General features: G+C 65.6%; 54 protein-coding genes, 1 tRNA gene and 1 riboswitch (2 of these 56 cut by a window edge). Of the genes, 19 read left to right on the top strand and 36 right to left on the bottom strand.

What is annotated here, in order from left to right; translation table 11 throughout:
* From rimM to FHS48_RS20465, 8 genes are all read right to left on the bottom strand, one after another.
* On the bottom strand, positions 1 to 225 hold the start of the coding sequence (gene rimM / locus FHS48_RS11025; protein ID WP_184263611.1) for a ribosome maturation factor RimM. It extends 444 nt beyond the left edge of the window; 225 of the gene's 669 nt are visible here — the first part of the coding sequence; it begins with the start codon at positions 223 to 225; its stop codon lies off the left edge, out of view.
* Between the two features lie 14 nt (positions 226 to 239).
* On the bottom strand, positions 240 to 620 hold the full coding sequence (gene rpsP / locus FHS48_RS11020) for a 30S ribosomal protein S16 (protein ID WP_184263610.1): 381 nt from the start codon (positions 618 to 620) through the stop codon (positions 240 to 242).
* A 54-nt stretch (positions 621 to 674) separates the two neighbouring features.
* The gene (gene ffh, locus FHS48_RS11015) at positions 675 to 2204 is read right to left on the bottom strand and encodes a signal recognition particle protein (RefSeq protein ID WP_184263609.1); all 1530 of its coding nucleotides are present in this window, start codon (positions 2202 to 2204) and stop codon (positions 675 to 677) included.
* Between the two features lie 248 nt (positions 2205 to 2452).
* Positions 2453 to 3106 carry a uracil phosphoribosyltransferase gene (gene upp / locus FHS48_RS11010; RefSeq protein ID WP_184263608.1) on the bottom strand — a complete coding sequence of 218 codons (654 nt, stop codon included), beginning with the start codon at positions 3104 to 3106 and terminating at the stop codon, positions 2453 to 2455.
* A gap of 133 nt (positions 3107 to 3239) precedes the next feature.
* The gene (locus FHS48_RS11005) at positions 3240 to 4394 is read right to left on the bottom strand and encodes an Acg family FMN-binding oxidoreductase (RefSeq protein ID WP_184263607.1); all 1155 of its coding nucleotides are present in this window, start codon (positions 4392 to 4394) and stop codon (positions 3240 to 3242) included.
* A gap of 129 nt (positions 4395 to 4523) precedes the next feature.
* The gene (gene leuB / locus FHS48_RS11000) at positions 4524 to 5633 is read right to left on the bottom strand and encodes a 3-isopropylmalate dehydrogenase (protein WP_184263606.1); all 1110 of its coding nucleotides are present in this window, start codon (positions 5631 to 5633) and stop codon (positions 4524 to 4526) included.
* Positions 5634 to 5755: 122 nt separating this feature from the next.
* Positions 5756 to 7003: an O-succinylhomoserine sulfhydrylase gene (metZ, locus tag FHS48_RS10995; protein ID WP_184263605.1), complete on the bottom strand. Its 1248-nt coding sequence runs from the start codon at positions 7001 to 7003 to the stop codon at positions 5756 to 5758.
* A 57-nt stretch (positions 7004 to 7060) separates the two neighbouring features.
* Positions 7061 to 7138: riboswitch (SAM riboswitch) on the bottom strand.
* Between the two features lie 68 nt (positions 7139 to 7206).
* Positions 7207 to 8133, bottom strand: a complete 927-nt coding sequence (locus tag FHS48_RS20465) for a radical SAM protein (protein ID WP_184263604.1) — start codon at positions 8131 to 8133, stop codon at positions 7207 to 7209.
* 177 nt (positions 8134 to 8310) lie between these two features.
* Here FHS48_RS20465 and FHS48_RS10985 point away from each other — a divergent pair.
* Together FHS48_RS10985 and FHS48_RS10980 are read left to right on the top strand one after the other, a co-directional pair.
* Positions 8311 to 8384, top strand: a tRNA-Gly gene (locus tag FHS48_RS10985).
* A gap of 1085 nt (positions 8385 to 9469) precedes the next feature.
* Positions 9470 to 10300 carry a hypothetical protein gene (locus FHS48_RS10980; RefSeq protein ID WP_184263603.1) on the top strand — a complete coding sequence of 277 codons (831 nt, stop codon included), beginning with the start codon at positions 9470 to 9472 and terminating at the stop codon, positions 10298 to 10300.
* Between the two features lie 324 nt (positions 10301 to 10624).
* On the opposite strand, the gene FHS48_RS10975 is transcribed toward FHS48_RS10980, so the two are convergent.
* The 5 genes from FHS48_RS10975 to FHS48_RS10955 all read right to left on the bottom strand — a co-directional run bounded on the left by FHS48_RS10975 (position 10625) and on the right by FHS48_RS10955 (position 15529).
* Positions 10625 to 11371, bottom strand: a complete 747-nt coding sequence (locus tag FHS48_RS10975; protein WP_184263602.1) for an SDR family oxidoreductase — start codon at positions 11369 to 11371, stop codon at positions 10625 to 10627.
* Positions 11368 to 12693: an FAD-binding oxidoreductase gene (locus tag FHS48_RS10970; protein WP_184263601.1), complete on the bottom strand. Its 1326-nt coding sequence runs from the start codon at positions 12691 to 12693 to the stop codon at positions 11368 to 11370. Before FHS48_RS10970 ends, FHS48_RS10975 begins: the two co-directional genes overlap by 4 nt.
* Positions 12690 to 13100, bottom strand: a complete 411-nt coding sequence (locus FHS48_RS10965; RefSeq protein WP_184263600.1) for a GtrA family protein — start codon at positions 13098 to 13100, stop codon at positions 12690 to 12692. The genes FHS48_RS10970 and FHS48_RS10965 overlap by 4 nt, the downstream gene beginning before the upstream one ends.
* Positions 13097 to 14551 carry a UbiA family prenyltransferase gene (locus FHS48_RS10960; protein ID WP_221443465.1) on the bottom strand — a complete coding sequence of 485 codons (1455 nt, stop codon included), beginning with the start codon at positions 14549 to 14551 and terminating at the stop codon, positions 13097 to 13099. Before FHS48_RS10960 ends, FHS48_RS10965 begins: the two co-directional genes overlap by 4 nt.
* A 234-nt stretch (positions 14552 to 14785) precedes the next feature.
* Positions 14786 to 15529, bottom strand: coding sequence for an SDR family oxidoreductase (locus FHS48_RS10955; protein ID WP_221443464.1), 744 nt, complete (start codon positions 15527 to 15529; stop codon positions 14786 to 14788).
* A gap of 157 nt (positions 15530 to 15686) precedes the next feature.
* Between FHS48_RS10955 and FHS48_RS10950 the strand changes: the two genes are divergently transcribed.
* Complete coding sequence (locus FHS48_RS10950; protein WP_184263599.1) at positions 15687 to 16616, top strand: LysR family transcriptional regulator; 930 nt, start codon at positions 15687 to 15689, stop codon at positions 16614 to 16616.
* Here FHS48_RS10950 and FHS48_RS10945 read toward each other — a convergent pair.
* The 3 genes from FHS48_RS10945 to FHS48_RS10935 form a co-directional block, all read right to left on the bottom strand.
* Complete coding sequence (locus FHS48_RS10945; RefSeq protein WP_184263598.1) at positions 16555 to 16836, bottom strand: GIY-YIG nuclease family protein; 282 nt, start codon at positions 16834 to 16836, stop codon at positions 16555 to 16557. The two genes, FHS48_RS10950 and FHS48_RS10945, sit on opposite strands and share 62 nt — an antisense overlap.
* Entirely contained in the window at positions 16833 to 17402 is a 570-nt protein-coding gene (locus FHS48_RS10940; RefSeq protein WP_184263597.1) for a lipocalin family protein, read from the bottom strand. Before FHS48_RS10940 ends, FHS48_RS10945 begins: the two co-directional genes overlap by 4 nt.
* Before the next feature lie 117 nt (positions 17403 to 17519).
* Positions 17520 to 18119, bottom strand: coding sequence for an HNH endonuclease (locus tag FHS48_RS10935; RefSeq protein ID WP_260402434.1), 600 nt, complete (start codon positions 18117 to 18119; stop codon positions 17520 to 17522).
* 198 nt (positions 18120 to 18317) lie between these two features.
* Between FHS48_RS10935 and gluQRS the strand changes: the two genes are divergently transcribed.
* Entirely contained in the window at positions 18318 to 19157 is an 840-nt protein-coding gene (gluQRS, locus tag FHS48_RS10930) for a tRNA glutamyl-Q(34) synthetase GluQRS (RefSeq protein ID WP_184263596.1), read from the top strand.
* Here the strand turns inward: gluQRS and FHS48_RS10925 are convergent.
* From FHS48_RS10925 to FHS48_RS10915, 3 genes are read right to left on the bottom strand one after another with little or no spacing between them, the layout of a single operon-like run.
* Positions 19132 to 20061: a site-specific tyrosine recombinase XerD gene (locus FHS48_RS10925; RefSeq protein ID WP_184263595.1), complete on the bottom strand. Its 930-nt coding sequence runs from the start codon at positions 20059 to 20061 to the stop codon at positions 19132 to 19134. The two genes, gluQRS and FHS48_RS10925, sit on opposite strands and share 26 nt — an antisense overlap.
* A gap of 6 nt (positions 20062 to 20067) precedes the next feature.
* Complete coding sequence (locus tag FHS48_RS10920; protein ID WP_184263594.1) at positions 20068 to 21972, bottom strand: hypothetical protein; 1905 nt, start codon at positions 21970 to 21972, stop codon at positions 20068 to 20070.
* Positions 21953 to 22093 (bottom strand): hypothetical protein, encoded by a 141-nt coding sequence (locus tag FHS48_RS10915; protein WP_184263593.1) that lies wholly within the window; start codon positions 22091 to 22093, stop codon positions 21953 to 21955. The genes FHS48_RS10920 and FHS48_RS10915 overlap by 20 nt, the downstream gene beginning before the upstream one ends.
* Before the next feature lie 375 nt (positions 22094 to 22468).
* Between FHS48_RS10915 and FHS48_RS10910 the strand changes: the two genes are divergently transcribed.
* From FHS48_RS10910 to FHS48_RS10890, 5 genes are all read left to right on the top strand, one after another.
* Entirely contained in the window at positions 22469 to 23092 is a 624-nt protein-coding gene (locus tag FHS48_RS10910) for a shikimate kinase (RefSeq protein WP_260402433.1), read from the top strand.
* Positions 23089 to 24213 carry a 3-dehydroquinate synthase gene (gene aroB / locus FHS48_RS10905; protein ID WP_184263592.1) on the top strand — a complete coding sequence of 375 codons (1125 nt, stop codon included), beginning with the start codon at positions 23089 to 23091 and terminating at the stop codon, positions 24211 to 24213. The genes FHS48_RS10910 and aroB overlap by 4 nt, the downstream gene beginning before the upstream one ends.
* 38 nt (positions 24214 to 24251) lie before the next feature.
* A complete protein-coding gene (locus FHS48_RS10900; RefSeq protein WP_184263591.1) occupies positions 24252 to 25553 on the top strand; it encodes an HlyC/CorC family transporter in 1302 nt (433 codons plus the stop codon).
* A gap of 195 nt (positions 25554 to 25748) precedes the next feature.
* Positions 25749 to 26198, top strand: a complete 450-nt coding sequence (locus FHS48_RS10895; RefSeq protein ID WP_184263590.1) for a CBS domain-containing protein — start codon at positions 25749 to 25751, stop codon at positions 26196 to 26198.
* A 118-nt stretch (positions 26199 to 26316) separates the two neighbouring features.
* Positions 26317 to 26928, top strand: a complete 612-nt coding sequence (locus FHS48_RS10890) for a DUF2889 domain-containing protein (RefSeq protein ID WP_184263589.1) — start codon at positions 26317 to 26319, stop codon at positions 26926 to 26928.
* 99 nt (positions 26929 to 27027) lie between these two features.
* On the opposite strand, the gene FHS48_RS10885 is transcribed toward FHS48_RS10890, so the two are convergent.
* Entirely contained in the window at positions 27028 to 27432 is a 405-nt protein-coding gene (locus FHS48_RS10885; protein WP_184263588.1) for a hypothetical protein, read from the bottom strand.
* Positions 27433 to 28236: 804 nt separating this feature from the next.
* On the opposite strand from FHS48_RS10885, the gene FHS48_RS10880 reads away from it, so the two are divergent.
* The 8 genes from FHS48_RS10880 (at position 28237) to FHS48_RS10845 (ending at position 34572) form a co-directional block, all read left to right on the top strand.
* Positions 28237 to 29043, top strand: coding sequence for an SDR family oxidoreductase (locus FHS48_RS10880; RefSeq protein WP_184263587.1), 807 nt, complete (start codon positions 28237 to 28239; stop codon positions 29041 to 29043).
* 62 nt (positions 29044 to 29105) lie between these two features.
* Complete coding sequence (gene folB / locus FHS48_RS10875) at positions 29106 to 29552, top strand: dihydroneopterin aldolase (protein WP_184263586.1); 447 nt, start codon at positions 29106 to 29108, stop codon at positions 29550 to 29552.
* Between the two features lie 506 nt (positions 29553 to 30058).
* On the top strand, positions 30059 to 31948 hold the full coding sequence (gene uvrC, locus FHS48_RS10870; protein ID WP_416046511.1) for an excinuclease ABC subunit UvrC: 1890 nt from the start codon (positions 30059 to 30061) through the stop codon (positions 31946 to 31948).
* 87 nt (positions 31949 to 32035) lie between these two features.
* A complete protein-coding gene (gene pgsA / locus FHS48_RS10865; RefSeq protein WP_184263584.1) occupies positions 32036 to 32608 on the top strand; it encodes a CDP-diacylglycerol--glycerol-3-phosphate 3-phosphatidyltransferase in 573 nt (190 codons plus the stop codon).
* 11 nt (positions 32609 to 32619) lie between these two features.
* Positions 32620 to 33129, top strand: a complete 510-nt coding sequence (mobB, locus tag FHS48_RS10860; RefSeq protein WP_184263583.1) for a molybdopterin-guanine dinucleotide biosynthesis protein B — start codon at positions 32620 to 32622, stop codon at positions 33127 to 33129.
* 12 nt (positions 33130 to 33141) lie between these two features.
* Entirely contained in the window at positions 33142 to 33393 is a 252-nt protein-coding gene (gene moaD / locus FHS48_RS10855; protein WP_184263582.1) for a molybdopterin converting factor subunit 1, read from the top strand.
* 11 nt (positions 33394 to 33404) lie between these two features.
* Entirely contained in the window at positions 33405 to 33842 is a 438-nt protein-coding gene (locus tag FHS48_RS10850; RefSeq protein WP_184263581.1) for a molybdenum cofactor biosynthesis protein MoaE, read from the top strand.
* Positions 33814 to 34572, top strand: a complete 759-nt coding sequence (locus tag FHS48_RS10845; protein ID WP_184263580.1) for a class I SAM-dependent methyltransferase — start codon at positions 33814 to 33816, stop codon at positions 34570 to 34572. Before FHS48_RS10850 ends, FHS48_RS10845 begins: the two co-directional genes overlap by 29 nt.
* A gap of 117 nt (positions 34573 to 34689) precedes the next feature.
* On the opposite strand, the gene acs is transcribed toward FHS48_RS10845, so the two are convergent.
* The 4 genes from acs to argH all read right to left on the bottom strand — a co-directional run bounded on the left by acs (position 34690) and on the right by argH (position 39998).
* The gene (acs, locus tag FHS48_RS10840) at positions 34690 to 36627 is read right to left on the bottom strand and encodes an acetate--CoA ligase (protein ID WP_184263579.1); all 1938 of its coding nucleotides are present in this window, start codon (positions 36625 to 36627) and stop codon (positions 34690 to 34692) included.
* 494 nt (positions 36628 to 37121) lie between these two features.
* A complete protein-coding gene (gene lysA / locus FHS48_RS10835) occupies positions 37122 to 38390 on the bottom strand; it encodes a diaminopimelate decarboxylase (RefSeq protein WP_184263578.1) in 1269 nt (422 codons plus the stop codon).
* 45 nt (positions 38391 to 38435) lie between these two features.
* Complete coding sequence (locus tag FHS48_RS10830) at positions 38436 to 38582, bottom strand: lipoprotein (RefSeq protein ID WP_184263577.1); 147 nt, start codon at positions 38580 to 38582, stop codon at positions 38436 to 38438.
* A 3-nt stretch (positions 38583 to 38585) separates the two neighbouring features.
* Positions 38586 to 39998 (bottom strand): argininosuccinate lyase, encoded by a 1413-nt coding sequence (argH, locus tag FHS48_RS10825; protein ID WP_184263576.1) that lies wholly within the window; start codon positions 39996 to 39998, stop codon positions 38586 to 38588.
* Here argH and FHS48_RS10820 point away from each other — a divergent pair.
* Positions 39997 to 40656, top strand: coding sequence for a TlpA disulfide reductase family protein (locus FHS48_RS10820; RefSeq protein WP_184263575.1), 660 nt, complete (start codon positions 39997 to 39999; stop codon positions 40654 to 40656). The genes argH and FHS48_RS10820 overlap by 2 nt on opposite strands.
* Before the next feature lie 33 nt (positions 40657 to 40689).
* Here the strand turns inward: FHS48_RS10820 and FHS48_RS10815 are convergent, their stop codons facing one another.
* The 10 genes from FHS48_RS10815 to FHS48_RS20460 form a co-directional block, all read right to left on the bottom strand.
* Positions 40690 to 41523 (bottom strand): substrate-binding periplasmic protein, encoded by an 834-nt coding sequence (locus FHS48_RS10815; protein ID WP_184263574.1) that lies wholly within the window; start codon positions 41521 to 41523, stop codon positions 40690 to 40692.
* Between the two features lie 101 nt (positions 41524 to 41624).
* Positions 41625 to 42428 carry a substrate-binding periplasmic protein gene (locus tag FHS48_RS10810; protein ID WP_184263573.1) on the bottom strand — a complete coding sequence of 268 codons (804 nt, stop codon included), beginning with the start codon at positions 42426 to 42428 and terminating at the stop codon, positions 41625 to 41627.
* 150 nt (positions 42429 to 42578) lie between these two features.
* Complete coding sequence (locus FHS48_RS10805; protein WP_184263572.1) at positions 42579 to 42953, bottom strand: RNA-binding S4 domain-containing protein; 375 nt, start codon at positions 42951 to 42953, stop codon at positions 42579 to 42581.
* The gene (locus tag FHS48_RS10800; RefSeq protein ID WP_260402432.1) at positions 42950 to 45829 is read right to left on the bottom strand and encodes a helicase-related protein; all 2880 of its coding nucleotides are present in this window, start codon (positions 45827 to 45829) and stop codon (positions 42950 to 42952) included. Before FHS48_RS10800 ends, FHS48_RS10805 begins: the two co-directional genes overlap by 4 nt.
* 62 nt (positions 45830 to 45891) lie before the next feature.
* Positions 45892 to 46740, bottom strand: coding sequence for a hypothetical protein (locus FHS48_RS10795; RefSeq protein WP_184263571.1), 849 nt, complete (start codon positions 46738 to 46740; stop codon positions 45892 to 45894).
* Complete coding sequence (locus FHS48_RS10790) at positions 46737 to 48374, bottom strand: ABC transporter ATP-binding protein (protein WP_184263570.1); 1638 nt, start codon at positions 48372 to 48374, stop codon at positions 46737 to 46739. The genes FHS48_RS10795 and FHS48_RS10790 overlap by 4 nt, the downstream gene beginning before the upstream one ends.
* Before the next feature lie 10 nt (positions 48375 to 48384).
* On the bottom strand, positions 48385 to 49416 hold the full coding sequence (locus FHS48_RS10785; RefSeq protein ID WP_184263569.1) for an ABC transporter permease: 1032 nt from the start codon (positions 49414 to 49416) through the stop codon (positions 48385 to 48387).
* 1 nt (position 49417) lies between these two features.
* Complete coding sequence (locus FHS48_RS10780) at positions 49418 to 50515, bottom strand: microcin C ABC transporter permease YejB (RefSeq protein WP_184263568.1); 1098 nt, start codon at positions 50513 to 50515, stop codon at positions 49418 to 49420.
* A 31-nt stretch (positions 50516 to 50546) separates the two neighbouring features.
* Entirely contained in the window at positions 50547 to 52382 is a 1836-nt protein-coding gene (locus FHS48_RS10775; protein WP_184263567.1) for an extracellular solute-binding protein, read from the bottom strand.
* Between the two features lie 210 nt (positions 52383 to 52592).
* Positions 52593 to 54359: an AAA family ATPase gene (locus FHS48_RS20460; protein WP_184263566.1), complete on the bottom strand. Its 1767-nt coding sequence runs from the start codon at positions 54357 to 54359 to the stop codon at positions 52593 to 52595.
* 273 nt (positions 54360 to 54632) lie between these two features.
* Between FHS48_RS20460 and FHS48_RS10765 the strand changes: the two genes are divergently transcribed.
* Complete coding sequence (locus FHS48_RS10765; protein WP_184263565.1) at positions 54633 to 55022, top strand: hypothetical protein; 390 nt, start codon at positions 54633 to 54635, stop codon at positions 55020 to 55022.
* Positions 55023 to 55176: 154 nt separating this feature from the next.
* On the opposite strand, the gene FHS48_RS10760 is transcribed toward FHS48_RS10765, so the two are convergent.
* A complete protein-coding gene (locus tag FHS48_RS10760; RefSeq protein ID WP_184263564.1) occupies positions 55177 to 56364 on the bottom strand; it encodes a heme biosynthesis HemY N-terminal domain-containing protein in 1188 nt (395 codons plus the stop codon).
* A 4-nt stretch (positions 56365 to 56368) separates the two neighbouring features.
* Positions 56369 to 56503, bottom strand: partial view of a COG4223 family protein gene (locus FHS48_RS10755; protein WP_184263563.1) — the end only. The gene runs 1029 nt beyond the window's last position; the window shows 135 of its 1164 coding nt (coding positions 1030-1164); the start codon falls outside the window, past its right edge — the gene reads right to left on this strand; it ends in the stop codon at positions 56369 to 56371.

The raw sequence follows: 56503 nt of genomic DNA, 5'->3' as shown, positions 1-56503 counted from the left end.
GTCGATCAGACACAGGACGCTGCCCTTCTGCACCCCCAGCACCTCAAGGGCATACACCCGGGTGCCGGTGTCATCGGTCAGGGGACCATAGGCGTCCAGCGCGTCAGGGTCGGTGGTGAAGGGTTTCACCTTCACCACCCCCCGGACACCGTGGGCGCCCACAAGGACACCCACACAGACGAGATCAGCCGGAGCGGTCTCCGGAGAGGGCTTGCCGCTGCTCATCGTCCGCAACAGTCTTACTCGCCAGCGGCTTCGGCAGCAGCGGCTTCAGCAGCGGCCTTGGCGCGCTCTTCAGCTTCGCGGATGCGCTCCTGGGCCTTCGCCTTCGGCAGGCTCTTCTTGGTCTGGGCCGGAACGGCCGGGGCAGCGGTCACACCGGCGATGCCCAGCAGACGGGCGACACGGTCGGTGGCGACGGCACCGTTGGCGATCCAATGCTGGACGCGTTCGGTCTTCAGGACCAGACGCTCGGTGTGGTCAGCCGGCAGGACCGGGTTGTAGACACCCAGCTTTTCGATGAAACGGCCATCGCGCGGGGAGCGGGAGTCAGCCACGACAACGCGGTAGAACGGACGCTTCTTGGCACCACCACGGGCGAGACGGATACGCAGGGACATTGTACTTACCTCAGGTTTTCAGAGTGAATGGAGAAATAGGAGAAATGTCAGGTCTTACCGCTTTTTGCCGCCCCGGCGGCTGATGGCGGCGAGAACATCGGGGGACAGCCCCCCGGCGCCACCCAGACCGGGCAGTTTGCCGGAGAACCCGGGCGGCAGACCGCCCTTGGACAGCTGGGACAGGTCCGGCATCTGGCCGCCCAGTTCCGCCGGGTCCGGCATGCCGCCGCCCTTGCCGAACAGACCGCCGAGAGCCCCCATCAGGCCCTTCTTGCCGCCCATCTTTTTCATCTGCTTCATCATGTCGGCCATCTGCTGATGCTGTTTCAGCAGGCGGTTGACATCGGCGACATCAACCCCGGCCCCGGCGGCGATGCGCCGCTTGCGGCTGGCCTTCAGCAGATCGGGCTTGCGCCGTTCCTGCGGGGTCATCGACAGGATGATCGCTTCCTGACGGGCGATCACCTTGTTGTCGATGTTGGCCTCGTCGATCTGCTTCTTCATCTTGGAAATGCCGGGCATCATGCCGAGCAACCCCTTGATGTCGCCCATCTTCTTAATCTGGCGGAACTGCGACAGCATGTCTTCCAGATCGAAGGTGCCTTCCATCAGCTTGGCGGCCATCTTGGCGGCATCTTCCGCCTCGATGGTGGCGGCGGCTTTCTCGACCAGCGACACCACGTCGCCCATACCGAGAATCCGGCTGGCGATACGGTCCGGGTGGAAGCCTTCCAGCGCATCCAGCTTTTCGCCGACGCCCAGCAGCTTGATCGGCTTGCCGGTGACGGCGCGCATCGACAGGGCAGCACCGCCGCGGGCGTCGCCGTCGATCCGGGTCAGCACAATGCCGCTGATGCCGATCTTTTCGTTGAACTCGCGGGCCAGCGTCACCGCGTCCTGACCGATCATCGCATCGGTGACCAGCAGGGTCTCGGCCGGGGTGACGACATCGCGGACCGCCGCCACTTCATCCATCAGTTCCTGATCGATGTGCAGGCGGCCGGCGGTATCGAGGATGACGACGTCATAACCACCCTTGCGGGCGACATCCATGGCGCGGGTAGCAATCGCCACCGGCATCTGGCCATCGACGACCGGCAGGGAATCCACCCCGATCTGTTCGCCGAGAATCGCCAGCTGCTTCTGCGCCGCCGGGCGGTAGACGTCGAGGGAGGCCAGCAGGACCTTTTTCTTATCGCGGGTTTTCAGGCGCAGCGCGATCTTGCCGGAGGTGGTGGTCTTGCCCGAGCCCTGAAGACCGACCATCAGCACCGGCACCGGCGGGGTGCGGTTGATGTTCAGCTCCGACTCGGTGTCCCCGCCGCCCAGCATCTCGGTCAGGGCGTCGTTGACGATCTTCACCACCATCTGGCCGGGGGTGATCGAGCGGATCACATCCTGACCGACGGCGCGTTCCTTGACGCGGTTGATGAAGTCCTTGACCACCGGCAGGGCAACGTCCGCCTCCAGAAGGGCGACCCGCACCTCCCGCATGGCGTCGTTGACATCGGATTCGGTCAGAGCGCCGCGACCGCGCAGCTTATCCAGAACCGACCCTAAGCGCTGTGACAGACCGTCAAACATACTCGCGTCCAATCCGTTGTTCACACCAGCCTGCGGGCCTCTCCCGGCAGAAGTCGCAGCCTAATGGACAAACGCCATTGGCACCAGTGCGCGTACTGTCGCGGACTGGCGGACCCCCTCGGGAGCAATGATGCCCGAAGTAGCATGAATCCGGCCTTTGCCGGAGGGTGCCTTCTACGCCTCCCCCCGTGCCAAGTCAAGACAAAGCACGGCAGGAAGCGCGTTTCAGGCGGATTTCGGGCCGGAAATCAGCCCTTGGTCCCGAACAGACGGTCCCCGGCATCGCCAAGGCCCGGCAGGATATAGGCATTCTCGTTCAGGTGGCTGTCGAGGCTGGCGACATAGACCTTCACGTTCGGGTGCTTTGCGTTGAACACCCGCATCCCTTCCGGCGCGGCCACCAGCGCCAGAAAGGTGATGTTCTCATCCGGCACGCCGTGGCGGTTCAGCACATCCACCGCATGCACCGCCGAATTGCCGGTGGCCAGCATCGGATCAACCAGAATGAACTGGCGGCCTTCGGCATCCGGCAGCTTGACCAGATATTCCTTCGGCATGTGGGTGTCATGGTCGCGGGCCAGCCCGACGTGACCGACGCGGGCCCCCGGCACCAGCTCCAGCAGGCCATCAGCCATGCCGTTTCCGGCCCGCAGGATCGGCACCACCGCCAGCTTGCGCCCGGCAATCACCGGGGCATCCATTTCCTGCATCGGGGTGTTGATGCGCTCCAGTGCCAGCGGCAGGTCACGGGTGACCTCATAGCCCATCAGCAGGGCAATTTCCTTCAGCAGCAGCCGGAATGTCCGGGTCGAGGTGCCGACATCACGCATGTGGGTCAGCTTGTGCTGGATCAGCGGATGATCGCAGACGGACAGATTGGGAAACTCGGCAACGTGCTTCATACGGTCCTCGAAAAACAGAAAGGAGCGGTCCCTGCCGCTCCGCATTACAGGGTTTTATACCAGCCTTGTGTGAAAAAGAGGAGAGGGCCGAAAAGCCCCCCCATCATCTGCCCCCTATCCCGGCACCGGGTCATCAGCCGGTGGCTTTGACAATCAGGTCGGTCACCGCCCGGCGCGGGGTCAACCGGTCCGGCCGGGCCAGTTTGCCGAGACGGAACAGCATCTGCACCTGCTGGCCCGGCCCGGCCAGAAGCTCTTCCACATCCCGCCGCACCGGCTGGGCCTGCGGGTAACCGGCCAGCGTGCCGGACAGCGGCTGAATCCCCAGCCCCAGCGCCGCCGCCTGCAAATCAAGCCGCATATAGGCCCGGCCCACCCGGATCTGGTCTTCCCGGCTGTTTTCCGCCGTCACCATCCAGGCAAAGGCCGCCGCCGTCTCCGGCTGGGCCGCCACCCGCGCCATGGTGGTGCGCAGCAGGTAGGATTCCGGATCGGTGAAGGCATAGCTGCCGTACAGCATACGGATCGGCACCCCCATGGCGTAGGACAGCGGCACCTTGCCATCGCGGCGGCGGGCCACCTCATCCGGGGTCAGGCGGATGAATCGGGCCATTTCCTTCGCCACCTCATCGGTGGCGGTCTCCAGCCGCAGCCCTTCCAGCGCCAGCGCCCGCAGCCGTTCAAAGGCCGGCCCACGGTCCAGATACCCGACCCCGACTCCGGGAACCGACCGGGCCTCGGCCAGCAGGGCGGTCCGCTCCGCCGAGGTCAGGGCCCGCAGGGAAAACGGCTGCTGGCTGGTCCGCCGGGTGCGCACCGCCGCGAACAGGCCGGGCGGCAGCACGGCGGCATCGCGCTCCAGCGTGACCGTCGCCACCGGGTGGGTCTTCATCTCCCGCGCGGTCTGATAGGGGCCTTCGGGGAACAGGGTGATGGTGGCCCGGTAACCTTCCGCCGCCGCCGCCAGCGACAGCAGTTCCAGAAACGTACCCTGACTGATGGTGGTCTGCCGGAAGGTGGGGTCAGTCACCGGATGCAGGCGCTCCGGGTCAGCCAGAAGATGAAGGGTGCTGTCCCCTTCCAGCATGACCGTCCACGGCTGGAGATTGAGGGAACTGGGGGCCAGACTGGCCCACGCGGTCAAACGCACACGCACATCCCGGTCAGGGGCCGGGCCCTGCCACGGACCATAGGCGTCATCATCATCCCCGATGCATCCGGACAGCAGCGCCGGGGCCGAGGCCGCCGTCAGCAGACCTGTCAGAAATCCCCGCCGTGTCAGGGGCATCGGTAAACGGTGAACGTCTTTTTTCATAGGCCGCAGGATGGGCAACGCCAGCCGTGCAGGCAAGAGAAAAGGGCTGCCCCGACACGCGGGAGCAGCCCTTTTTCAGCAGCAGAGAAACCGGGAAACCGATCAGCCGTGCAGCTTGGTCAGCTCGGCCAGAATGGCATCGCCCATGCCGTCGGTGCCGACCGGAGTGCAGCCCGCTGCCATGATATCGCCGGTGCGGATCCCGGCGTTCAGCACGTTCTGGGCGGCCTGATCGAGCAGGTCGGCTTCCTTCAGCAGGCCGAAGGAATAACGCAGCATCATGGAGTAGGACAGGATGCAGGCCAGCGGGTTGGCCTTGTTCTGCCCGGCGATGTCCGGGGCGGAACCGTGCACCGGCTCGTACAGGGCGCGGCGCTTGCCACCGCCCAGATCACCGCCGAGGGAGGCCGACGGCAGCATGCCGAGCGACCCGGTCAGCATGGCGGCGCAGTCAGACAGCAGATCGCCGAACAGGTTGTCGGTGACGATCACGTCAAACTGGCGCGGGGTGCGGACCAGCTGCATGGCGCAGTTATCGGCGTACATATGTTCCAGATGCACGTCCTGATACTTGGCGTCGCGCAGCTTCTGCACTTCTTCGCGCCACAGCAGGCCGGATTCCATCACGTTGGCTTTTTCCACGCTGTGGACCTTGCTGCCGCGCTTGCGGGCGAGATCGAAGGCCACTTCGGCAACGCGGATGATTTCGCTGGTGGTGTAGACCTGCGTGTTGATGCCGCGGCGTTCGCCGTTCGGCAGGGTTTCAATGCCGCGCGGCTGGCCGAAATAGACGCCGCCGGTCAGTTCACGGACAATCATGATGTCCAGCCCCTTGACCAGCTCCAGCTTCAGCGAGGACGCTTCGGCCAGCGCATCGAACACCAGCGCCGGGCGCAGGTTGGCGAACAGCTCCATGTCCTTACGCAGGCGCAGCAGACCGCGTTCCGGCTTGAGGGAGAAGTCGAGGTTATCCCACTTCGGACCGCCGACAGCGCCCAGCAGCACCGCATCGGCATCCATGGCGCGCTGCATGGTCTCGTCGGTCAGCGGGGTGCCATGCGCGTCGTAGGAGCAGCCGCCCACCAGACCTTCGGACACCACGAAGTTGGTCAGACCCTTGCCGTTCATCCAGTCGATGATACGCTTCACCTGGGTCATCACTTCCGGGCCGATGCCGTCACCGGCGAGGATCAGGATATTCTTGGCGGTCATGGAACGGCGTCCTTAGCTGTCGGTCAGATAAAGAAAATTGCAGAAATCTGCAAAAAAGGCGGGCGGATGATACGAACCCGCCGCCTTTCCTGCAACAAAATTTCCCCACAGGTTCCTGCGGATCAGCCCTGCAACGCCTGACGGAAATCGGCGATCAGGTCATTAGCATCTTCCAGCCCGACCGACACCCGCAGCAGGCCTTCGGTGATGCCCTGCGCCACCTTGTCTTCCGGCGTCAGGCGCTGGTGGGTGGTGGTATAGGGGTGGCAGGCCAGCGTCTTGGAATCGCCGAGATTGTTGGAGATATGGGCCAGCTTCAGGCGGTTAAGCAGCGAGAACGCCCCGGCCTTGCCGCCCTTGACCTCCACCGCCAGCATGGTGCCGCCCGCCTTCATCTGCGCCTGTGCCAGCGCCTTCTGCGGGTGGCTGTCCAGCAGCGGGTAGGCAACGCGGGCAACCCCGGCCTCCGCCTCCAGCGCCTGCGCCAGCGCAAAGGCGGTGCGGCTGGCCTTTTCCACCCGCAGGTCCAGCGTTTCCAGCCCCTTCAGCAGCACCCAGGCATTAAACGGGCTGAGGCTGGGGCCGGTATGACGCAGGAACACCCCGAGGGTATTCTCGATATAGTCCTTGCTGCCGAGAATCGCCCCGCCGAGGCAGCGGCCCTGCCCGTCGATATGCTTGGTGGCGGAATACACCACGATATCCGCCCCCAGTTGCAGCGGGCTTTGCAGGATCGGGGTAGCGAAGACGTTATCGACGATCACCTGCGCCCCGGCCTTGTGCGCCAGCGCCGACACCGCCGGCAGGTCAATCAGTTGCAGGCCCGGGTTCGACGGGGTTTCCAGCAGCACCGCCTTGGTCGGCTGCGACAGGGCCCGTTCCCAGCCTGCCAGATCATCGGGATCGACGAACTCGGTGGTGACGCCCCAGTGCGGCAGAATATCGGTGAGGATGTAGGTACACGACCCGAACAGGGCGCGGCTGCCGACCACCCGGTCCCCCGCCTTCACCAGACAGGCCAGCGAGGCGAAAATCGCCGCCATGCCGGTGGCGGTGGAGCGGCAGGCTTCCGCCCCTTCCAGCAGGGCCAGACGGTCTTCAAACATCTGCACGGTCGGATTGCGGAAGCGGGAATAGACGTAGCGTTCCCGGGTGCCGTCAAAGGATTCCTCGGCCTCTTCCGCCGAAGCGTAGACATAGCCGGAGTTCAGGAACAGCGCTTCAGCGGTTTCGTCAAACCCCGACCGCAGGGTGCCGCCATGCACCAGACGGGTCGACGGCGCGCAGGACGCCAGAAAAGCCGCATCCTTCACCACGGAGGACGGACGGGTCTCGACGGGAAGCTTTACGGGGGTCTTATCGGAAGACATGGGGGTCAGGTCCTTCGCCAGAGTGAGTCCTGACCGGCGGGCCTGGGCAGAGACACGACGGAGTCCACCCGGACCTTTTAGCGAGTTTTTTTTACCGTGGCCGCAAGCCGGTCGCAAATCACCACGGGTGCCCCGCGCCTGCCGGAGCGGCACTGGGGAACACAGCCTTCATACCCCCGCCGGACGCAGCGTGCAAGCCTTTCTCAGCCGGAACAGGCCGCCCCGCCCAGCACACAGAATTTGGCACAGTGCGGATGATTCAGCGGCACCGCCCCCCGGGCCCCGGCCAGCGAGGCCCCCAGATCGAACCGCAGGTCATAGGGTAACAGGGTACAGGCCACCACCGACAGCCGGTCGGCCCCGCGCCGCCGCACCACCATGCGGCTGCTGGCACACATCATCTGATCCGGCGTCTTCCCCAGAAGTCCCCAGCAGGCAGTGGTGATCTCCGGCACCGGGGCCGTTTCGTCCATCTCCGGGAACAACACCATCTGCCAGCGGTCGGCAGCGTCCACCGGCAGCTTCAGATCCCGGCACAGGGCGGCATACCCGGCCCGGATCTCTGCCTCCGGCTCCGCCGTCGTCATCCGCCCGGCCAGCGACAGCCGCACCCCGGCCTCCGCCAGCGCTGACAGCCCATGCAGGGCCGGTTCCCACGTTCCCGCGCCGCGCACCGCCTCGTGCCCGGCCTGCGTATAATGGTCCAACGATACCCGCAGGGTGAGACGGTCGCCAAAGTCCGCCGCCAGAACCGCCAGCGCCCCGAGATGGCGGTGCAGGGGTTTCATGGCATTGGTCAGCACCAGCACCCGCCGCCCGCTGTCCAGCGCCATCCGCAGCAACGGCAGAATCTGCGGATGCATGAACGGTTCCCCGCCGGTGAACCCGATCTCCTCCAGCGGATCCCCGGCAGCCGTGGCCTCGGCCAGACAGGCCGCCAGATCCTCCGGCGGAAACCAGACCAGCCGGTCGTTGCGGGGGCTGGACTCGATATAACAGCCCGCACAGGTGATGTTGCAGAGGGTGCCGGTGTTGACCCACAGGGTGCGCAGCCCGGTGAAGGCAACCGACGCCCGGACCTCCCCCGACTGGGTGCGGTGCGGATCCTGAAATTTTCCGGCGTTGCTCACGGCACCCCCATCGGACTTAAGGCAGAAAACCTGCTGCGATCGTAAGCGGTTGGGGCGGGTAAGGCCATTCACCTTCCTGTGAGCGGCGGCGTGCGAAAAGGCACTTGCCAAGGCGGCGACAGCCCCCTATAAAGAGCCTCCCTGACGGAGATGACTTTCCTCCGCTCAGCGCCCGGCGCGGGTGTAGCTCAATGGTAGAGCAGAAGCTTCCCAAGCTTACGACGAGGGTTCGATTCCCTTCACCCGCTCCAAAATTTCCTCGATAAAAATCAGCAATTTCCTCGATAAAAATCAGCAATTTCCTCGATAAAAATCAGCTCATTAGAAGCAAATCACAAAATGTGTTCGCTTCCAATCCAGCGATCGCATACGCCTATTGTAAGCAAACTCATCCGAAAACCCGGCCCTCTCTGGCGACGAGCCGACAAGGTGCCCCTTTAAACCTTGAGGCAGCTTCCTCAGAGTTGCTTGGCCCCCATCAGGGGCATCAGCGGGCCATCCCCACTGTCGGCCGATGGAAATGCGGTTCTTCTATTAGAAAACCGGAATGCCAGTTTCCGGAGGTGCCCAGCGTATCATCCTATCCGATTTTCCGGGGCCACCTTTCCTCTCTCCTGAAGGCGCTTAAAATCAGGGCGGTTGAGGACGGGACGTTCGTCTGCACGTGGTGGGCTTTGGGGTTCGGGGGGCTCCCCCGACACGCCAAAAACTGGGAACCAGTTCTTATAGACGCGCCCTTCGGGGTTTTCCGACCACCACCACTGCGCTATAATCCTCCCCCGCCCTAACAATGGAGGATGTGGTGGCGATACTTGTGAGCGCGGTCGCAGTCGGCAACTGCTACGAAAGCCCGAATGGACAAATAAGAAAGGTCACGGACATACAAGACGGACGAGTTTTTTATGTTTGCAGGGGGAAGAGCCTAGGAAATTGGGGTTACGGACATACACAAGCGAATCCGCCAACGCTTAACACCTTTGCCAATGCTGTAAACGGGCCGATATCCTGCCCGCCTGATGCGCCATAGTAGGAGGGGCAGAAATGACTTTCAAAACGATTGGGCCGACCGCTCTGCATGCGCAAGGCAACTACGGCGTATTCCCAGTCCTTCTCATCGACGACTCCGTATCTCCGCCGAATTGTAAAGTTGTGGAATATGCCCTTATCGACCTTACAACGGGGATTGTCCTTTATATTGGCTCTTGGGAAGACTGCGTTTGGCAAGCAGAGGAAAGGGACGAATTCGATCAGCAGGCCGTGAGCCCGCCCGGCCACAGGCCCTGACAGTCAGGCAATATGCCGACACGGCGCCGTTTCACGAGAGTGAGGAGCAGATATGAGCTTCAAATCCGAGCATCCGGATTTTAAGGGGTATGAAAGCGACGAATATTACGTGGTGGCCCTGCCTACTGCATTCAGCTCTGCTCTGCAAGGTTTCCTGACGAGACATTGCGATGGCACCAACGAGCTGAAGTCAGTCCTGAATGATATCGCCAGTAGAATTCCAATGGAACCGACCACAAACTGGGGATGGGATTTCCTCATTGAGGATATGAGGCTGTATGTTGCGCGCCTATGCAAATCAGACCTGCCAAAGGCTATGGATTTCCTCGCAGATTTGGCAACAAACAGGCGTGATTCGTTTTCACAAGAAACAATCAACGAATTTCTTTACGACCTCGATATCGGTTATGAACTGGAAACTGAAAAATGGTCGGGCAATACCCATTGGAAATTGCGCCCAACAGTTTCCTCTCGCTCCGCACCAATTAAAGATGCAGCTCCATACGTAAAAAATATTTGCCAGCAGGCACTCGACCATCTCGATCAGGCAAAAGACCATCTTTCGAATACAAATAATGATAGAGATAGAAAAGACGCAGTTAGAGACTGTCTTTCAGCAATGGAATCTTTGCTAAAGTCTATATCTGGCAAGAACGACATAAAAGACGCCACTACTTTTCTCCGGGCAGAGAAAACGTGGGGGCTTGATATAATTGTCAAGGATGGCCTGTCGCTTTGGAACAGGATGCAGGATCTCTATCCAGATGTACGGCATGGAAATCCGAATAAAACTGAAATGACAGACGAAGAGGCATTGTACTGGGTGGAGCGCATAACGTGTTTCATTAAATATATCTCCAGAAAACATGACGTCATGACTTAACCATTATCAATAACATTGACATCATAACTTATTTTTTCCGTCGAAGCTTCACTATCGAATTTTGCGTCCTTTACAGGCGATGAATTAGAGTCTTTTTAAAATGACCGGAATCTGTGGGGGATTCCCATCTGCGTGGGTTCGTGATTCACTGCCTCCGGATTTTACGAATACGCAGGTGACGCGATGGGCTGGCGGCAGGGACAAAGTGGACACCTCCGGAAACCTTACTCCGAGGATCTATACTCAACAAAAAGTTATAAAATTGCATAATCTGCACTATCAGGTTTCAAAAATCGCCCTCAACAGCCAAAAGACTCACCCCCATCAAATCGACAGCCTCTTGAAAAGCCACTCCGGAAGCAGGCGGATCACCATCATGATCCACCGCCACACCGGGCGGACGTAGATCACGTCTTTCCTGTGTTTCCAGCCCCGGTACACCGCCGCCCCTACCTCCTCCGGCTGGGCGGTCAGGGCCGGGGGCAGGGGCAGCCCGGCAGTCATCCGGGTCTCGACAAACCCCGGTTTCACGGTCATCACCTGCACCCCGACTTTCGCCATCCGCCCCCGCAGGCCGGACAGATAGGCGGACAATCCGGCCTTGGCCGAGCCGTAAATGTAATTGCTGGCCCGCCCCCGGTCCCCGGCGACCGAGCTGATGCCGATAATGCTACCCTGTCCCAGCACGGCATACCGGTTGGCGACCTCGGCCAGCACCGATGCCGGGCCTTCATAGGTGCTGCGCATCACCCATCGGGCCGCCTCCGGGGCCTGTTCATCCTGCCTCTGGTTGCCCAGCACCCCGACCACGCAGACCGTCACCCCCGGCAGGTCCGGTAATCCCTCCAGAAAAGCCGCGTGGGTTTCCACCGCCAGCACATCAAACTCGTGCCGCGTCACCTCCACCCCATATCGCAGGCACAGGTCCTGACAGGTGGCCTCCAGCCGCACACTGTTGCGCGCCGCCAGCCGCAGCGGGTGCCCCGCCGCCGCAAAGGCAGCGGCAATCGCCCGCCCGATCTCTGACGTTGCCCCCAGAATCAGCACTGACGGGGGGTTCCGGTCGATCATGGCATCACCCGCTGTGACTGAAGAGACGAAAAACAGCCTGTCGCGCCCACCCGGTCGCATTCGGCCAGAAAGCCGGGCAGCTCCGGATAGCCGCTGCGGAAGGTTTGGGGTGTCATCAGCGCATCCTTGGCAAGATAGAGGCGCCCGCCATGGTCGCAGACAATCGCCTCCAGCTGCCGCAGCAGCCCCGGCACCGCAGCGGACAGCGGAAAATCCAGCGCCAGCGTATAGCCTTCCATCGGGAAGGACAGCATCCCCCCCGGCCCCGGCCCGAACAGCTTCAGCACCGACAGGAAAGAACCAAGGCCCGCCGCCGCCGTCACCGCCAGCAGCCGCGCCAGCCCTTCCGCACTGGCCGCCAGCGGCAGAACGCACTGAAACTGGACAAATCCCCGGCGGCCGTAGATCCGGTTCCAGTGGCGCACCGCATCCAGCGGATAGAAGAATGAGTCGAGATCCACCAGCCCCGTCCCCTCCTGCGCCCGCCGGAAATAAACCCCGTTGAACAGCCGGACCACCGGCGGCGACAGCACCGCCCCCGGCAGCGGAACCGGTACGCTCAGGCGGCGGCGTTCCGGCACCCGCAGCGGATCCTGCCGCAGCGACGGCGGCAGATCCTGCCGCAGCGCATGCGCGCCGAGGAACAGGACCGACCGGCCCAGCGCCCCGCCACCCGACAGGCCATCAATCCAGGCAACGGAATAGGGGGCGTCCCCGGCGGCGGCAAAGGCGGCCATGACCTCCGACAGGCTGGCGCAGCGGATCACCCGCTGGCGGATCCACGCGGTTTCGATCGGCATCAGCCGGACCGTCGCCCGCAGAATGATCCCGGTCAGCCCCATCCCGCCGCAGGTGGCCCGGAACAGGCCCGGTTCCTGGTCCGGCGAACAGGTCACCACCCGGCCATCCGCCAGCATCAGGTCCAGCGCCCGGATATGGCGGCAAAACGGGCCCGCCTGATGGTGGTTCTTGCCATGAACATCAGCGGCGATCATCCCGCCGAGGGACACCTGCCGCGTTCCCGGTGTCACCGGGGGAAACCAGCCGCGCCGGACAAAGACCGACAGGATATCGTCCAGCAGAACGCCGCTTTCGCAGGTCAGGTCCCCGGTCTGCGGGTCAAAGGCAAGGAACCGGTTCAGCCGCCGGGTCAGCAGGGTTCCCGCCGGATTGAGCGCCGCATCGCCGTATGACCGGCCCTGCCCCCGGGCGATCAGCGTGGCGCTGGCCCGCAGCACCGCGTCCCGCGCCCCGGTCTCATCCCGGAGGTCCGCCACCCGGCAGTCGGCGACAGGATAGCGCCCCCACCCGCCGAGGATCACGGCACGCTCCTGCGGAAGACGAAGGCCCGGTCAAGGTGATACTTGACCACATAGCCGACGGTCAGGCCCAGCGCCGCCCCGACCATCATCATGCCTTCTGTCCGGAACAGCAGGTAAAACAGGGTCTCGGTGGCCCAGAACAGGCCGGTCGTCCCCAGCCCCATCAGGGTATAGAGCAGGAACTTGCGGCCATGGGCGGTCAGGCCCTGTTCCCGGTCCTGAAAGATCCAGACCTTATCCAGCAGGTATTTCACCACCAGTCCGCCGCCGGTTCCGGCCACCACCGCGCACCCCAGCCCGACCGGCCCGGACAGAACCGACAGAACCGCTCCTTGCAGGGCAAGATTCACCCCCATGGCAAGGGCAGCAAAGGCGCTGTAGCGCACAATCAGGGTCACAGGGCTCATCGCAGGGCACACCCAAGGACAATTGCCACGGACAGGGCAAAGACAGACAGGCTGACCGGATCCCTGATCGCAAAGACCACCGGATCATCATGCATTTCGCCCCGGTGGGTCAGCAGCAGGATCCGGCTGATCCAGTACAGCAGCACCCCACAGATCAGCCACAGCCCCTGCGGCACGGCATAAAGGGCCGTCACCGTCGGGCTGTTGACATACAGGGCCAGCACCAGCACCGCAGCATATCCCGCAGCCACCGCCAGCCCCTGCAACAGGGGAAGGTCATCCAGTGAATACCCCCGCCCCACCGGGTCCGCCAGATCATTCCTGCGCCGTCCGTGCAGTTCGGCAAGGCGCTTGACCAAGGCCAGACTGAGGAACAGAAAAATCGAAAAGGCCAGCAGCCACGCCGACGGGGCGACGGCAATCGCCGCGCCCCCGGCAACAACCCGCAGGGTATACAGCCCGGCCAGCACCATCACATCCATGATCGGCTTCTGCTTCAGCCACAGGCTGTACAGCAGCGTCAGACCAAAATAGAGCGCCAGCAGGGCCACGAAGCCCCCGGACACCAGCAGGGACAAACCGCCCCCCGCCAGCAGCAGGAACGGGACCACCCCCATGGCGGTGAGGACCGGAACCGCCCCGGAGGCCAGAGGCCGGAGCCGTTTGCGCAGGTGGTCACGGTCCGCCTGAAGATCCAGCATATCGTTGATCAGATACACCGCCGACGCCACCAGCCCGAAGGACAGGAACGCCACCAGCAGGGTCAGCACCCCCGGCAGGCTGATGGCATGGGCCGTCAGCATCGGCAGGAACAGCAGGGCGTTCTTCACCCACTGGTGGGGCCGCAGAGCCTGTAAGCAGGCCCCAGGCAGGCCCCGTTGCGGGGCAATTTCCATCACATCGGCAAACCGGTTACGCACCGCCTGCCGCAGGGAGGAGGACGCATTAACCACAATCACCCGCCGCGCCACCGCCCAGACCGGCAGATCGGCCGCCGCATTTCCGGCGTAGTCAAACCCCCCGGCCCCGAAAGCCTGCACCAGCCGCTCCGCCTTTGCCGCCCCGGACAGACTGACCACACCGTCGGAGGCAAAAAAGCCGTCAAACAGATCATAATGCCCGCACAGCGCCGCGACGTGGGAGTGATCCGCCCCCGAGGCCAGATAGATCTTCCGTCCCCGGGCCCGCTCCTGCTGCAAAAAGGCGAGAAGTTCAGCTGTCACCGGCAGTGCCGTCGCATCCAGCCCGGACGCTGCGGCGACCCCTGCTTTCAGCGCCGCCTTTCCCTGCCGCAACGCCGCAACGGTCAGGGCCAGCAACCGCAGGGGCTGCGCCTTCAGCAGCGTCAGGCCGCCTTCCACCAGCAGGTCACTGCGGAGAAAGGTGCCATCGACATCAACAACCAGCGGAATGTCTGTCCCGGGGATTTCCCCGGCAGCCCTCTGTGCCACAACCCCCAATCCTTCGCCCCAGCGAGACAATACCGGATCCCGGAACGGCCCCCGGTCCTGCTCCGGGGCAGAAGCACCCTGACGCCAACACCGGACCGGGGATCGCCAGACAGTGCCACAGCCCCATGAGAATAAAAAGAGCAAGGCCCGGCGGCTGGCCCTTATTCTGACCCTGACTGAGTCTGGTGGCCGTGATCCGCTTCTGCGGAATAAACCCTGCGGGAACAGCCTGCCTCACACCATCCCGCCATTGGCCCGCAGCACCTGCCCGTTGATCCAGCCCCCGTCCGGACCGGCCAGAAACGCCACCGCCGCCGCGATATCCTCCGGGGTGCCCAGCCGTTCCAGCGGAGAGAGCCGGGCCAGCCGGTCAATCAGCTCCGGACTTTTGCCGGTCAGGAACAGGTCGGTGGCGGTTGGTCCCGGAGCCACCGCATTCACCGTGATCCCCCGCCCGCGCAGTTCCTTCGACAGGATGGCGGTCAGGGTTTCCACCGCCGCCTTGGTGGCGGCATAGACCCCATAGGTCTCCAGCTTCAGCCCCACCACCGAGGTGGACAGGCTGATGATCCGCCCGCCGGTCCGCACCCGCCGCCCCGCTTCCCGCAGGACCGTGAAGGCCCCTTTCAGGTTGGTGGACACCTGCCGGTCAAACAGGTCATCCGAAGAGTCGGTCACCGGGGCCTGCATCAGGATCCCCGCTGAATTGACCACCACGTCAATCCCGCCAAACCCCTGTTCGGCCCGGTCGAACAGGGCCGTCACCGCCGCCGGGTCCGCCACATCAGCCTGCACGGCCTCGGCCAGTCCGCCATTCCAGCGGATCGCCGTCACCACCTCCTCCGCCAGCGCGGCATTCCCGGCATAATTGACCAGGACCGCATATCCATCCCGGGCCAGACGCGCCGCCACCGCCGCGCCAATCCCCCGGGACGCCCCGGTCACCACCGCCACCTTGCGTTCCATTCCATCCATCATCGGTCCATCTCCTTCGGTGTGCCCCTGCTCCGTCCACCACGGCACAGGGCACCTGTGATGACCGGATCATGTCGCTTGATCGCCTGCGGATAATCAGCCGATAATCGGGAAGACCATCCGAAAAAGCCGAACAGTCAGCGGGGAGGGAGGCCGCACCATGGACCGTCTGGACGCCATGCGGGTTTTTGTCCGGGTGATGGAGCGCCGCAGTTTCACCCGCGCCGCAGAAGATCTCGGCCTGCCCCGCTCCACCGTCACCGATGCCGTCAAACAGACGGAAGCCCGGTTGGGAACCCGCCTGTTGCAGCGGACCACCCGCCACGTCACCCCAACGTTGGATGGCGAGGCCTACCATCTTCGCTGCCTGTCGATTCTGGCCGAGGTGGAGGACGCCGAAAGCGCCTTTTCCGGCGCGGTGCCCAAGGGCACCCTGCGCATTGATGTGCAGGGCAAGCTGGCCCGCCACTTTGTTCTGCCCAACCTGAAAGACTTTCTGCGGCGTTACCCCGGTCTGTCGTTACAGATGAGTGAAGGCGACCGGCTGGTTGATCTGGTGCAGGACGGGGTGGACTGCGTCCTGCGGGCCGGAACCCCGCAGGACAGTGACCTGACCGTCCGCCATATCACGCTGCTGCCACAGGCCACGCTGGCCTCGCCGGAGTATCTGGCCGAACATGGCGTTCCCACCCATCCCGATGATCTTCTGGCCGGACACCGGATGGTGGGGTTCCGCTCCTCCGCCACCGGAGGCACCCTGCCGCTGGAGTTTCTGATCAATGGAACCCTGCGGCAGATCAGCCTGCCGGTCTCGCTGTCGGTCAACGGGGCCGACAGTTATTCCGCCGCCGCCGTTCATGGCTTTGGTCTGGTGCAGATCCCCCGCTACCACGCCGACCTGCTGCTGGCGGCCGGAAGCGTGCGGGAAGTCCTGCCGGAAGCGCCACCGCCGGGGATGGCCGTCTCCGTGCTCTATCCCCGCAGCCGCCAGCTTTCGCCCCGGCTGCGGGTGTTCATCGACTGGCTGGTCACGGTGTTTGCGGCAACGCCCCCCGCTTCAGTCCGGCGCGGAACCGGGCATCCTTTTTGATCCCCAGTTCCCGCCGCAGGGCATCACCATGGCCGAGCGGCCCTTCACAGTGCAGCAGCCGCCATGGCCCCCGCCCCCGGGTGAAACGGGCCCCGGTCCCGGCATTATGCTGACACAGGCGGCGGTCCACATCGGTGCTGATGCCGGTATAGGTGATTCCCCGGTCATTCAGCAGGATATAGACAAACCATGCCGCCTCCGGCTGATCCGCCGCTGTCACGGGGCCGAGACCTCCAGACGGGTCAGGTCATAGCCCCGGTCCTTCAGGCGGCCGAGCAGGGCCTGATAAGCCGCCGGGTCCGGCACCGGAGTCCGTGACAGAATCCACAGATATTCCCGGCGCGGTTCACTGACGGCGGCCAGCGTATAGGCCTCATCCAGATCGACGATCCAGTAATCGCCCCACACCATCGGCAGCCACGACAGCCACGCCGGGGCAAAGCGCACCTCCAGCACCGCCGGGGAGGGCGAACCGACCGCACGGGCCTCGCCCACCGCTTCCTCCCTGCCGCCATCGGCACGGAAGCAGCGGTTGGTGACCGTCACCCGGCCATCATCGCGCAGGGCATAGGTGGCGGAGGTGCCACGGGCGCATTGGGCCTGAAAGCGGTTGGGGAATTTTGCCGCCTCGTACCACACGCCCATGTAGCGGGGAACATCCAGCGCCGGAACCGGCACCACCGGCGGCACCGCATCCGCCGCCCGGGCCGCCGCTGACAGAGATATCGCTGACAGACACACCGCCACCGCCAGCATCCCCCCGGATATCCTTTGCCTGATCCGCATCGACAGTCCTCCGTCCCAAAAGCGCCCTGATGCTAACAGGTGGGACGGATCCGGCAAAATGCCAGAGATGCCGGAAACTCGGGACACCGGAAACTGGGGACACCGGAAACCGGGGCTCTACGTCCGGTCCAGCTCGCTGTCCCAGTACAGATAATCCCGCCAGCTTTCATGCAGGTGATTGGGGGGAAAGATCCGGCCATATTCCTGAAGCTGCCAGCTGGACGGCACCAGCGGGGCCCGGATCAGCGGCATCGCGGCTTCCTCCGGGGTGCGGTTGGCCTTGCGCATGTTGCAGGGGGCGCAGGCGGCAACCACGTTGCTCCAGCCGGTCAGGCCACCGCGCGAACGCGGGATCACATGGTCAAAGGTCAGGTCATGGGAGGAAAAGCGGGCGCCGCAGTACTGACAGCGGAACTGATCGCGCAGGAACACATTGTAACGGGTGAAGGCCGGGCGGCGGGCCACCGGAACATAATCCTTCAGCGCGATCACGCTGGGCAGCCGGATCTCCTGCCGGGGGGAATGGATCACGCGGTCGTATTCCGACACCACACTGACCCGCCCCAGAAAAACCGCCTTCACCGCATCCTGCCACGGCCACAGGGACAGCGGAAAATAACTGAGCGGGCGGAAATCCGCGTTCAGAACCAGCGCCGCCAGCGAGGGCGGCGGACTTCGCTCCGCCTCACGGCAGGCGGCAACCGGATCGCACGACATCGTCCTTAACACAGCGTCCCCTTTCACCCGGCACAGGCGGCCGGTGATCTGGAGTCAGGCGGTACGCGGCAACAGTACGGATACGCGGTACAGGATCGGAACCTTGGTCACGATACGGTGTTTCATGGTGCCTGCGGATACTTTTCTTGTCAAAGTTCGGTTACAGTCCGCCCCTCTCCGCCTCACTCCCGGTTTCCGATGCCGCACATCACCCGCTTTGCCCCCAGTCCGACCGGCTTCCTGCATCTGGGCCATGCCTATTCCGCCTGCCGCGCCGCAGCGGCGGCCGGGCCGGACGGCACCTTCCTGCTGCGGCTGGAAGACATTGACGCCACCCGCTGCACGGCGGAATTTTGCGACGCGGTGGAAGAAGACCTGCGCTGGCTGGGGCTGGACTGGCCGCAGCCGGTGCGACGGCAGTCGCAGCATCTGGAGGACTATACCCGCGCCATCACCGCCCTCACCGGTCAGGGCCTGCTGTATCCCTGTTTCTGCACCCGCAAAGAGATTCTGGCGGAGATCGGCGATATCCACCGCGCCCCGCACGGGCCGGACGGGCCGCTGTACCCCGGCACCTGCCGCCATCGCTCCGCCACCGAACGGGCGGAGCGTATCGCCGCCGGAGAGCCCTATGCCCTGCGGCTGGATATGACCGAAGCCCGCCGCCGGGCCGGATCCGGCCTGCGCTGGCACGATGCGGATGCCGGGTGGCAGCAGGCAACGCCGGAACTGTTCGGCGATGTGGTGCTGGCCCGCAAGGATACGCCGACCAGCTATCATCTGGCGGTGACGCTGGATGATGCCGTGCAGGGGATCACCCTGATCACCCGGGGGACCGACCTGTTTGCCGCCACCCATATCCACCGGCTGTTGCAGGCGCTGTTCGGGCTGCCGGTGCCGGAGTATGCCCACCATCCGCTGCTGTGCGGCCCGGACGGCAAACGCTACGCCAAGCGGGACCGGGCGCTGACCCTGCGCAGCCTGCGGGCCGACGGGATCAGCCCGGCGGAGGTCAGGATCCGGCTGGGCCTTTCCTGAGCAGCTTTGCCAGCGGGTGCGAGGACTGCACCGTTGCCCGCAGCCGGTCATCGAGAACGTGGGTGTAGAGTTCGGTGGTGGCGATGTCGGAATGACCCAGCATCTGCTGCACACTGCGCAGGTCGGCGTTATGGGCCAGCAGATGGGTGGCAAAGGTATGCCGCAGCACATGGGGGGACAGCCGCGACGGCGGAATCCCCGCCTGCACCCCGATCTGCGACAGCATCTTGAAAAACCCGTCGCGGGTCAGATGCCCTTCCTGTGCCCGGGGGGACGGAAACAGCCAGCGGCTGTCCCGGGCTCCCTTCGGGAAAAACACCCGGCGATGCGGCAGATAGGCCTTCACCGCCGCCCGCGCCGCTTCAGTCAGCGGCACCAGCCGCTCTTTGCCGCCCTTCCCCATCACGATCAGCGTCGGCTGATCGCGGGAGACGGAGGACAGCGGCAGACCGACCAGTTCGCTGACGCGCAGCCCGGCGGCATACAGCAGTTCCAGCAGCGCCCGGCGGCGCAGACTGTCCGGGTCCTCCCCGGCGGCAACCACCGCCAGCAGCCGCGCGGTCTCCTCCTCGGTCAGGAATTTTGGCAGCGGCCGCCCCAGCTGCGGCGTATCGAGCAGCGCCGTCGGATCATCCCGCCGTCGCCCTTCGCCCAGCAGAAACCGGTAAAACTGCCGCAGGGCGGAAATCCGCCGCGCCGCCGTGCGGGGGGCCAGCCCGGCGGCATCCAGCCCCTGCACATAACGGCGCAGGGCCTCCGCCGGGGCCTGTACCGGATCCTCTCCGCGCAGGGAGCCGAAGAAGTCCGTCAGATCCCGCCGGTAGGCGTCGATGGTGCGCGGGCTGGACCCGCGCTCCACCACCATCATTTCCAGAAACGCCTCCAGCGGCGCAGCGCCCATCATCAGCGGTTACAGCCCGGCAGAGAGGGCCGCCTCGATCGCCAGACGCCGCGACAGCGGATCCTGTCCCAGACGACGGAGGGACTCCACCGCCTGCGCCACCGCGACATCCGACACCTGCGCTGTCGGGGCGGTATCCTGCACCAGCAGCGACAGCGCCACCCCTTCGGCCAGACGCTTGTTCAGCACCGCCGCCGACAGGGCCGAGGACCGCGCCGCCGACGGGGCTTTCGCCTCGTCCACCGCCGGGCCACCCCACAGCAGCGCCCAGTCATCGGCGGACACCGCTTCGCCGGTGGCCTGCAACAGGGCAATGCCCCGCGCCTGCAACCGGTCAGCCATCTGGGTGGTCGGCACCTTGCTGCCCTTCAGCATCAGCCGGGTTTCGACTGACCGGGTCATCGCCGCCCGCCAGTTCTCATATTCCTGCGGCGACCAGTGCGACAGGCCCGACGGCACCGCCAGACGGCGCAGCAGCCAGACCGAATCCAGCTGGGCCGCCGCGCTGGCATCGCCCCGCCCGGCCAGATCCTGCCCGAGACGGACCCACCGCTGGGCGTCCTCAGTCAGACCGGCCCCCAGCAGAATCCGCACCGCCACCGGCAGAAAACCGGTCAGCGACGGTTCCGGCTGAAGATCGCGCACCAGCGGCGCATACACCTGCGCCACCACCAGTTCCTGCCCGGTCCGGACCGCCTGATCCATCGCCCGGGCAATCCATTCTGCCTTCTGGGCCGGGGCAGTCTGGCGCTGCACCATCTGGTACATCACCGCCGCCGCCTTGCCGCTGCCATCGTTGACCAGATCCGTCACCGGGCGGGCATAATCGGCATCGTTGAAGCCGGTGGAGGTATACAGCGCCACCAGCTCCGCCGCCGACAGGCTGCCCCCGGCCACCGCCATCTGTCCGGCGGAGAACCGCACGGAAGGATCAGTTTTCGTGCCCAGCACAATCGCCCGCGTCATCCATGGCGCGGCATCGGTCAGGGTTCCGTTCGGATAGGGGCGGCCGGTTTCCCGGATCATCGCCACCGTCAGCGGCGACGGCTTCTGGAACCCGGACAGCGCCGGACCCTTCAGACCCGACATCTGCTCCGCCGCCCACAGGAAGGCCGGGTCATCAACCTTGTCCTCGCGCAGCAGGGTGACCTGAATATTGGCCTGCTCCGTCCGGCCGGAGCGGTACAGACAGAACGCCGAGGCCTTCTGCCAGTAGCTGCCCGGATAAGCCGCCAGCCCGCCCTCAACCGCCTTACAGGCCTCGTCGAGACGGCCATCAATCAGCAGACTGTCAACAACGGCGCGTTCCACCGCCTCCGTCCGGCCCGGCCCGGTGATGCCCTTGGCCAGCGTGCGCACCGCCTCGGTCTGGCCCATGGTCAGCAGGGCAGACAGCCGCAGCTCCAGCAGGGTCGGCTGTCCGGCCCCGGCCGGGGGCTGGGCCGCCGACAGCAGCAGACGGGCCGCAATCTCCTGACGCGCCGGAGACAGCGCGGTCACCGGCAGCGCCGACAGCAGGCGCACCGCCGCCGTGCGCGAGGTGCCGGTCCACATATCCTGTTGCAGCCCGCCGGTCTTGGTCGACAGGGTGCCGACCGCGTCCGGGCTGAGGGCCACCACATCGGTCACAACAATTCCGTCCCGCCCGGTTGCGGCGGGCGGCGGGGATGTCACCGTAAACGGCTGCGTGGAAACGGCGGGGGTCACCGCACCGGGGCCTGCCTGCACCTCTTTCGTCACCGGGGCGGGATCAGCGGAAGAGCCGACCGCCCCCGGGAACAGCTGAATCGGCCCGGAGGACTGGGCCTGCGCCCCCCCCGTGGCTGACATCACCGCAGCGGCAAACAGAATGGCTGTGAGCGCCCGCCGGGCCGGACGGCCGGTCATCCCGGTGTCAGCGCTTGAAACGGTCATTCGGAATCACCTTTTCCACATGAGCTGAGGGCGGCGGCATGTCCCACGTCGCCAGGAAGCCGACGCCCCCGACCACCAGAACCAGAACCATAATCAATGCCGCACGAGTCATAAATGCCATGAGGTCTGCCACCCAATGTCAAAAAAGAAGCCTTCCGGCGCCAAGTCTATCACGGCCCCGGTTTCCCGGAAAACCCTGCCGCCACAGTCCATACCGATCCCGCCGCCGCCCACCATCCCCCCGCCGGGATGCCGCGACGCAGTTTACAGAAGCCCTTCCAACGCGGTACAAGCGCGGTGCACGGCCTTTATGCCCGTGCACCGCCGCCGGGACCCTGTTCCGTCGGCCACTGACCCCCGGTTTTCAGACCCCAGTGGCACACCATGGCCTTGGACTGTGGACGAAGACTGTGGCATTCCGGGGGCAGTTTAACGCCGGGTCCCTTCCGGTGCAACGCATGGTAAGCCCTTTCTCCTGAACCGGGATTCCCCGCTGATGACCGACCTGCCGCCAACCCTGCCCCCCGCATCGCCACTTCCGCCGACGTTCAGCGCCGTGCCGCAGCCGCTGGAACGCACCGTCACCATGGTCGGCCTGATGGGGGCGGGGAAAAGCGTGATCGGAAAACGGCTGGCGGCCCGGCTGGGGGTTCCGTTCATCGATGCCGATACCGCCATCGAGAACGCCGCCGGTTTCACCATCGCCGATTTTTTTGCCCGCTTCGGCGAGGCCGCCTTCCGCGAAGGGGAGGCCAAGGTGATCTCCCGCCTGCTGGAAGGCCCGGTCTGCGTGCTGGCGACCGGCGGCGGCGCTTTCATGAATGCCAACACCCGCGCCCTGATCCGCAGCTCCGCCACCTCGATCTGGCTGAAGGCCAGCCTCGATCTGCTGGTCAGCCGCACCGCCGGACGGTCCCACCGCCCGCTGCTCAATCAGGGCGACCCCCGCGCCATCCTCGGGGATCTGATGGAGCGGCGCTATCCGGTCTATGCCGAGGCCGACGTGATCGTGCCACTGGTTGATGAAAGCCCCGATGCCACCTGCGACCGTGTTCAGGCCGCCCTTGAAACCCATCTTGGCCACCCCCTGCTGATGCCTGCCCGAGGACCGTCCGAATGACTTACCAGACCCTGCGTGTTGCCCTTGACGGAGACTCCGCCGACCGGTCCTATGACATCCTGACCGGACCGGGGCTGATTGACCGGGTCGGGGAACTGGCCCTGCCGGTGGCCCGGGGCCGCACCGCCTTTATCCTGACCGATGAGAATGTCGCGCCGCTCTATCTGGGCCGGGTGCAGTTCAGCCTGACCGCCGCCGGGTTCAACGTTCACCACCTGATCGTCGCCGCCGGGGAACAGAGCAAAAGCTTCGGCACGCTGGAAACCGTGCTGAACGCCATGCTGGACGCCCGCTGTGAACGGACCACCCTGCTGGTGGCCCTCGGCGGCGGCATCATCGGCGATCTGGCCGGGTTTGCCGCCTCCGTCCTGCTGCGCGGCGTCGATTTCATCCAGATCCCGACCACCCTGCTGTCGCAGGTGGACAGCAGCGTCGGCGGCAAAACCGGCATCAACACCCGCCATGGCAAAAATCTGGTCGGCACCTTCCACCAGCCGCGTCTGGTGATTGCCGACACCGACACCCTGTCCACCCTGCCGCAGCGGGAAGTGCTGGCCGGATACGCCGAGGTGGCGAAATACGGCCTGATCGACGATGCCCCGTTCTGGGACTGGCTGGAACTGCACGGGCCGGAGGTGGTGGCGCTGTCCCCCTCGCCGCTGGCGCTGGCGATCCATACCAGCTGCACCGCCAAGGCCCGCGTGGTCGCCGCCGACGAGACCGAAACCGGAGTCCGCGCCCTTCTGAACCTTGGTCATACCTTCGGCCATGCGCTGGAGGCCGAGGGCGGCTATGGCGGCCCGCTGCTGCATGGCGAGGCGGTGGCCGTCGGCATGGTGATGGCCTTTGACCTGTCCGCCGCCATGGGGCTGTGCCCGGCAGAGGATGCCCGCCGGGTGCGGGCGCATCTGTCCACCGTCGGCCTGCCGGTGGTGCCGCCGAAAATCAATGGCGCCGCCATGGATGCCAAGGCCCTGCTGCACCATATGGCCGGGGACAAAAAGGTGAAGGACGGCAAGGTTACCTTCGTCCTTGCCCGCGGCATCGGCCAGTCCTTCCTCAGCCGGGAGGTTGATCCGGCCGATGTCCTGCGGATTCTGGAACAGGCGGTGTCCGCCTGAGGCCACTCTTTAGTGTTTTTTCCGGGGGAGAGACCGGCATGCTGCTGACCCTGTCCATCCTGTGCCTGCTGCTGGTGGTGTCCGCCATCCTCGGTATGGCTGACGCCGCCCTGACCACCGCCTCGCGGACCCGGCTTCAGGATCTGGAGCGGGACGGGGACGACCGGGCAGCCTTGGTCAACCATCTGCTGGAATACCAGCGGGAACGGGTCAGCAGCACCCTGCTGGTCGCCACCGCGCTGGTCAACACCACCGCCACCGCACTGGCGGCAGTGGCTTTGGTCCAGTGGCATCAGGGGGCCGGTCTGCCGCTGTCGGTGGCGGTGATGACCCTGCTGCTGGTCGGCATCACCACCCTGATGCCGCGTGCCATTGCCCGCCGCCATGCCGTGCCGCTGGCATTGGCGCTGACCCCGTGGGTCGGCCTGCTGTCGTGGTTTTTCCGGCCGGTGGTCGCCGTCCTGCACTGGGCGGTGAAGGGGGCGGTGCGCAGCGCCGGGGGCTCCGCCGGGCGTTTTGACAGCACCACCCCGGATGAACCGGCCCAGATGCTGGCCGACCTGCGCGGGGTGATTGACCAGCACACCGAGGATCTGGCCGACCGCCACGCCGATGTCCGCCATGAACGGGCCATGCTGCGCAGCGTGCTGGATCTGGCTGATGTCGATGTCAGCGAAATCATGGTGCACCGCCGGGGTCTGGTGTCGATCGACGTCGGTCTGCCGGTGGAGGATATCCTCCAGCAGGCGCTGGACAGCCCCTATACCCGCCTGCCGCTGTGGCGGGACGAACCGGACAACATCATCGGCGTCCTGCATGCCAAGGCCCTGCTGCGGGCGGTTCAGGCCGTTGAAGGGGATCTGGAGGCGCTGGACGTTGCCGCCATTGCCAGCCCGCCGTGGTTTGTCCCGGATTCCACCCGCCTGCTTGATCAGCTGAACGCCTTCCGCAGCCGCCGCGAACATTTTGCGTTGGTGATTGATGAATACGGCACCCTGCAAGGGGTGGTGACGCTGGAGGATATTCTGGAAGAGATCGTCGGCGACATCACCGACGAACATGACGTCACGGTGTCCGGGGTCCGGCCGCAGCCGGACGGATCCTACATCATCGACGGCTCGGTCACCCTGCGGGACCTCAACCGCGAATTTGACTGGAACCTGCCCGACGACGATGCCACCACGCTGGCCGGGCTGCTGCTGCACGAAACCCGGTCCCTGCCGATGCAGGGGCAGGTGTTCCTGTTCCATGGTCTGCGGTTTGAGGTGCTGCGGCGGCAGCGGAACCAGATTGTTTCCGTCAAGGTTTCGGTTCTGGCACGGCATGAACGCAATACTTGATTTCCGACTGATCCTGTCGGCATTCTGAAGGGGTCTGGCGGCGCGCCCCCGGCCCCTGATCCCCCCACCACCACTGTCCTGTGATGCCCATCCTGTTGTGAGATGCCCATCCGGGCCGGGGCCCCTGTCCATCCCGCCGATCGGCGCCGGATCGGCCGGAGTATCTGCGCGAAGATCCTTCGCGGGGAGGGTTCCATGCCGAAAATTATCCCGGATGTCATCCAGAACCAAACCCTGACCCTGGTCCCGGCCGGGATGCCGGTCAGCGATGCCGCCCGCCTGATGCGGGAACGCAACATTGCCGCCGTCATGGTCACCGACGGGCCGGTTCTGCTGGGTATCATGACCGAGCGGGACATCACCCGCCGGGTTGTCGCCGATGGCCTGAATCCGGTGACCACCCCGGTCGGTCAGGTGATGACTGCCAACCCGGATACCCTCGGCCCCGATGACCGGCCGCTGGACGCCCTGAAGCTGATGCAGGAACGCCGCTTCCGGCATATTCCGGTGGTTTCGGCGCACGGCGGTATTCTGGGCATGCTGTCGATCCGGGATCTGTACAGTTTCGTCACTGCCGAGCTGGAAAACAATCTGCGCAGCTGCGAACTCTACGTCGCCGGAGAGAGCTACGGCGTCGGACCCTGACCGCAGGCGGCGGCATCCGCCGGAAAAAAGGCTGCGGATGTTGACGTCGGGGCACTCTTGACGCCCCGGCGTCGCTTCCGTATGGGGGTAGGAGCGTTGTTTCCAGCGGAGTCTCCCCATGCCCCTGCCGCCCCCGGCCCCCCGCAAGCACCTGCATACCCGCTCTATCACCTGCACCGGATACGAGCGGGAGGATGGGCTGTGGGATATCGAAGCAACGCTGACCGACGTCAAAACCTATTCCTTCCCCAACCACGACCGGGGAGAAATCAAAGCGGGGGAACCGCTGCACGGCATGTGGATCCGCATCACGGTTGATACCGACCTGCTGATCCATGATGCCATCGCCGTCACCGATCATGGCCCCTTCACCATCTGCGGCGATATCGCCCCGGCCTATTCCAGACTGATCGGCCTGCGGATCGGCAAGGGCTTCGACAAGGAAGTCCGCACCCTGTTTGACGGCCCCCATGGCTGTACCCACCTGCGGGAACTGCTGCGCCCGCTGGCCACCACCGCCTATCAGACGATTTTTCCGGCCCGGGAGCGCAAACGCCGCAAGGAGGCCTCTGACGTCCGCCCGGGAATTCTCGACACCTGCTACGCCCTGCGGACCGAAGGCGAAGTGGTGCAGCGGGAATGGCCCGCCTTTTACACCGGCCCGGCCCCGGCGGTGGGAACGGTGATCCCGGAGCCCAGCATTGCCACCGGCGGGACCAGCGGAGAATAACGGTCCCCCTTCTTCCCCGGGGACAGACCCACCAAACAGAAACCCCCGCCGGAACACACCGGCGGGGGTTTTGTCTCAACCCGTCAGACGGGCCGGATCTCAGTAGGAGTCGCTCTCGACCTTACCGCCGGTCAGCATCAGCACGATCACCAGCATGGCGAAGGTCATGAAGACGCCGAAATAAATCACATAGCCGAACAGGCTGAACAGCAGGGCGGACCCGGCATACACGCCGACATAGCACAGCACGGCCACCACACCCAGCAGGGAAATGCCGAGGGTCACCCCGCTCTTGTTCCAGGCATCGCGGGTCAGCACGCTGGTGTCTTCTTCCTTATGGCCGACCGCATTGGCGATCACGCCGAACACGCCGAGAACGGCGACGACGGTCACGATCAGCAGCACGCCATAGGCATTGGACCCGGCGAGGGACGCCGCAGAGGAGCCATACAGCGCGGCGGCAGCAATGGCGGTCAGCACCGCCCCGAGCACCCAGTTCTTCATCGTTCGAGCAACTCCGTCGAGTCCGGTATTTTCAGCAGGAGCGGTCAACAGGCGTCCGGCTGGCGGGCTTTTTTTTGTGCGGGCCAGTCCGGTTTTACCAACCGGCAGGGCCCTGTCGAAACACAGCGTGCCATATTTCAGGCCACCCTGACAGGGGCCGCCCCGGATGCGACGCAGCGGAGGGCCGTGCAGGTCTATAGAATGTGTCGAAACGGGCGTCAATCCGCCTTGCGGCGGTTTTTCCCGATGAAACCTGAAAATTTTCACGGCCTTTCCTGCCGGGCCTGCGGAAAGCGGTGGATCCTGACCCGGACTCAGACAGTCCCGCAGACTGGAATGGTCGTAATCCCACCACCACAAGGCATAATCCCGTTATGCCGAAAGTTATAATTTTCTCTAAATTTATTTTACCGATAGGCCGAATGTCAGGCTTTCTGCGGTTTTGCGGCCGCAGTAAGGTGTGTCCCAGAGAGAAGCCTGCTGAGCGATCCCACAAGACAACTGTCAGGGGGCAGGATCTATCGGGGGGAGACGCGCCTTGTGCGTCGAGACGCCCGGGCTTTTCTCTCATCGGCGGGTACTCCGGGGGGAGGTCACCCGCCGATGTTATTTCGGGGATCTGTTCAGCCAGAAGATGGCCCCTCCCCACCCCCACACACATACAATCCTCAAAATCCCGGCAACCGATTCCGTTTCCGGCCCGTATAGGCTAGAACCGGGGCGGACGCGCCGTTCCGGGCCGCCCGTCCTCTTTCCTTCCGGCCCCTCTCAGCCCGCCGGGGGAACCGTCCTCAGGAGTCTGCCGTGATCGCCCCCCCGCCGTCCCCAAGCCGCCGCCACCCCTGCCCCAAGGCCCCCGTCGCGCTGATCACCGGGGCCGCCCGCCGGATCGGCCGCAGCATTGCCGAGGCCCTTGCCGCCGACGGCCATCCGGTGGCCCTGCACTATAATGGGTCGCAGGAGGAGGCCGGGACGGTGGTGGCCGCCATCACCGCCGCCGGGGGCCGGGCGATGGCCTTTCAGGCCGATCTGCACAGCGAAGACGGCATGGCCGGTCTGCTGCCCACCGTGACCGCAGCCCTCGGGCCGGTCGGGGTGCTGGTCAACAATGCCTCCACCTTTGAACAGGACAGCCTGAGCACGGCGACTCGGGCCAGCTGGGACCTGCACATGCAGGCCAATCTGCGGGCCCCGTTCGTGCTGTGCCAACAGATGGCAGCCCTGCTGCCGGACGGGGCGCATGGCAGCATCATCAATCTGATTGACCAGCGGGTCTGGGCCCTGACCCCCGATTTCATGACCTATACCCTGTCCAAGGCCGGACTGTGGACCCTGACCCAAACCCTTGCGCTGGCACTGGCCCCCCGGATCCGGGTCAACGCCATCGGCCCCGGCCCGGCCCTGCCGAGCAAGCGCCAGAGCCCGGAGCAGTTTGCCGCGCAGGCGGCTGCCATGCCGCTGGGGCATGGGACCAATCCGGCTGAAATCGCCGACACCGTACGGTTTCTCCTTGCAGCCGGGTCCATGACCGGACAAATGATAGCGCTTGATGGCGGCCAGCATCTGGGCTGGGCCCTGCCGGGTGTGGATATGGCCGTTCTGGCGGAATAGCCGGTCCCCGTCTCCCCTGTCGCCCCGACCGTTCCGCCTTACCCCCGGAGACCCCGCGTCCGATGTCTTCTCCTTCCAGCACCGCCCCCGTCATCGCTCCGCTGCGCCCGGCGTCCCCCCGTATCGCTGACGCCGAGCAGGGCCTGCGCCATGTCTTCGTCCGCGATATGGTCGTGACCTGCCTGATCGGTGTGTATGACCACGAACACACCACCCCGCAGCGGGTGCGGATCAACGTTGACCTCGGGGTGCTGGAACGGATCAGCATGAGCGGGGATTCGCTGGATCAGGTGGTCTGTTATGAACAGATCGCCAACCGGGTCCGCGCCATGACGCAGGACGGCCACATCAATCTGGTGGAAACCCTGTCAGAACGCATCGCCGCCATCTGTTTGCAGGATCCGCGCGTCCGCATGGCCCGGGTGCGGGTGGAAAAGCTGGACGTCATCTCTGACGTTGCCGCCGTCGGGGTTGAAATCGAACGCATCAGCACCCTGCCGTTGCCGTGATATCCCCAGCCGGTTCTGTGACGGCGAACGCTTGACGGAAGACTCGTCCGCATCGCGTTCCGGTTATCCCGACGGCCCCGACTCCTAGGGTTTTGCGGTGCCGAATCGGGTCTGACCCAAAAGTTGTGCACAGGATGGGTTCGGGCTGCGCCAACCTCCTGCCTCTGTCAAGACAGCAAAAGAGAGACTCTCCCCGAGTCTCTCTTTTTTGTTATACACAATAAAAATCAATGAGTTATGATTTTTGCCTGTTTTTTGGGCAAACCGGTGGGACTCTAGGAGTCCTGCGGGAGTCGGCGGTCGGCACCCAGTTTCCCCACAAAGTTATCCACAGATTCGGTGGATAGCGGGGGATGACCGGGGAGGCTCCCCCGATCTGTGGGTATGAGTCTGATTTCCCCCCACAGACCGCCACACCGGCACCGGGGAAAAACGGAACGCACCGCCCCTTGACCTGCCGGGGGATTTGTCCCCAAATCCCGGCCATGACGACCGACACCCCTTCGCTGATTTCCGCGCCCGCCGACAGCGGCAGCCTGACCCACGGGGTGGAGGTGATCCGCGCCACCCTGCGCACCCTGCCCGACAGCCCCGGCGTCTACCGGATGCTGAACCGGCACGGCGATGCCCTGTATGTGGGAAAAGCCAAAAGCCTGAAAAAGCGGGTGGTCGCCTACACCCGGGTTGAGGCCCTGCCGCTGCGCCTGCAACGGATGGTGCGCGAAACCGTCAGCATGGAAGTGGTGAACACCCACACCGAGGCGGAAGCCCTGCTGCTTGAATCCAACCTGATCAAGAAGCTGAAGCCGCGCTACAACATCCTGCTGCGCGATGACAAATCCTTCCCCTATGTGCTGATCACCGGCGACCATGCCTATCCGCAGATCATCAAGTACCGGGGCAACCGCGAGGCCAAGGGCGAATACTTCGGCCCCTTTGCCTCCGCCCATGCCGTCACCGAGACCCTGACCATCCTGCAGAAGGCCTTTCTGCTGCGCACCTGTACCGACAGCGTGTTCGCCACCCGGACCCGGGCCTGCCTGCTGCACCAGATCAAACGCTGCTGCGCCCCCTGCGTCAGCAAGGTCAGCGAAGAGGAGTATGCGGCGCTGGTGACGCAGGCCCGCGCCTTCCTGACCGGTCACAGTCAGGAAATCCAACAGGACCTGATCGCCCGGATGGAAGCCCATGCCGAAGCGCTGGAATTTGAGGACGCCGCCCAGCTGCGCGACCGTCTGCGGGCCATCGCCCGCATTCAGGCCCATCAGGACATCAGCATCGGCGATCTGGGCGACGCCGATGTGATGGCGGTACATCAGGCCGGGGGCCAGACCTGTATTCAGGTGTTCTTCTTCCGTATGGGGCAGAACTACGGCAACCGCGCCTATTTCCCGGTCCATGCTCATGACGTTCCGGCCGGAGAAGTGCTGGAGGCCTTTGTCGGTCAGTTTTACGCCGCCCGCCGCCCGCCGGTGCGGGTGCTGCTGTCGGAACCGCTGCCCAATCAGGATCTGGTCCGCGACGCCCTGAAACTGCGGGCCGAACACGCCGTTGAGCTGCATGTCCCCAGACGCGGGGATAAGGTGAAGGCGGTCGACCATGCCCTGACCAACGCCCGCGAGGCGCTGGGGCGGCGGCTGGCCGAAACCTCGGCCCAGAAGGCGCTGCTGGACGGCATGGTGGAGGTCTTCGCCCTGCCGGGCAGCCCGCAGCGGGTGGAAGTCTACGACAACGCCCATATTCAGGGAGCCCATGCGGTCGGCGGCATGATTGTCGCCGGGCCGGAGGGCTTCAACAAGGCGGCCTACCGCACCTTCAACATCCGCGACACCGACCTGACCCCCGGCGACGACTTCGGGATGATGCGCGAGGTGCTGACCCGGCGCTTCAGCCGCGCCCTGAAGGAAGACCCCGATCACGACCGCGGCCAGTGGCCGGATGTGGTGCTGATCGACGGCGGCAAGGGCCAGTTATCGGTGGCGGAAGAGGTCTTCGCCGCCCTTGGCATCCCCCTGAGCGGCGAGGGATCGGTGGCGCTGATCTCCATCGCCAAGGGGCCGGACCGCAATGCCGGGCGCGAGGTTTACCACCAGCCAGGGCGGGCCCCCTTCACCCTGCCCCACACCCACCCGGTGCATTACTTCCTGCAACGGCTGCGGGACGAGGCCCACCGCCACGCCAACGGCACCCACCGCAGCAAACGGTCGCGGGCGCTGGGGGTCTCCCGGCTGGATGCCCTGCCCGGCATCGGCCCGCGCCGCAAGAAAGCCCTGCTGCACCACTTTGGCTCCGCCAAGGGAGTCGAGGAGGCCGGGCTGACCGATCTACAGGCGGTTGAAGGGATCAGTGCCGCTTTGGCAAAAAAAATCTATGACCACTTTCATCCGGGCGGGTAGACTGCCAGCGCACGTCCGCCCCGGCGTTGGCTGCCGGTCCTTTCTTCCGTTTTCCGGGGAAAACCGGCTGTAATTTGAGGTGATGCGGTGTTCAGTCTGCCCAACTTGCTGACCATGTTCCGGATCGTGGTGATTCCGCTGCTGGTCGCGGCGTTTTACCTCGACAGCCCGGAAATGCGGTGGGCGTCGCTGGCACTGTTTTCCGCCGCCGGGATCTCTGACTTCTTTGATGGCTGGCTGGCCCGCCGCTGGAACAAGGTGTCCGCCCTCGGCCGCTTTCTCGACCCGATCGCCGACAAGCTGCTGGTCGCCTCGATCCTCCTGATGCTGGTCGCCTTTGACCGCATCGGGCCGTGGTCGGTTCTGCCGGCGCTGGTGATCCTATGCCGGGAGATTCTGGTGTCCGGGCTGCGGGAATATCTGGCGGAACTGCGGGTCGGGATGCCGGTCACCAAACTGGCCAAGTGGAAAACCGCCGTGCAGATGATCGCCCTGCCGCTGCTGATCGTCGGCGATGCCGCCCCGGCCTGGATCCCAGCCCGGGATCTGGGGGATGTCACCCTGTGGCTGGCCGCCGGACTGACCGGCATCACCGGCTATGACTATCTGAAAGCCGGTCTGCGCCATATGGCGGCCTCTGACGCCGCCGCCGGTCACTGAAGGCAGTCCCGATGAAAGTTCTTGGCTTCACCGGCCCGTCCGGCAGCGGCAAAACCACCCTGCTGATCAAGGTTCTGCCCCTGTTCCGGGCGGCGGGTCTGACGGTCTCCACCGTCAAGCACACCCACCACACGGTGGATCTCGACCAGCCGGGCAAGGATACCTATGAACACCGGATGGCCGGGGCGGAGGAAGTGGTTCTGGCCTCCACCGCCCGCTTTGTCATTCAGCATGAATACCGGGGTGCCGATGAACTGCCGCTGGAGGCCCTGCTGGCCCGGATGGCCCCGGTCGATCTGGTGCTGGTCGAAGGATTCCGGCCCTATCCACAGCCGAAGATCCTGATCCACCGTGCCGCCTCCGGCAAGCCGATGCCGGATCCGGCCTCCTTGGCGGGGCTGATCGCCATCGCCAGTGATGTCGCGCTGCCCGGTGCCCCGGTGCCGGTGCTGCCGCTGAATGATCCGCAGGCCGTCTGCGCCTTCGCCCTTCAGGCCCTGTCCCTGCCATCCCCGCAGTAAGGAGTTTCCGCCATGGATCTGTTCTACTTCGCCTGGCTGCGGGAGAAGGTCGGGACCGGCAGCGAACAGTGCGCCCTGCCCGCCGAGATCACCACCGTCGCCGCCCTGATTGACTGGCTGAAGACCCGGAGTCCCGGCCATGCCACTGCCTTTGCCGATCTGGCGCTGGTGCGGGTGGCGGTCAATCAGGATCACGCCGGGCTGGATGCCCCGGTCAGGGACAGCGATGAGGTCGCCTTTTTCCCGCCGGTCACCGGCGGCTGACGGAGGGGCCGATGATCCGCGTCCAGACTGAAGACTTTGATGCCGGAGCCCTGCTGAACGGGCTGATGGACGATCCTGCCGCCGGGGCGGTCGCCACCTTCACCGGCACCGTCCGCGATGACAGCGGTACCCTGACCGCCCTGACGCTGGAACACTACCCCGGCATGACCGAAAAGCAGCTTCAGGCGCTGGCCGACGAAGCCCGCCGCCGCTGGCCGCTGTCGGCGGTGGTGATCGTGCACCGCCATGGCCGTCTGGTGCCGGGGGACCGCATCGTTTTTGTCGGCACCCGCTCCGCCCACCGGGCCGCCGCCTTTGCCGCCTGCGAGTTCCTGATGGACTGGCTGAAAACCCGCGCCCCGTTCTGGAAGCAGGAACAGCACGGCGACAGCCGGAGCTGGGTGGAGGCCAAGAGCAGCGATGACACCGCCGCCGACCGCTGGACCTGACAGCCATCATCCCCCGCCGTCGCAGGTGCCGCCGCGCAAGCTGGCGGAACGCCATGCCATGGCCGCCGTCCTGCCGTTCGCTCCTGCCGGGGCCGGGCCGCAGGTTCTGCTGGCCACCCCCGGTGATTCCGGGCTGCGCCACCGCCTGCATGCCGAACATCCTGATCTGATCCAGACCCTGTTCTCCCCGCAGGCGGTCCGGTGGGGCATTCACCCCGACGATCCGCCGCCGCGCCGGGTGGATGTGGTGATTGATCCCCGGCATCTGCCATGGCCGGATGCCAGCCTCAGCAGCATCATCGGTGTCGATGTGCTGGCCCGGCTGCGCTGCCCGGCCCGGCTGCTGACGGAAGTGGACCGGGTGCTGCGCCCCGGCGGCCATCTGGCACTGGTGGAACCGTGGCTGGGGCCGTGGGGGCAGATCCTGCACCGCCTGATCCGCCGCCAGCGGGTTCACCCCGGACTGGACCCATGGTTTTCGGCCGTCCCCCACCAAGGGTTCCGGCCCGGCACCGCCATCACCTGCCTGCTGAAGCGGGCCGATGAGCTGCCCCGCCACGCCCCCGGCCTGATCCTGACCCTGTGCGAGCCCTTCGGCGGCCCGTCCGATCTGTGGCGTCAGGCCACGCCACGCTGGCTGGAGCGGGAAGACCGCTGGCCGCGCTGGCTGCGGCGGATTCTCGGCAGCCGCGTCCTGCTGGTGCTGGAACGGCAGGCCGGGTCTGTGTAACCCCGCCCGACACGGTCCCCCGGAAATCCGTGAGGACCCCAACAAAAAGCCCCCCGGATCAGACTGACCCGGGGGGCTTTTGACGGAAGCCATCAGAACTCTGAAGCCACTGAGGCCTCAGGCATCCGGACGGTTATCGATCAGGTCATCAACAACGGTCGGATCGGCAAGGGTCGAAGTATCGCCCAGCGCCCCGAAGTCGTTCTCGGCGATCTTGCGCAGAATGCGGCGCATGATCTTGCCGGAGCGGGTCTTCGGCAGGCCGGGGGCCCACTGGATCACATCCGGGCTGGCAATCGGGCCGATTTCGGTGCGGACCCAACCCACCAGTTCCTTGCGCAGGGCTTCGGTCGGTTCCTCGCCCGCCACCAGCGTGACATAGGCATAGATGCCCTGCCCCTTGATGTCGTGCGGATACCCGACCACCGCCGCTTCGGCGACCTTCGGATGGGCCACCAGAGCCGATTCGACTTCGGCGGTGCCCATACGGTGGCCGGACACGTTGATGACGTCGTCAACGCGGCCGGTGATCCAGTAATAGCCATCCTCATCGCGGCGGCAGCCGTCGCCGGTGAAGTAATAGCCCTTGTAGGTGGTGAAGTAGGTCTGCACGAAGCGCTCGTGGTCGCCATACACCGTCCGCATCTGGCCCGGCCACGAATCGGCGATGCACAGGTTGCCTTCGGTGGCCCCGGAGAGTTCATTGCCTTCGGCATCGACCAGCAGCGGCACCACGCCGAAGAACGGACGGGTGGCCGAGCCCGGCTTCAGGGCGGTCGCGCCCGGCAGCGGGGTGATCAGGATGCCGCCGGTTTCGGTCTGCCACCAGGTGTCAACGATCGGGCAGCGGCTGTCACCGACCACGCGGTGATACCACAGCCAGGCTTCCGGATTGATCGGCTCGCCAACCGACCCCAGCAGGCGCAGGGACTTGCGGCTGGTACGCTGCACCGGCTCTTCCCCTTCGCGCATCAGCGAACGGATGGCGGTCGGGGCGGTGTAGAAGATGGAGACCTGATGCTTGTCAATCACATCCCAGAAGCGCGACACCGACGGGTAGTTCGGCACGCCTTCAAACATCAGGGTGGTGGCACCGTTGGCCAGCGGACCATAGACGATGTAGGAGTGACCGGTGACCCAGCCCACATCCGCCGTACACCAGTAGATATCCCCATCCTTGTAGTCAAAGACGTACTGATGGGTCATCGAGGCATAGACCAGATAGCCGCCGGAGGTGTGCAGAACCCCCTTCGGCTTGCCGGTGGAGCCGGAGGTGTAGAGGATGAACAGCGGGTGTTCGGCGTCCAGCTCTTCCGCCGGGCAGTCGGCGGAGGCGGCGGCCACCACGTCGTGGTACCACACGTCGCGGCCTTCGGTCATCGCCACGGCCCCGCCGGTGCGCTTGACCACCACCACCGACGTCACCGACGGGCAGGTTTCCAGGGCCTTATCGGCGTTGGCCTTCAGCGGCACCTTACGGCCACCGCGCAGACCTTCGTCCGAGGTGATCAGCATCACGCACTCAGAATCCTGAATGCGGTTGGACAGGCTGTCCGGCGAGAAGCCGCCGAAGACGATGGAATGCACGGCACCGATGCGGGCGCAGGCCAGCATCGCCACCGCTGCTTCCGGGATCATCGGCAGATAGATGCAGACGCGGTCGCCCTTCTTGACGCCCTGCGCCTTCATGGCGTTGGCGAAGCGGCACACGCGGGCGTGCAGATCACGGTAGGTGATGTTCTCGCTTTCCGACGGATCATCCCCTTCCCAGATGATGGCGGTCTGATCGCCGCGGGTGGCGAGGTGACGGTCAAGGCAGTTGGCCGAGACGTTCAGGGTGCCGTCGTGGAACCAGCGGATATGCACATCATGCGGATCATAGGATACGTCCTTCACCTCGGTGTAGGGCTTGATCCAGTCGATGCGCTGACCATGCTCGGCCCAGAACCCGACAGAGTCCTTCACCGAACGGTCATACATTTCAAGGTATTTGGCGTTGTCGATCAGCGCGGTTTTGGCAATCGCCTCGGGAACCGGGAACACATTGGCGTCCATGAGAGGGTGTCTCCTTCAGTCATCCGCATGACCGGCACCGCCACACCCAGCGGCGGTACAGGTCCGTTTCTGCAACCCGCAGGGAGACTGAGGCACAGCGTCCGGCCTGAGGCATCCACCGTCCGCAACCGGCCGGCCGGCCCGTGCGGTGACAGATCCCCATCCCCCGGACTGTTTCCACCATCCCCTCTGGCACCGGTCCTCTGCGGGGCGGTTGTCTGCCGGGGTCTGTGCGGAAACGGCCGTGACGGCCTCCCTGATTGTTCTTGATCCCACCTCTTTCGGGTAGTGTCGGAGATCATCTTAGGGAAAGTCCATCCGGTTGTCACGGGCTATGCCACCCGCCGCCACGAAAGTTTCCGTCCCGGGAAGCCTGTTTGACGCAACGTCCGTATCAGAACCGGCTGTTTGCGCCCGGAAAAACAACCGGGGGGAGGCACCCTGCGGCACCTCCCCCCTGATCGGGTAACAGACGGCTGCGGACGGCCCCGGCCTCAGGCCATCCAGTCCGGGGTCTGCTCCAGCGCCAGCATCTCATCCAGCGTCGGGCGGCGGCGGATGACGGCAAAGCGGTCGCCCTTCACCAGCACTTCCGGAATCAGCGGCCGGGTGTTGTACTGGTTGGACATCGACGCCCCATAGGCCCCGGCGGTGCGGAAGGCGATCAGATCTCCGGCGGCCAGAACCGGCAGGCGGCGCTGCTTGGCGAAGATATCGCTGGTTTCGCAGACCGGGCCGACCACGTCATAGGCAATCTGCTCCGCCCCGGCTTCCGGCTGGGCCACCGGAACAATGCCATGGAAAGCGTCATACATTGCCGGGCGCATCAGGTCGTTCATGGCGGCATCAACCACCGCGAAGGTGCGGGTGCTGCCTTCCTTCACATAGATCACTTCCGACACCAGCACCCCGGCATTGCCGACAATCAGGCGGCCCGGTTCGCAGGTGATGGCGCAGCCGAGATCCCCCAGCGTGCGCTTGACGATGGCGGCATATTCCGGCGGCGGCGGCGGAATGTCATTCCCGTCCTCATACGGCACACCGAGACCGCCGCCCAGATCGAGGCGGGAAATCTGAATACCGTCGGCCCGCAGGATCGCCACCAGATCCCGCACCCGCAGGAAGGCCGCCTCAAACGGCTTCAGGCTGGCGATCTGGCTGCCGATGTGAATGGCGATGCCCTTGACGTCGATGCCCGGCAGGCTGACCGCCCGCTTATAGATAGCATGCGCCGCCGTCCATTCGATGCCGAACTTGGTTTCCTTGTTGCCGGTGGTGATCTTCTCGTGCCCACCCGCCCCGACATCGGGGTTGACGCGCAGGGCCACCGGGGCGCGCACGCCCCGGGCCGACGCCACCGCGTTCAGCAGCTCCAGCTCCGGCGCCGACTCGACGTTGATCTGATGGACCCCGGCCTCCAGCGCCTGCTCCAGATCATCCGCGGTCTTGCCAACCCCGGAGTAAATGATGCGGCTGGCCGGAATCCCGGCCCGGATCGCCACCTGCATTTCCCCGACTGACACCACATCGGCCCCGCAGCCCAGCGCCCCCAGCGTGCGCAGAACCGCCTGATTGCTGTTGGCCTTCACCGCAAAGCAGACAGAGCCGTTCACCTCGGCCAGCGAATCGCGGAACACGGTGTAATGCCGCTCCAGCGTCGCCGTTGAATAGGCATAAAACGGGGTGCCCACCGCTTCGGCAATCTCGGTCAGGGCGACATCTTCGGCGTGCAGCACGCCATTCCGGTAATCAAAATGATGCATAACGGCAGATCATCCGGCTGGGGGGTCTAAAACAGAAAACAGAGGTCAGGAGCGGGGATAGGGCAGATCGTAGCTGGCCCCGTCGGGGCCGACCGGCTTGCCCTTGCGCCCGCAGGCGGACAGGGACCCGGCGGCGACCGCAATCACCGCCAGCGTCAGCACCACCCGCACCACAGCGGACCAGCGCGTCATCCCTCAGCCCTCCAGAAAGCGGGCTTTGGCCCGGGCCACCTGTTCCGCCACATTGGCCGGAGCGGTGCCGCCGTAGGAGGTGCGGCTGGCCACCGAATAATCGACCGACAGCACCTTCATGGCTTCCGGGGTGATCCGCGCCTCAACCGTCTGGAGATCAGCCAGCGACAGGTCTTCCAGACCGACGTTGCGCTGCTCGGCCATTTTGACGATCGATCCGGCAACATGGTGGGCATCGCGGAACGGCATGTTCAGGGCCCGCACACACCAGTCGGCAATGTCGGTGGCGGTGGTGAACCCGGCCCCGGCGGCGGCCCGCAGGCGGTCAACGTTGGCGGTCAGTTCCGCGATCATCCCGGTCATCGCCAGCAGCGACAGGTCCAGCGTATCGGCAACCTCAAACACCGGCTCCTTATCGTCCTGCATGTCCTTGGAATAGGCCAGCGGCAGCCCCTTCATCACGATCAGCAGGGCATTCAGGTCGCCGATCACCCGCCCGGCCTTGGCGCGGATCAGTTCCGCCGCATCGGGGTTGCGCTTCTGCGGCATGATCGACGAGCCGGTGGAATAACCATCCGGCAGCCGCACGAAGCGGAACTGCGCCGAGGTCCAGATCACCAGTTCCTCGGCCAGACGCGACAGGTGGACGCTGGTGATGGCGGCGCTGCTCATGTATTCCAGCGCGAAATCGCGGTCAGACACACCATCCAGAGAATTGGCCATCGGGCGGTCGAAGCCCAGCTCCGCCGCCGTCATGAAACGGTCGATCGGGAAGCCGGTTCCGGCCAGTGCCGCCGACCCCAGCGGGCATTCATTCATCCGCCTGCGGGCATCGGCAAAACGGCCAAGGTCGCGGCCGAACATTTCGACATAGGCCAGCATGTGGTGGCCAAAGGTCACCGGCTGCGCCGCCTGCAGATGGGTGAAGCCCGGCATCACGGTGGCGGCATGGCGTTCCGCCTGCCCGATCAGGGCGGTGATCAGGGCCTTCAGCTGCGCCTGCGCCCGGTCGGTGGCATCGCGCACCCACAGGCGGAAATCAGTCGCCACCTGATCGTTGCGCGACCGGGCGGTGTGCAGACGGCCCGCCGGTTCGCCGATCAGCTCTTTCAGGCGGCTTTCCACGTTCATGTGGATGTCTTCCAGCGCCGTCTTGAATTCGAACACGCCGGTTTCAATTTCCTGTTCCACCTGCGCCAGACCGGTCAGAATGGCATCCCGGTCCGCGTCAGAAATCACCCCGGCCGCTGCCAGCATCTTGCAATGGGCGCGCGAGCCAGCGATATCCTGCCTGTACAGGCGCTTGTCAAAACCGATGGAGGCATTGATCGCTTCCATGACGGCTGACGGGCCGGACTCAAAACGGCCCCCCCAGATGCTGCTGGTGGAGGAGGCGGAGGAAGAGGACGTGGTCATGATGCTGCGGCTACCCGGCTGGAACACGGCAAGGACTAAAGGGCGGATCCTGCGGACGGCAGGCACCCTGCGGGCGATTTTGACCATTACGGGCGTACTTGCAACCCCGCAGGCGGTGCGGGCGGAACAAATCGTCAGCACCGATGCCGCTCCGGCCTGTTCGGCAGAGGCTGACAAGGCCGGGATGCGTATGCTGGGAACGTTGGTGGAAACCGTGCCGCCCTGCCGCCATCAATCCCCGGAGGTCACCGACCGGGCAGGCCAGCCGGTGGGGCTGGAGCTGTGGCGTGGTAAGGTCGTTCTGGTCAATCTGTGGGCCACCTGGTGCCAGCCCTGCCTGAAGGAAATGCCATCACTGATGACCCTGCAACGGACGCTGGGCGGCGACCGCTTTCAGGTGGTCGCCATCAGTCAGGATCTGGGCGGAGCCCGGCAGGTTGACCCCTATCTGGCCCGCAATTCCCTGACCGGTCTGGATATCCTGCTCGACCCCAAAGGCAATGCCGGGCGGGCCTTCCATGCCCCCGGCCTGCCGGTCAGCATCCTGCTGGACCCACAGGGCCGCCAGATTGCCCGCCTGACCGGCGAGGCCGACTGGACCAACCCGGCCATCACCGCCCGGCTGAAAGCCCTGATCGCCGCCACCGGACCGCAGTAACAGCCCTGCTCCCGTACCTTCCGCCGGATAACGTCAGTTGGATGGCCGGGCCTTGTCCCCCTCCTCCGCTCCGTCCTGCGGCAGCAGGGCATCAATCCGGGCCACCAGCTCCGGCGACATCCGGATCCGGCTGTAAGCAAAATGGATGGAGCCGTTATCAATCAGCACCCCCGGATGCTGTTCCAGCACCAGCGGCGGATCAGCCTCCTGCATCACCGCCTGCGCCGAGATGACATCGAGGAGATAGCCGTCAACCCGGCCGATCACCACCAGTCCCGGATTATCCGCGCCCTGCACCTCCACCACATGGGACCGGAACGCCGGGCGGGCCATCAGCCGCAAAAAGTCATCGCCATAATAGGCCCCTGCCGTTACCCCGAGCCGGAACCGCAGGGTCTCGATATCGGCAAGGCCGGTCAGGGGGTAGACACGGCTGTCCCCCGGCCGGACATACAGGCCGACCTGCTCGCGGCGATAGGGGGCACTGAAGGCGGCGATCTGGTCCCGTTCCGGGGTTTCCGAAATCCCGGCCACCATATCGACCACTCCCTTTTCGAGCAGCGACATCACCCGGGGCCAGCCAATCGCCACCAGTTCCAGCGGGCATCCCGCCGCGCTGACCGCCCGACGGGCAGCCTCCACATCCAGCCCCTGCGGCTGGCCTTCAGAATCCACATACTGATAGGGGGGCCAGTCAGGCAGATACCCGATCCGGACAACATCGGGACAGAGGGAGGCAGCCGGGGAGGAGACAGCAGACAGCACCGCCCAGACCATGACCGCGCAGGCCATCAGCCCCCGGAACGGGGCCCGGTCTCCGGCCCGTGCGGACAGCCGGAATGTCCCGGAAGGCTTCTGGGGAATCATCTCAAACCCCTTTTGGCAGCAGACCCGCGCAGGTCCGCATCCCCCCATGACCCCATGATCCCTGACAGAACGCCGTCCGGTGTTGTCAGCGACCGGCACCGTCACCGGATGGCATCAGCTCCGTCCGGGCGCAGGGCAATGCGCTCATTGACCAACCCGACCAGACTGTCCGGCACCGTCAGCCGGCTGAACATGAAATGCACCGGACCGTTATCAATGGTGACGGCCGGATGGCGCTCCAGCTGTTCAGCCCGCGTCACTGATCCATTATAAGAGGATGCCGTTCCGGTATCGAGAAGATACCCATCAACCCTGCCTATAGAAACGAGCGACGGCTGCTCAACCCCCTTGATCAGGGTCACCTGCGCCCGGAACTCCGGGACCGTCAGCAGGGCGGAAACCTCGGCCCCGTACAGGGCATCCGCATTCAGGGCCAGATGAAACCGTTGCGGACCGACATCGGCCAGCGACGCCAGCGGATAGGCCTCCACCTGCCCGGACCGGACATAGAGGGCAAAAGTTTCCCGCCGGTACGGTACGCTGAACTGGGCATAGACAGCCCGCTCCACGCTGAAGGACGCGCCGGGCAACATATCAATCACCCCGCGCTCCAACAGGGGCAGGGCCCGCGGCCAGCCGACCGCGACAAATTCCGTCGGGCAGCCGACCGCCGTCAGCACCTCGCGGACAAGATCAAGGTCGATGCCCCGGATCTCACCGGTTTCAGAAACCGCCTGATACGGGGGACGCGGCAGATAGCCCACCCGGACCGGCCGGAGGCAGTGCCCGTCCTCAAACAGCCCCCGGGACACAGGATCCGCCCCGGCCCGGGTCCACGGATGCAGCCCGGTCAAAACAGACAGCACCACGAGCAGGGCATGGATAAAACACCGGCTGACAGACATCTGGCGCTGACCTTCCCCTTTCAGCGTCCCCGCCCCCATGCACCCCCGTGCGGAACAGGTTTAGCTGTCAGCTTACCATAAGCCCTGCCGATTCCGGCATATGATGCCGTGCAAATATGTCGCGGCAGACGCTGACACGCCGGAACCGGCTCAGTCCATCGCCTTCAGACGGTCGAGAGCCCGACGGTCTTTTTTGGTCGGCCGTCCTTCGCCGGAGGGCCGGAACTCGCTGAGGAACCCGCCCAGACGTTCAGGCTCAGCCGTTTCCTCATACAGGGTCTGGGCCTCCGGGGCCGGGCCACGCCGTACCCCCAAGGCCAGAACCCGCAGGGCGCGCCGGTACGGCCCCAGCACCAGAACCAGCTCATCCCCCGGCTTCACCGAGGTCGATGCCTTACTGACCGGCTGACCGTTCAGGCGGACATGGCCACTCTCGCACAGGTCCTGCGCCAGCCCCCGGGTTTTGACAAACCGGGCGAACCACAGCCATTTGTCGAGTCTGAGTTTGGTGGCTGGTTCTGTCATGACGGTGTCCCTCCGGCAGGAGCAGTCTTTGGGTTCGGTTTACGGCGTGGGCGGCGACGGCGGGGCGGCGGGGCGTCCCCCGTCGGCTCTCCCCCGGGCCCGGCAGAGCCCGCAACAGGAACTGACGCAGGCCCGGAAGCGGAAACTGAAACGGACACCGAAGCCATCGCCGGTTTTTTCCGGCGGCGGCGGCGTTTGACCGCTGCGTCCCCCGGTGCGTCCTCCGGGGAGGGCGGCGGTGGATCGGCGATGGCAGGCGGCTCCGGTACAGGCGGTGGCACCTCGCGGACATGGGCTTTCAGCACCGCAAACGGATTATCAGACTCCGCCCGCTGCCGCCCCCGGCTCCTGTCATGGCCCCTGCCATGGTCCGGACGGCCCCGTCCGCCTCCCGGCGAAAACCGGTCCGGGCTTGCCGGTCCGGATGCCCTGCGGTCCCCTTTCCCCGGCCCGGCCCGGACCAGCACCGCCGAGCCTTCCGCCCGCGCCCCAAACCCCAGAGCCGTCAGCACATCGGCCACCGTCGGCGCCGGGGCGCTGAGGATCGACAGCGCCGCCCGGTCGAGGGCAATCTCCGGCGTCGCCTCCCCCCCGTCTTTCTGTTGCCGCAGGGCCTGCCGGACCGCCGCCGCCAGCCGTTCCTGCGCATCAATCCGCACCGCCCAGCCCCCGGTCAGCGGGAAGCCGATCGCCGCATGGAAGGCGGCGTCCTGCCCCGGCAGCGGCTCCAGAACCATTGCGCCGTCCCGGATCACCACCGGCGGCTGCCCGGCAAAAACCGCCAGCAGAATCGCCCGCAACCGCACCGCCGCAGGCTTCAGCAGCGCCGGGACAAACACCCGCAGCCGCCCGAACCGCACCCCGGTCCGGGTCAGGGCCTGCCGGTCCTCCGGCGTCAGCGCGGCCAGCAGCGGGCGCACCGCCCGCTCCGGACACGACCCCAACCCTTCCCGCACCTGATACAGAATCCCCCGGGCTGCTGCCGCCAGCGGCATCACCGGGTCATCCAGCAACGGCGACAGCTCTTCTTTCAGGGTGGTCTGCACCCACTGCCGCAGACGGGTGCGGACCTGATCCCGTTGCAGTCCATCGAGAAAATCATCGCCGGTGATTTCGACTTCCGGCCGCAGGACATCCGGCCCCGGCACCAGCCGCGCCACATCCGCCCCACGCCACAGCAGCCGCCCCTGCGGCGACAGGGCAATCAGGTCATCCTCCGCCTGCGCCAGATCCTGCACCCGGCGGCTGATCTCTCCGCGCAGGGCCTTGCTGGCGGCATTCATCACCGCCCGGTCCGCCATCCGGCTTTCGCCCTTTTCCGGGATGAAGGTCAACCCTTCCAGCGTGCCGACGGAATGGCCCTCGACGCGAACCTGATCCCCCCGCGACACCGAGGCCAGCAGCGGCCCGCCCTGCTGCAACCGCCTGGCCAGCACACTGGTGCGGACATCAACAAAGCGCTGGGTCAGCCGTTCATGCAGGGCATCGGACAGGGAATCCTCAATCCGCCGGGCAGTATCCTGCCAGTGCCGGGCGTCATGCAGCCAGTCGGCCCGCTGACCGACATAGGCCCAGACCCGGATGGCGGCGATGCGGTCAATCAGGGTGTGCATATCGCCGTCGGTACGGTCCAGCGCCGCCAGATGCCCGGCCACCCAGTCGGTGGGCAGGCGGCGGGGACCGGTGGCCAGATGCCGGAAAATCTGCCCCAGCAGACGGGCATGGTTCTGGGCGGTCAGCTTGCGGAAATCCGGGATCTGGCAGACATCCCACAGCAGTTTGACCCGGTCGATCCCCCGGGTCAGGTCGCGGATATCGGCATCCTGTGCCAGCGTTTCCAGCGCCACCTGATCGTCGGCCGGGCGGGTGCGGATCAGCCCCGGAACCTCGGAGGGCCGCCCGAGAGAGGCCAGCAGGGTTTCGAGGCTGGTGAACCGCAGATCCGGATTCCGCCAGAACAGGCCGCGCAGCGGCGGAAAGGTGTGTTCCTCCACCTGCTCGATCAGCTCCGGGTCAATTTCTCCGGCGTCGCCGGTGGTGCCGAAGGTGCCGTCATTCATGTGGCGCCCGGCCCGCCCGGCAATCTGCGCCACCTCGCTGGACGTCAGATCGCGCGGCACCCGCCCGTCAAACTTGCGCAGGGCGGCAAAGGCAACATGGTCGATATCCATGTTCAGCCCCATGCCGATGGCATCGGTGGCGACCAGATATTCCACATCGCCGGACTGATACAGCGCCACCTGCGCGTTGCGGGTGCGCGGGCTGAGCGCCCCCAGCACCACTGCCGCCCCGCCGGACTGACGGCGGATCAGCTCGGCGATCGAATAGACATCGGCCGAGGAAAACGCCACCACCGCCGAGCGGCGGGGCAGGCGGGTCAGCTTGCGCGGCCCGCTGTAGGTCAGGCTGGAAAAGCGGGGCCGGGTGACAAACTCCACCCCCGGCACCAGCTGGCGGATCAGCGGGCGGATGGTCTCCGAGCCCAGAAACATCGTCTCCGACCGTCCGCGTGCCCGCAGCAGCCGGTCGGTGAAGATGTGCCCCCGGTCGGGATCGGCAGCCAGCTGGATTTCATCAATCGCCAGAAACTCCACCGCCCGGTGCAGGGGCATCGCCTCCACCGTGCAGACAAAGTAGCGGGGATTGGGGGGCAGGATCTTTTCCTCCCCCGTGATCAGGGCCACCGCCCCCGGCCCCTTGGCCTTGACGATACGGTCGTAGTTTTCCCGGGCCAGCAGCCGCAGGGGAAAGCCGATCATGCCGCTGGCATGACCCAGCATGCGCTCAATGGCCAGATGGGTCTTGCCGGTGTTGGTCGGACCAAGAACGGCGGTGATCCGGGCGTCGGATCCGGAAGAGGAAACAGAGGTCATCATACCCTATCAGGTCGGGTATCCGGCGGGCTTTGGCAAGGGGAAAGTCCTGAACGGGCAGGCGATCAGGTCCGCCGCAGGGCATCGGCCAGCTTTGCCAGCGGGGCACAGGCACTGCGGGCTGCCCGCTTCAGGTGTTCGGCCCCCTGTACCCCATGCCCGGCCTGTTTCAGCAGAATGCCCAGCCGCAGGTCATCGAGATCCGGGCGATGGGTCTGGCACTGGCGGACCACCGCCGCCGTTGACAGGCCGCCACTCCGGGGCAGGGCCTCCGGCAGGGTCTGTTCCGGCACCTGCTCCAGATACAGGGCCGCCCGGCTGTACTGCCCATGCAGGTACAGGGCCGTCGCCCGCAGCGACAGGGCGGTCATCGCCTGATCCGGGGCCATGTCACAGGCCCGCTGCGCCAGATCGGAGGCCCGAAGCGCCTCCTCCGCCCAGCTGCGGGCAGAGATTTCCTGCACCGACAGCTTGCGGTATCGATACACCGCATCACTGGCCTCGGTCAGCGCCGCATCGCAGCGGATCTGCGTCAGCTGCGCCACCCGCCCGGCACCGCCCCGGGTGGTCAGGGCCCCCACATCCTGTCCGGCAGCCGGAACCGGGGCAGGGCCGGGAGCGGCGACCGGAGTGGAAACGGCGGCAGACACCACAGGGGACGGTTTGGTCACAGCCGGAACCGGGGCCGAAACAGGCGTCGCAACCACAACGGCGGGCCGCCCGGCGGAGCCCCCCGACGACGGGGCGGCCAGATCCGCCGTCAGCCCGGCAGTCCCGTCCCGCTGCGGGGTCGCACCGGAACAGGCGGCCAGAAACAGAGTCAGGCCGACAGCACCGCCGCAGACCCGCAGCAGCCGGAGCAGGCCGGTCCCACCGGGGAACCGGGCCGCCATTGCAGTGTTACGCTCAGTCACTCTGATCCGATCCCCTGATCCGGGAACGCCGCCGCCAGCAGCGCCCGGGTATACGGGTGACCCGGGGCGGCGAAAACCGTTTCGGTCTCCCCCTCCTCCATCACCTCTCCGCCCCGCATCACCAGCAACCGGTGCGCCAGCACCCGCACAACCCGCAGATCATGGCTGATGAACAGATAGGTCAGACGATAGCGCTGCTGAAGATCGCGCAACAGAGAGATAATCTGTGCCTGTACCGTCAGATCAAGCGCACTGGTCGGTTCATCCAGCACAATCAGGCGGGGACGCAGGATCAACGCCCGGGCAATCGAGATACGCTGACGTTGCCCGCCGGAAAACTCATGCGGATAGCGGTCCTGACTGTCGGCGGGCAAGCCCACCTCCTCCAGCACCGCCGCCACCCGGTCGCGGATCTGCGCCTCCGGCATCGGGTCGTGCAGCCGCAGCCCTTCCGCAATAATCTCGCCGACACTCATCCGCGGGCTGAGCGACCCGAACGGATCCTGAAACACCACCTGAAGATCCCGCCGCAGGGCCTGTAAGGCCGGGCGGGGCTGGGCCATCAGATCAGATCCCGCGAAAACAGCCCGCCCGCCAAGATCCCCCTGCACCAGCCGCAGCAACGCCAGCGCCAGCGTGGTCTTGCCGGAGCCGGATTCCCCGACGATGCCCAGTGTCTGCCCCTGCTTCAGGTGGAACGACACGCCGTTGACGGCGCGGACATGGTCCACCACCCGGCGGAACACCCCGCCGCGCACCGGGAACCACACCTTCAGGGCCTCCACCGCCAGCACGTCGGGCGCGTCCGGCTCGACCGGAACCGGCTGTCCGGACGGATGCGAGGCCAACAGATGGCGGGTATAGGCATGCTGCGGAGCGGCAAACACCGCCTGCGTCTCGCCGTTTTCAACAATCCGGCCATCCTTCATCACGCAGACCCGCCCGGCGAACTGCTTCACCAGCGTCAGGTCATGGGTGATGAACAGGATCGCCATGCCGATCCGCCGTTGCAGATCACGCAGCAGATCCAGAATCTGCGCCTGAATGGTCACATCCAGCGCCGTCGTCGGCTCGTCGGCGATCAGCAGATCCGGCGAATTGGCCAGCGCCATGGCAATCATCACCCGCTGCCGCTGGCCGCCGGACAGTTCATGCGGCAGGGCATTCAGGCGCTTCGCCGGGTCAGGCAGACCGACCAGCGACAGCAGCTCCACCACCCGGTCGCGCAGGGCCGCGCCGCGCAGGGGCTGATGCAGGCTGACCGCCTCCTCCACCTGCTGCCCGATGCTGTGCAGCGGGTTCAGGCTGGTCATCGGCTCCTGAAACACCATCCCCACCCGGTTGCCGCGCACCGTCTGCAACACGGCGGGCGGGGCTCCGATCATCTCGGTCCCCAGCACCCGCAGACTGCCCGAGGAGGTCACCCCGGACGGCGACAGCAGTTGCAGCACCGACAGTGCCGTCACCGACTTGCCGGAGCCGGATTCCCCGACCAGCGCCACCGTCTCGCCACGCCGGATCGAAAAGCTGACGCCCCGGACCGCCGCCGTGCCGGAGCGGAAGGTCACTGACAGGTCTGACACCGACAGCACGGGATCCGCAGCAGACGCCGACGGAAAAACAGAAGAGGTCATCCCGGACTCCTCAGCGCAGGGTTTTGCGGGGGTCGAAGGCATCGCGGACCGCCTCGCCGATGAACACCAGCAGGGTCAGCAGCGCCGCCAGCACCACGAAGCCGGTGATGCCCAGCCACGGCGCCTGTAAATTTTCCTTGCCCTGACTGAGCAGTTCCCCCAGCGATGCCGAGCCCGGCGGCATCCCCAGACCCAGAAAATCGAGGGCTGTCAGCGACACCAGCGACCCCGACAGGATGAACGGCGCGAAGGTGAAAGTCGCCACCATCGCATTCGGCAGCACATGGCGCAGCAGGATCCGCCCTTCCGGCAGACCCAGCGCCCGCGCCGCCCGCACATAGTCCAGCGACCGTGCCCGCAGCACCTCCGCCCGCACCAGCCCGACCAGCGCCGTCCACGAAAACAGCAGCAGGACGATCAGCAGGGTCCAGAACCCCGGCACGATCACACTCGACACGATGATCAGGATGAACAGCTGCGGCAGACCGCCCCAGATTTCCAGAAACCGCTGGCCCAGCAGATCGAGCCAGCCACCGAAAAAGCCCTGCACCGCCCCGGCGAGAATCCCCACCGCCGACGACACCACCGTCAGTGTCAGGCCAAACAGCACCGACAGCCGGAATCCATACAGCAGGCGGGCCAGCACATCGCGGCCCTGATCATCGGTGCCCAGCGGATTCTCCAGCGACGGCGGGCTGGGGGCCGGCTGTTGCAGCGCGAAATTGACGGTCTGGGCGGAAAAACGCACCAGCGGCCACAGGATCCAGCCCTTCTCTTCGATCAGCGCCTGCACTTCCGGGTCGCGGTAATCGGCCGGAGTCGGGAAAATGCCGCCGAAGGTGGTTTCCGGATAGTCCTTCAGCACCGGCGCATACAGGCCGCCGTCATACCACACCGCCACCGGGCGGTCGTTGGCGATCACCTCGGCCAGCAGGCTGACCACGAACAGGACGGTGAAGATCCACAGGCTCCACCAGCCCCGGCGGTTGGCGCGGAAAGCATCAAAGCGGCGCTGCCACAGCGGAGAAAGACGTCCTGCCATGTTACCGGGCCTCGAAATCAATGCGCGGATCGACCAGATGGTAGGTCACATCGCTGATCAGGTTGAGGAGCAGGCCGATCAGGCCAAAAATGTAGAGGGTGCCGAACATCACCGGATAATCGCGGTTGGTCACCGCCTCAAACCCCAGCAGCCCGAGGCCGTCGAGGGAGAAGATCACCTCAATCAGCACACTGCCGGTAAACAGCATCCCCACCAGCGCCGCCGGGAACCCGGCGATGATCAGCAGCATGGCATTGCGGAAAATATGCCGGTACAGCACCCCGCGTTCGCTGACCCCCTTGGCGCGGGCGGTCACCACATACTGCTTGGTGATCTCTTCCAGAAACGAGTTTTTGGTCAGCAGGGTCAGGCTGGCAAAGCCGCCGATCACCATCGCCGTCACCGGCAGCGCCAGATGCCACAGATAGTCCAGCACCTGCCCGGCGGCGGAAAGCTGGTCAAAGTCATCCGACGTCAGCCCGCGCAGCGGGAACAGGGTCAGATACCGCCCCCCGGCCAGCACCACCACCAGCAGGATCGCAAACAGGAATCCCGGAATCGCATAGCCGATGATCACCACCCAGCTGGAGATCACATCAAAGCGGCTGCCGTCGCGCACCGCCTTCCAGATGCCCAGCGGAATCGACACCAGATAAATGATCAGGGTGGAAGCGATGCCGAGCGACATCGATACCGGCAGCTTTTCCAGAATCAGCTCCGTCACTTTCTGGGAGCGGTAAAAACTCTCTCCCAGATCAAAGCGCAGATAATCGCCGAGCATTTTCAGATAGCGCTCGTGCAGGGGCTTATCGAAGCCGAACTGGGCCTCGATCTGGCGGATGAAATCAGGGTCCAGCCCCTGCCGTCCGCGATAGGCCGAGCCGTTTTTATCGGTGGGGGACGGGGCCACCGCCACCTCGCCCTGACCGGATGCCCCAGACAGACGGCCCAGCGCATCGGTGCTGCCGCCTTCCAGACGGGCCAGCATCAGATCCACCGGCCCGCCGGGGGCCAGCTGGGCAATGAAGAAATTGACCGTCAGAATCCCCAGCAGGGTCAGGGGAATCAGCAGCAGTCGCCGCAGGATATAGGCACCCATCGTGTCGCCGCCTTTACCGTCCGTCGCTTGCTTACTGGGGTTTGACCCACCACGTCATCAGGTCAACGCCCTTGTCCGGCACCACCTCCGGCATCCCGAAACGGTCCCACCACGCCAGACGGGTGGCCGGGAAGTGCCAGTGCGGCACCACCAGATAGGACCACAGCAGCACCCGGTCCAGTGCCCGGGTGGCGGTCACCAGATCCTCGCGGGTGCGGGCACGGACCACGGCATCGACCAGCGCATCCACCGCCGGATTTTTCACCCCGGCCAGATTGCGGGATCCCGGCTGATCCGCCGCCGCCGATCCCCAGAACTCCCGCTGTTCATTGCCCGGGGACATCGACTGACCCCAGACCGTGACCACCATGTCAAAGTCATAGGACTTGACCCGGTTCTGATACTGCGCGGCATCGACGGTGCGCAGGGTGGCGGTGATGCCCAGCCGCTTCAGGCTCTGCACATAGGGCAGGACCACCCGCTCGAAGGTCGGGGACCCGAGCAGGATTTCAAAGGTCATCGCCTTGCCGGTCTTGGCATTGGTCAGCACGCCGTTCTTCACATCCCACCCGGCCTGTTGCAGCAGATCCAGCGCATAGCGCAGGTTGGCCCGCTGCGATCCGGTGCCTTCGGTGGTCGGCGGCGCATAGACCTTGGTGAAGACCTCTTCCGGGATCTTGCCGCGCCACGGGGCCAGCAGCTTCATTTCCTCCGGCGACGGCAGGCCGGTGGCCGCCAGTTCCGAGTTATCGAAATAGCTGCGGGTCCGGGTGTACTGCCCATAGAACAGGTTCTGGTTGGCCCATTCAAAATCAAAGGCGTAGCCCAAAGCCTCCCGCACGCGGGGGTCTTCAAACACCGCGCGGCGCTGGTTGAAGACAAAGCCCTGCATGCCGGACGGCATATGGTTTTCAAACAGCTTCAGCTTAACTTTGCCCTCGGTGCGGGCCGGAAACTCATAGGCGGTGGCCCACTGCTTGGCGACGCCCTCAACCCGCAGGTCGTAGGCCCCGGCCTTGAAGGCCTCCAGCGCGACGGTCTCATCGCGGAACACATCGTAGCGGATCTCGTCGAAGTTATACTGGCCCTTGGTGACCCCCAGATCCTTCGCCCACCAGTCCTTGACCCGCTCATAGACCACATAGCGCCCGGCCTCGAACGCCTTGACCTTATAGGGGCCGCTGCCAACCGGGGCCTCCAGCGTGCTGGCGCTGAAATCACGGGTTTTCCAGTACGCTTTCGACAGCACCGGCATCTGCCCGAGAATCAGCGGCAACTCGCGGTTATCCGCCCCGTCGAAGGTAAAGCGGACCTTCAGCGGGCCCTCCGCCTCCACCTTGGCGACATTGGCGTAATACAGCCGATAGAACGGATCCCCCTTCTCCCGCAGGGTGTTGAAGGAGAACACCACATCCTCCGCCGTCACCGGCGAGCCGTCATGGAAGCGGGCCTGTTTGCGCAGGGTAAAGGCCACCCAGGCCCGGTTTTCCGGCAGCTCGATGCTTTCCGCCAGCAGCCCGTATTCACTGAAGGCCTCGTCCGCCGCCGACACCAGCAGGGTGTCGAACAGCATCGACACCCCGGGGGCCGAGGTCCCCTTGATGACAAAGGGATTGAAGCTGTCAAACCCGCCGAGCGAATACATCTTCAGCGTCCCGCCCTTGGGGGCGGCGGGATTGGCATAGTCAAAATTGTGGAAACCCGCCGGGTACTTCAGGGCCCCGTGCATGGCAATTCCGTGCGAGACGGAGACCGGTGCAGCGGCCTCCGCTGCCGGGGCCTGAGCCCATCCCGGCGCAACCAGTGTTGCAAGAACCGGAAAAGCCAACAGACATCCGCGGACAACGGCGGCAAAGCGACAGGTCATCAGCCTTCACACTCCTGATCAAAAAGTAAACTTGAGGCTGCCGGAGCAATGATCGGTGCCGATCCCGCCGGTTTAGGCCCGCATAGCAGCATTGTGGGGAGGACCCCAGAGAGAATCAAGGGACCAGTCAGCCGGGGCGTGATGCCCCGGCCCATGGAAACGAACGGATAAAACGCGTTCCGGTACCCCCGCTGATCGGGAGCCCGGAGGTTATTGCCACACCCAGCGGCCATTCTCCTGCCGACCGGCGGAGGTCCCGGAAGCGGCCTGCGGCGTCGGGGCGGGTTTCACCGCAGCGGGTTTGACTGCAACGACCGGCTCCGGTGCCGGTTGCGGCTTCGGCGGCTTACTGTCAACCCGCTTCGGCTCCGCCACGGGTTTGGCCACCGGTGGCGGATCGGCCTTCACCACCGGCTTTTCAAGGGGCTTATCGGCAGGCCTGACGGCGGGCTTCTCAACCGGTTTTTCCGGGATCTTTTCGACAGGCTTCTCCGGAGGTTTCTCAACCGGCTTTTCCGCCAGACGGTGGGGCGATGCCGCCTTAACCGCCGGGCCTGCCTCTGCCACCGCCTTCACCGGCGCAGATTTCTCGGCCGTTTCCGGGGTAGAGGCAGGGGCCGGGACAGGCTTCGCCTCAACGGTGCGGGACGCGTCAGGGGCTTTATCATGGTGCGGTTTAACGGTCCGCCCCCGGATGACCTCAACCTCTGCCGCGACAGCCGGAGCCGCCGACGGGGCCACAGCCTGCACAGCGGCCAGAATATCAGCCTCACCAGCCTCCGGCGACACAGAGGGGAGGGGCACTTCTGGCTCCGCTACCGCCGCCAACGGCGGCGTCACCCCCTCTGCCGGAGCCACCGCAGGCAAGGGAGCTGCGGGAAGCCCTGCGGCCTGCGGTTCCGGATCGGCGGACGGAGCCGGGGCTGGAGCCGCAGCGACCACCGGGGCGGCAACCGGGGCCGGGGCGGACGCCAGCGGCACAGGCAACAGGCCCCGGCTGATCACCGCCGCCGTAACCCCGGCCCCGATCAGCACCCCGGCCACACCGGCCACCCACGACAGCCGCCCCCCGGACAGCCACTGCCCGAACCGGGAGGGCATTCTGGCCCCTTCAATCGCCCGGTCCGCATGGGTTTTGCCAACCCGTTCCGCCCCCTCTGCATAGGCGATCAACAGGGCCGCCTCGCAGGTGACATTCAGCACCCGGGGGTTGCCGCAGCAGGCGGTCACCAGACGCTGCACCGCCAGATCCTCGAACAGCGGCGCCGGACGGGTCTGCGCCTGCGCCTTGCGCAGCCGGTAGCCGATGTAGTCGGTTGCTTCCTGCCGGGTAAACGGCACCAGTTCCGCCATATACCCGCCAGCGCGGCGCAGACGCGGAAACCGTGATGCGCCCAGCAGCGTTTCAAGATGGGGGGTGCCGATCAACACCACCTGCATCGGTGCCGGTCCACCGGACACCGGCGGGGTCAGCAGGGCGTTCAGGGCCTGCAACGCTTCCGTCCCCAGCAGATGGGCGTTGTCGATCACCAGAACCGGGCTGACATTCTCATCCCGTGCCGCCGCCAGAACCGACAGCATATCGGCCAGCGGATCAGAGGCGGTCTCCGGCATCCCCAGCGCCCGGCGCAGGACCAGCGCGAACGGATCGGTTCCCAGACCGGCGGCATCCAGCACCACCGGCTCCATCTCCGGCGTCATCACCGACGGCACCATCTCCGCCAGCAGGGTCTTGCCGACACCGTCGGCCCCGCAGACCCGCATCAGCGGGGTGCCGGAAGCCAGCGCCGCCCGCAGACCTTCCAGAACCTGATAGCTGGCCGAGGTCAGAAAATAGGCACGGGCCGAGGCTGCGGCAGGGAAAGGCTCTTCCCGCAACCCGAAATGACTCAGATAGGGCCGGTCCGGCCCCTCTGCCCCCTGTCCGTGTCCCCCGTGGCCGCGTCCCCCGTGGCCGCGACCCCCGTCAGCAGACATCGGGGCTGTTTCAAAAACTCCGGTCATCCCCAGACTTTCAATCCTGCCAGAGTCCCGCCACACCCCGGAACAGGCCGCCCTAAGCAGAGGCCACGACACCGGGAAATGACAGACATCACACACCTCGCCCTTCTCCGGCGGACTTTAGGGGAAATTTGCCGGTGCAGCAACCAGTGGCACCGCCGCCGGTTTTCAGGTAGAGGGAGGGATCTGGTCCGCCGGTCCCCTCCCGGGCCCGGCCCACCCCGCCCACCGCAGCAAGGACACCCCGCCGTGACCTCTGTCCCCCAGCCGACCCCGATGCCCGGCCCCCGGTGCCTCTCCGGCCGTCCCCTGTCCTACGCCCTGTTCGCCATCGCCTGCGCCGCCCTGATGGTGTGGGGCAAATATGCCTGGCTGCACAATGATGCCGCCGCCGAGGCCTGTGCGCTGGGGGCGAAGGGGCTGGACTGCACTCTGCGGCCGGTGCTGGGAGAGCTGATGTACCGCAAGGTTTTTGCCTGGGTGGCCATTGCGGTGTCGGCCCTTGCCGTGCTCCGCCCCAAGGGGGTGACGGTGATCCCGGCGGTGGTGACCTCCACCTTCGCGCTGGCCTTCTACAATGCCGACCCCGGGGCCTTCGCCGCCGCGCTGACCGTGGTGGCCATCGCCCGCTGCCGCTGAAGCGCAGACTGTCCGGCCTAAAGAAACGGCGGCACCGAAGGCCGCCGTTTCTTTTATGTCCCAAAAGACCCGGACCCAAAAGACCCGGACCCAAAAGACCCGGACCCAAAAGACCCGGACCCAAAAGACCCGGACCCAAAAAACTCTGCCCCGGTCACGACTCCGCCGCAACCGCCAGACGCATCCAGCGCAGGGTTGCCGCGCCGTCGCCGGTTTCACTGTCCTCGATATCGGCCATCAGCAGGCAGGCCCGCCGGTTGGGGGGTGTGGTCTCCAGCAGGGGCTTCAGGCGGGACCGCGCCTGTCCCCACAGCGTGGCGGCCAGAGCCTGCTGCGCCACCAGCAGACGGCTTTCCGGATGCTCCGGGTTGGCCTCCGCCAGCTTTTCGGCATGGGCCACCCGCTTCAGCGCATCCTCCCCGGCAAACAGCGCCATATAGGCCGCCGCCAGATCCGCATGCGGCCCGGTCCGCCAGAACGACACCGCCGCCTCAGCCGCCTTTTTCACCGATCCGTCCGCCTGTAACGCCCTGATCAGCAACAACGCCGCCGGACGGTGGCGCGGATCATGCTCCTCCAGCGCCTTCCGGAGGGCCTTGACCGCCACCCCCGGCTGCCCGGCATCCAGCGCCGCCCCGGCCTGTGCCGTCAGCAGTTCGGCACTGCGGCGGTGGGCATCCTCTTCCGTCAGTCCGCCGGAGCGGCGGGCCGCCTGCACGGCACGGATCGCCGCATCCCACTGCCCGCTCTGGCTCAACCCGTCCACAACCCGCTGGCGGGCCCAGTCCAGCGCCGGTTCCTTCTCCAGCGCCCGCCGCGCCCACTGCACCGCCGCCTCAGGGTTGCCTTCGGCATCGGCCAGAAGACACAGGCCGCGCAGGGCCGCCAGCTCCATGCCGGTATCGCCCATCAGGTATTCAAACTGTTCCCGCGCCACCGTCATCCGGCCGGACAGCCGGGAGGCCTCCGCCGTCAGCAGCCGCGAGGCCGCATCCTGCTTCAGCCGCGACGACGCTGTTTCCGCCATCTTCAGGGCGGTGCGGGTATCCCCGGCCTGAAGGGCGGCAAAGCCCTGAACCAGCGCCGCCTGCCCGCCCCGGGCACGACGGCGGTCCAGCCGGGTCCCCAGCGCCTGCCCCAGCCCGAGGACACCCCGGACCAGCCGCAGCAGGACAAGGACCACGATCAGGCACAGCAGGAAAAACAGCAGCAGCACCGGCACCCCGGTATCCAGCCGCCAGCCCAGCCAGTGCAGGGTGACGCTGCCGGGATTATCCGCCAGCCAGACCGAAACGGTGATAATCGCCGCCAGCGCGGCTATAAACAGTCCGAACCGCCGCATGCCGTCAGCCTCCGTTGCCGGAGGAGGCCCCGGTCGGAAGACCCGGGGTCTGCCCGACAGAGGTTTCCGCCGCCAGACGGGCCAGACCTTCATTGACCAGATCACCGGTCACCGCATCGGCGGCGAGACGGGCCTTCGC

The organism is Novispirillum itersonii, from assembly GCF_014205675.1.
Lineage (GTDB): Bacteria > Pseudomonadota > Alphaproteobacteria > Rhodospirillales > Rhodospirillaceae > Novispirillum > Novispirillum itersonii_A.
The sequence above is the reverse complement of the archived record's forward strand: the minus strand, read 5'-3'. Positions and strand labels throughout refer to the sequence as shown.

What these genes read in the sequence shown, in the direction of transcription:
- rpsP (WP_184263610.1), bottom strand. Translation starts at nt 620, where the DNA reads ATGTCCCTGCGTATCCGTCTCGCCCGTGGTGGTGCCAAGAAGCGTCCG.
- ffh (WP_184263609.1), bottom strand. Translation starts at nt 2,204, where the DNA reads ATGTTTGACGGTCTGTCACAGCGCTTAGGGTCGGTTCTGGATAAGCTG.
- upp (WP_184263608.1), bottom strand. Translation starts at nt 3,106, where the DNA reads ATGAAGCACGTTGCCGAGTTTCCCAATCTGTCCGTCTGCGATCATCCG.
- FHS48_RS11005 (WP_184263607.1), bottom strand. Translation starts at nt 4,394, where the DNA reads ATGCCCCTGACACGGCGGGGATTTCTGACAGGTCTGCTGACGGCGGCC.
- leuB (WP_184263606.1), bottom strand. Translation starts at nt 5,633, where the DNA reads ATGACCGCCAAGAATATCCTGATCCTCGCCGGTGACGGCATCGGCCCG.
- metZ (WP_184263605.1), bottom strand. Translation starts at nt 7,003, where the DNA reads ATGTCTTCCGATAAGACCCCCGTAAAGCTTCCCGTCGAGACCCGTCCG.
- FHS48_RS10980 (WP_184263603.1), top strand. Translation starts at nt 9,470, where the DNA reads ATGAGCTTCAAATCCGAGCATCCGGATTTTAAGGGGTATGAAAGCGAC.
- FHS48_RS10975 (WP_184263602.1), bottom strand. Translation starts at nt 11,371, where the DNA reads ATGATCGACCGGAACCCCCCGTCAGTGCTGATTCTGGGGGCAACGTCA.
- FHS48_RS10965 (WP_184263600.1), bottom strand. Translation starts at nt 13,100, where the DNA reads ATGAGCCCTGTGACCCTGATTGTGCGCTACAGCGCCTTTGCTGCCCTT.
- FHS48_RS10955 (WP_221443464.1), bottom strand. Translation starts at nt 15,529, where the DNA reads ATGATGGATGGAATGGAACGCAAGGTGGCGGTGGTGACCGGGGCGTCC.
- FHS48_RS10950 (WP_184263599.1), top strand. Translation starts at nt 15,687, where the DNA reads ATGGACCGTCTGGACGCCATGCGGGTTTTTGTCCGGGTGATGGAGCGC.
- FHS48_RS10940 (WP_184263597.1), bottom strand. Translation starts at nt 17,402, where the DNA reads ATGCGGATCAGGCAAAGGATATCCGGGGGGATGCTGGCGGTGGCGGTG.
- FHS48_RS10935 (WP_260402434.1), bottom strand. Translation starts at nt 18,119, where the DNA reads ATGTCGTGCGATCCGGTTGCCGCCTGCCGTGAGGCGGAGCGAAGTCCG.
- gluQRS (WP_184263596.1), top strand. Translation starts at nt 18,318, where the DNA reads ATGCCGCACATCACCCGCTTTGCCCCCAGTCCGACCGGCTTCCTGCAT.
- FHS48_RS10925 (WP_184263595.1), bottom strand. Translation starts at nt 20,061, where the DNA reads ATGATGGGCGCTGCGCCGCTGGAGGCGTTTCTGGAAATGATGGTGGTG.
- FHS48_RS10920 (WP_184263594.1), bottom strand. Translation starts at nt 21,972, where the DNA reads ATGACCGTTTCAAGCGCTGACACCGGGATGACCGGCCGTCCGGCCCGG.
- FHS48_RS10915 (WP_184263593.1), bottom strand. Translation starts at nt 22,093, where the DNA reads ATGGCATTTATGACTCGTGCGGCATTGATTATGGTTCTGGTTCTGGTG.
- FHS48_RS10910 (WP_260402433.1), top strand. Translation starts at nt 22,469, where the DNA reads ATGACCGACCTGCCGCCAACCCTGCCCCCCGCATCGCCACTTCCGCCG.
- aroB (WP_184263592.1), top strand. Translation starts at nt 23,089, where the DNA reads ATGACTTACCAGACCCTGCGTGTTGCCCTTGACGGAGACTCCGCCGAC.
- FHS48_RS10900 (WP_184263591.1), top strand. Translation starts at nt 24,252, where the DNA reads ATGCTGCTGACCCTGTCCATCCTGTGCCTGCTGCTGGTGGTGTCCGCC.
- FHS48_RS10895 (WP_184263590.1), top strand. Translation starts at nt 25,749, where the DNA reads ATGCCGAAAATTATCCCGGATGTCATCCAGAACCAAACCCTGACCCTG.
- FHS48_RS10890 (WP_184263589.1), top strand. Translation starts at nt 26,317, where the DNA reads ATGCCCCTGCCGCCCCCGGCCCCCCGCAAGCACCTGCATACCCGCTCT.
- FHS48_RS10885 (WP_184263588.1), bottom strand. Translation starts at nt 27,432, where the DNA reads ATGAAGAACTGGGTGCTCGGGGCGGTGCTGACCGCCATTGCTGCCGCC.
- folB (WP_184263586.1), top strand. Translation starts at nt 29,106, where the DNA reads ATGTCTTCTCCTTCCAGCACCGCCCCCGTCATCGCTCCGCTGCGCCCG.
- mobB (WP_184263583.1), top strand. Translation starts at nt 32,620, where the DNA reads ATGAAAGTTCTTGGCTTCACCGGCCCGTCCGGCAGCGGCAAAACCACC.
- moaD (WP_184263582.1), top strand. Translation starts at nt 33,142, where the DNA reads ATGGATCTGTTCTACTTCGCCTGGCTGCGGGAGAAGGTCGGGACCGGC.
- FHS48_RS10850 (WP_184263581.1), top strand. Translation starts at nt 33,405, where the DNA reads ATGATCCGCGTCCAGACTGAAGACTTTGATGCCGGAGCCCTGCTGAAC.
- FHS48_RS10845 (WP_184263580.1), top strand. Translation starts at nt 33,814, where the DNA reads ATGACACCGCCGCCGACCGCTGGACCTGACAGCCATCATCCCCCGCCG.
- acs (WP_184263579.1), bottom strand. Translation starts at nt 36,627, where the DNA reads ATGGACGCCAATGTGTTCCCGGTTCCCGAGGCGATTGCCAAAACCGCG.
- lysA (WP_184263578.1), bottom strand. Translation starts at nt 38,390, where the DNA reads ATGCATCATTTTGATTACCGGAATGGCGTGCTGCACGCCGAAGATGTC.
- FHS48_RS10830 (WP_184263577.1), bottom strand. Translation starts at nt 38,582, where the DNA reads ATGACGCGCTGGTCCGCTGTGGTGCGGGTGGTGCTGACGCTGGCGGTG.
- FHS48_RS10820 (WP_184263575.1), top strand. Translation starts at nt 39,997, where the DNA reads ATGATGCTGCGGCTACCCGGCTGGAACACGGCAAGGACTAAAGGGCGG.
- argH (WP_184263576.1), bottom strand. Translation starts at nt 39,998, where the DNA reads ATGACCACGTCCTCTTCCTCCGCCTCCTCCACCAGCAGCATCTGGGGG.
- FHS48_RS10815 (WP_184263574.1), bottom strand. Translation starts at nt 41,523, where the DNA reads ATGATTCCCCAGAAGCCTTCCGGGACATTCCGGCTGTCCGCACGGGCC.
- FHS48_RS10810 (WP_184263573.1), bottom strand. Translation starts at nt 42,428, where the DNA reads ATGTCTGTCAGCCGGTGTTTTATCCATGCCCTGCTCGTGGTGCTGTCT.
- FHS48_RS10805 (WP_184263572.1), bottom strand. Translation starts at nt 42,953, where the DNA reads ATGACAGAACCAGCCACCAAACTCAGACTCGACAAATGGCTGTGGTTC.
- FHS48_RS10800 (WP_260402432.1), bottom strand. Translation starts at nt 45,829, where the DNA reads ATGATGACCTCTGTTTCCTCTTCCGGATCCGACGCCCGGATCACCGCC.
- FHS48_RS10790 (WP_184263570.1), bottom strand. Translation starts at nt 48,374, where the DNA reads ATGACCTCTTCTGTTTTTCCGTCGGCGTCTGCTGCGGATCCCGTGCTG.
- FHS48_RS10785 (WP_184263569.1), bottom strand. Translation starts at nt 49,416, where the DNA reads ATGGCAGGACGTCTTTCTCCGCTGTGGCAGCGCCGCTTTGATGCTTTC.
- FHS48_RS10780 (WP_184263568.1), bottom strand. Translation starts at nt 50,515, where the DNA reads ATGGGTGCCTATATCCTGCGGCGACTGCTGCTGATTCCCCTGACCCTG.
- FHS48_RS10775 (WP_184263567.1), bottom strand. Translation starts at nt 52,382, where the DNA reads ATGACCTGTCGCTTTGCCGCCGTTGTCCGCGGATGTCTGTTGGCTTTT.
- FHS48_RS20460 (WP_184263566.1), bottom strand. Translation starts at nt 54,359, where the DNA reads ATGTCTGCTGACGGGGGTCGCGGCCACGGGGGACGCGGCCACGGGGGA.
- FHS48_RS10760 (WP_184263564.1), bottom strand. Translation starts at nt 56,364, where the DNA reads ATGCGGCGGTTCGGACTGTTTATAGCCGCGCTGGCGGCGATTATCACC.